Origin of the sequence: Enterobacter sp. JMULE2, from assembly GCF_013337145.1 — a bacterium.
Taxonomy (GTDB): Bacteria; Pseudomonadota; Gammaproteobacteria; order Enterobacterales; family Enterobacteriaceae; genus Enterobacter; species Enterobacter mori.
This window is the reverse complement of the sequence record NZ_SGWD01000015.1, coordinates 114504-172174: the sequence shown is the minus strand read 5'-3', so window position 1 is coordinate 172174 and position 57671 is coordinate 114504. Positions and strand designations below refer to the sequence as shown.

Here is a 57671-nt window from a genome sequence, read left to right as displayed (position 1 = left end):
CGCTTTTGGCGTGGCGACCTCTTCCTTCACCGTTTCGGTGATGGTGGTCGCCTTCCAGCGGTAAGCCTCTTCTTTCGCCGGGGCTTTCTGCTCGAGCGCGGACGGTGCCGGACGCGACTGAACGCGCTCCGTTACCGAGGCCAGTCGTTCAAGCGCGGCGTTGTTCACCGGCCGCGCTCTTGCTGGCGCTGCCGGTTCACTCTTTTTTGGTTTGGTTACTCCCTGCGCACGCTGCAACTGACTGCGTGCGGCAAGTACCGAACTGGTGGCATCCGACAGCGGCACGTTTTGCGGCGACGGTGTCGGCTGCGGCGGCACCTGCTGCGGCGACATCACCGCGGTCGGGGCGACCGGCGCGAAGGACTGTCGCGGCACTTCCGGCTCGGGCAGCGGCATGCGTGGGTGGAACGCCAGCGCGCGCAGCAGCGTCATTTCAACGCCCATCCGGCGGTCCGGCGCGAACGGCAGCTCTTTGCGGCCAATTAGCAGCGTCTGGTAGTAAAGCTGCACGTCGGCAGGCGGCACGGTGCGGGCAAGTTCACGCATCCGCTGCTCGATGGCGGCCATATCCGCGCCGATTGCCGATGGAGAAAGCTGCAGCATCGCCACGCGGTGCAGCAGGCTGAGCATTTCAACCAGCAGACCTTCCCACTCCACGCCTCGGGCGGCAGCCGCGTTTACCAGCGACATCACGCGTTCGCCGTTGGCGGCAATCATCGCTTCGATAAGCGAGAGCGCCTGATCGTCATCCAGCGTACCGAGCATGGTGCTGACCGCGTCGGTCGAGAGCTTGCCGTCACCGCTGGCAATCGCCTGATCGGTCAGGCTTAACGCATCACGCAGGCTACCGTCCGCCGCGCGAGCCAGCAGTTGCAGGGCGCGCGGTTCGTGGACAATTTTCTCTTCATCAAGAATGTGTTCAAGCTGCGCGCGGATCTGCTCAACGTCCAGCGCCTTCAGGTGGAACTGCAGGCAGCGCGACAGAATGGTAACCGGCAGCTTTTGCGGATCGGTGGTCGCCAGCAGGAACTTCACGTGTGCAGGCGGCTCTTCCAGCGTTTTCAGCAGGGCGTTGAAGCTGTGACGCGACAACATGTGCACTTCATCGATCAGGTAGACCTTGAAGCGGCCACGCGCCGGGGCGTACTGCACGTTATCGAGCAGATCGCGAGTGTCTTCCACTTTGGTGCGCGAGGCGGCGTCGATCTCAATCAGATCGACAAAACGCCCCTGCTCGATTTCCCTGCAGTTATCGCACACGCCGCACGGCGTGGCGGTAATCCCGGTTTCGCAGTTGAGGCCTTTCGCCAGCAGACGGGCAATAGAGGTCTTACCGACGCCGCGGGTGCCGGAAAAAAGATAGGCGTGATGGATGCGACCTAGCGACAAGCCGTTCGCCAGGGCCGTCAGCACATGTTCCTGACCGACAACGTCAGCAAAGGTTTGTGGTCGCCATTTACGGGCTAACACCTGATAACTCATGGGCAGGCTCTGCAACGCTGGAAGGTGAATTTATGGAGGGGAATGCTATCACAACCTCACTCATTGAGCGAGGTTGTGAGGAACGGGATTAATGACCCGGGAATGGCACCAGGCTGTAGCTGGTAATACCCTGTTTTTCCAGGCGCTGTTCGCCGCCCAGATCGAACAGGTTGATGATGAATGCCGCGTCGGTCACTTCCCCACCCAGACGGCGGATCAGCTTCACGGTCGCTTCGATGGTGCCGCCGGTTGCCAGCAGATCGTCCACCACCAGCACTTTGTCGCCTGGCTTGATGGCATCCACGTGGATTTCCAGCTGATCGGTGCCGTACTCCAGCTCGTAGCTCTCAGCAATGGTTTCACGCGGCAGCTTGCGCGGCTTACGCACCGGCACAAAACCCACGCCCATTGCCAGCGCAACCGGTGCGCCAAACAGGAAGCCACGGGCTTCGGTACCTACTACTTTGGTGATCCCGGCGTTTTTATAACGCTCCACCAGCAGTTCAATGCTGAGCGCGTACGCTTTCGGGTCTTCCAGCAAGCTGGTGACATCACGGAAAAGAATGCCAGGCTTTGGATAGTCCTGGATGCTTTTGATGCTGTTTTTCAGAAATTCAAGCTGCTGTGCAGTTGCGGTCATCGGTTTGTGCCTAAGTGAAACAGTGTTACTCACGGCGCGCAACGAGTCGGCAAAGGTAACAATTGCTTAACCTTTAACCAGGCGCACCTGTGCTCGAAAACGGTCGAATTTACTGGCTGTACGCAATAATTGCAACAGCCATGATGAGGCTTCAGTGCTTTTGTTGCTTTTCATCAACCACGGGGATCCGCCACATAAAGATAAGCAGACAGGTCAGGATCGCCAGCAGCAGAATGCGTACCCACATCATTTTCACCAGCCATAATGAAATGGCGAAGGTGATGAGGATCACCGCGATCGCGCGCGGCTTCGCGCCGGGCGGCATGGCCCGGTGTTTTTGCCAGTACCGCAGGTAGCCGCCAAACCATGAGCGGTAGAGCAGCCAGTGGTGAAAGCGCGGCGACGAGCGGGCGAAGCACCAGGCCGCCAGCAGGATAAACGGCGTGGTCGGTAGCAGGGGTAAAACAACGCCCAGCGTGCCCAACACTACCGCGAACCAGCCAATGATGATTAAAATAGTACGCTGCATAATGCGAATCGTTATCAAACTGAACGGCTACTTTACCACTGGAGAGCGTTTTGAAAACAGCCTTGCTTCTTGAGACGCTACAAAATCAACTGATCGCCTTGCGCGCGCAGGCCACGCCGCTGATGGGACACGCCACGCTGAAGCCGCGCTTTGACCGACAGCTTTTTCGTACCCGCAGCACGTTAATTCAGGATTATCTGGCGGAGACGCAAACGAATCTTGATGAGTTACGCCATGCGGTGGAGAACGCACAGCAGGAACAGGTGGCCTGGCTGGCGGAGCATCTCGCCGAGCAGATTACTGCTTTACATCGCGAAATCGCCGCCTGGCCGCTGCGCGCCTGGGACAGCGCCTCGCCGGGACTCGGTAAATGGCAGCGCAAGCGGCTGGAGAACCAGGAGTTTGAACGCCGGCTGTTTGAGATGAAGCGCGAGCGCGAAGCCCGACTGAACAACAGCGAAACGCTGGAAGAGCAGCAGCTATTGATGCGCGAGATAAGCGCCCTCGAAGGCCGTATTGCCCGCTGCCGACAGGCGCTGGATGAGATCGAGCGCGTCATTGAACGTTTGACCCGTTAACAGGAGCCACAAAGATGTCACTGGAAAATGCACCCGACGAGGTCAAGCTGGCCGTCGATTTGATTATGCTGCTGGAGAATCATGAGATCCCGGCGGAGACGGTGCTGAAAGCGCTGGAGATTGTGCGACGGGATTTTGAGGGGAAATTACCCTCACCCCAGCCCTCTCCCTGAGGGAGAGGGAGAAAATCGTTCCCTCGCCCCTGAGGGCAGAGGGAAAATAGATTATGCCGGAGTCGGATCGTCACCCTTAATCTCGCGCTTCACTTCCGTATGCTCTTCACCTTTTTCGTTACGCAGGTGAACCTCAAGCTGGTTGAAGGCGATGTTAATGTCATTTTCACGGCACAGGCGGTCGATCGCGCGGTTCAGTTCATCGACGGTGTAGCTGCGATCGCGCAGCTCACGCACGTACAGGCGCAGCTCGTGATCCAGCGTACTCGGACCGAAAGTGGTGAAGAACACGGCAGGAGCCGGATCGTGCATGACTTTCGGATGTTCAGACGCCGCCTTCAACAGCACCTCTTTCACCTTGTCCAGATCGGAACCGTAGGCCACGCCGAGGCGGATCACCACGCGGGTGGTCGTATCGGAGAGCGACCAGTTGATCAGGCGCTCGGTCACGAACGCTTTGTTCGGGATGATCACCTCTTTACGGTCAAAGTCGGTAATGGTGGTCGCACGAATACGGATCTTGCTGACGGTGCCGGAGAAGGTGCCGATGGTGACGGTATCGCCGATACGCACCGGACGTTCGAACAGGATGATCAGGCCGGAGACGAAGTTCCCGAAGATCTCCTGCAGGCCGAAACCAAGACCGACCGAGAGCGCTGCCGCCAGCCACTGCAGTTTGTCCCATGAAACACCCAGCGAACCAAAGACCGTCATCGCACCCGCGATAATGATCACGTAGTTCAGGATAGTGGTGATGGCGTAAGACGCCCCCTGACGCAGGTTCAGGCGGGACAGCACCAGCACTTCCAGCAGGCCCGGCAGGTTGCGGATCAGCGCCCAGGCGACCACCAGCGACACCAGCGCAAAGAGCAGGCTGCCCATGGTCACGCTTTTCATCACCGTCACACCCGCCTCGGTGCCGCTGTACTGCCAGAGCTTGACGCTGTCGAGGTACGCAAAGACGGTGATTAAATCAGACCAGATGGCCCAGAACATCACCCCAAACAGCGCCACCATCACCAGCATCGTGATACGCATGGTTTGCTGGTTGACCTGCTCCAGCGCAATGGTCGGCTCTTCCTGCGGCTCCGCGCCTTCTGCCCCCTCTTTCACCTGATGCTGACGACGCGCGATCGCACGGCGATAGGCGATACGCCGCGCCGCCACGCTCAACCCGCGCAGCACGGTCTGGAATAGCAGATTCCAGACAATCACCAGATAAACCGTTTCGATCCAGCGGCCTGACAGGCGCAGCGTGGTATAGAAGTAGCCCGTTGCCGTCAGTACCATCAGCGCCAGCGGAATGATCGCCAGCACCGTTACGGTCGCCAGACGAAGGTTGTGGGACTCTTTATCACGCCAGCTGTCGCGGCACATCGGCCACATCAGAACGGCAATCAGCAGCAGGTTCAGCAGAATAACCAGCTGCCCCAGCACGTCGTCCATCAAATGCAGCGGTGAGAGTTCAGACACGACAGACCAGAAGTGCAGCGGCAGCAGCGCGAGGCTGATGCGCACAATCTGGCGACGCCAGTGGCTGGTAAGTTGTTCCGGCATGTTGAAGTGACGCACCGCCACTCCGTCTTTTTCCAGCACTTTCCAGCAGAGACCAAACACCAGCCAGAACAGCGCCAGCTTTTTGCTGAACGCCCAGAGCAGGTCGCTGACGTTGAGCTGCATCGTGAGCAGAATCAGCCCGGCGGCCAGAATCAGCAGGCAGACCGGCAGCGCGCGGATCAGGTCAATCAGGATCGCTTTCGGGGTATGCAGCTGGCTGTCGTTACGCAGTTGTCCCACTTCTGACGCCAGCCTGGCCTGATACTGTTTCAGCCATTTCAAACGCCAGCGGATCAGACCCGCAATCAGCAACAGCGGCAGGCCCGCGAGGAAGGCAATCATCACCGCAGGCCAGGCCTTTTCCCAGTTGACGGTGATTTTCATGCTCTTGATTTGCGACTTCAGCGTCTCAGGGAAGGATTTGACCCAGTCCCAGTCCATCGGCTTGTTGCTGTTCACCCAGAAAATCTGCTGGGTCAAAATCTCCTGCAGGCTTTTCGAGACGCTCACCAGCTGCTGCTGGTTGATCTGCAGGTTAATGGCCATCATCAGCTGGTTACCCAGCTGTTTGTTGAGCTGGTCGAGCAGCTCGCGACGCATATCGACGACCTGCAGCAGCGCGTCGTGAACCTCCGGGTTCACCTCGCTGGAATGGCCCTCTTCCACTTTCGCGACAAAGTTATCGCTCTGGAAAAGCGCATCGCGCTGCTGGTTGACGTCAAACTGTTCCAGACGTAAATCCGCGATGCGGTTGGTCATGTCCTCCAGCTCGTCGGCGGACGGCAGCGTCTGCTGCTGCTGGTACAAAATTCGCGACAGCAGAAGGCTCCCTTTCAGAACCGCAATCTGCTCTTTAATGTTACGTTCCGCCTGCAGCGCGCGATCCAGCCAGTTTTTGACTTTAATATTCTGCTGCACCAGCGAGTTACCGCTTTCGGTGGCCTGAATCAGACGCTCACTTAACTGATGGTTGAGCTCAAGCTCCTGCTTCACCAGCGGGTTGGCCTGAATGCGGGCGGTTTCGTCTGGCGATACGGCTTCCTGAGCGGTTTTTTCCGTCAGCGTCAGGCGTTTGCTGTTTACCGCCTCCTGCAACAGCTGGAGCTGGTGTTCAAGACGATTAATGTTGGCGGTGACGTAATCACGCTGTTTTTGCAGCGTATCCTGCAGCACCGTATTGCCTTCAAGGCTCTTGCGCTGCTGTTCAATTTCCGCATTAAGCAACGTCTGCTGAATCAACAACAACGTTTGCTGCGTAGCGCGTAACGCGCCATCTCCCACAGCTGTCCCATTCAGGCGGTTGCGGATCTGCTGAAGCTGCTGAGACGCGGTGTACATCGCGTTTTGCACGCGCTCAGGCTGCGTTTGCAGCGAGACAAGCTGGCTGTTATAGGTGGCGAGATCGGACTGGGCGGTCTGGAGATCGTCCAGCAACTGCGCCACACGCGACTCCAGCTGACGCAGCGAGAGCGTCGCAAGCGTTTTGCGGGTTTCGTCATCGTTATCGACGTCGCTCAGCGCGCTCAGCGCCTCTGTCGCCTTGCGCATGTTGTCCGGTGCCTGCGCGACCTTCTGGCGAAGCTGAGCCGTTTCTGCTTTTACGCGTTCAATTTTATCCAGCGTTTCCAGCGTTTCCGTCAGATCCTGTTGGACGAGTTTCTCCTGAGGCGACAGCTCTTTTTGTTTATTAAGCGTATCAAGCTGCGCCTGAACATCGGCACGCGAAGGGATATCGCTGGCGTTATCTGCGCGAGCATATGAAAGCGGCGCGGAAGCCAGGAAAAACAGCATAGCAAAAAATAATGCAAGAACAGGATGTTGCGAGCGTTTGGTGTGCAGCATAGTCGTGAGTATGATGTGAGAAATGACCGAAAATAGTCCGGCGTGAAGAATATCACGCCCGCTGAAAGCAGAATAGCAAGAACATGAACCTCCAGGATAAATCCTGGCGACGGTCAGGCAGGAACGGAGTGGGTTTCGTCACGCAGCGTCGGGCAAAATTGCAACATCTCCAGCAAAATGGCGACGTAGCTACGCGCTTCGTTTTTAAGATCAAAAGATTGTGGCGCAAATAGCCAGTTCTCCATCAGCCCGGAGACATAGCTACGTAACAGGATGGCTGCGCGTCGCGTCAGCAGGTTGGCCGGTAACGTTTTTGCCTGAATACATTGCGTTAGCGTCTGTTCGATACGGTCATAGCTCTCCAGACACAGGCTACGCTGCGCCTGCTGGACGACCGCCATTTCGCCCACGAACTCGCATTTATGAAAAATAATTTCCATCATTAGCCTGCGACGTTCTTCAACTACCGTTGCTTCAAGGATATATACTAGAATTTCTCTTAATACTGAGAGTGGATCGTCAGGGAATTTTGCCCGATACTCAGTCTCTAGATCGCTAATGTTGGATTCTGAAAGCTCCCAGATTTCACTAAACAGATCTGACTTGTCTTTGAAATGCCAGTAAATCGCTCCCCGCGTGACGCCCGCGGCCTGAGCAATCTGCGCCAGCGAGGTTGATGACACACCCTGCTGAGAGAACAAACGAATCGCCACATCCAGAATGTGTTGTCGGGTTTCCAGCGCTTGTTGTTTGGTTTTTCGTGCCATATGTCAGTGAATTTACAGGAGTCAGATTTACATACATTTGTGAATGTATGTACCATAGCATGACGATAATATAAACGCAGCAATGGGTTTTTAGACTCAGGACCCTTGATCAATTTGAAATCGGACACTCGAGGTTTACATATGAACAAAAACAGAGGGTTAACGCCTCTGGCGGTCGTTCTGATGCTCTCAGGCAGCTTAGCGCTAACAGGATGTGACGACAAACCGGCTCAACAAGGAGCTCAGCAGGCGCCAGAAGTAGGCGTTGTGACGCTCAAATCTGAACCTCTACAAATCACCACAGAATTACCAGGCCGTACGAGTGCTTACCGCATTGCGGAAGTGCGTCCTCAGGTGAGCGGTATTATCCTGAAACGTAACTTCACGGAAGGCGGTGATGTGAAAGCCGGTGAGTCTCTGTATCAGATTGATCCAGCAACCTATCAGGCGTCTTATGAAAGCGCGAAAGGCGATCTGGCGAAAGCTGAAGCTGCAGCCAAAATCTCCCAGCTCACGCTGAGCCGCTATAAAAAACTGCTCGGTACGCAGTACATCAGTCAACAGGATTATGATACTGCGCTGGCGGATGCACAGCAGACCAACGCTGCCGTCGTTGCCGCGAAAGCCGCCGTCGAAACCGCGCGTATTAACCTGGCCTACACCAAAGTGACCTCCCCTATCAGCGGTCGTATTGGTAAATCTTCCGTGACGGAAGGGGCGCTGGTGCAAAACGGTCAGGCCACGGCGATGGCTACCGTGCAGCAGCTTGATCCGATCTACGTTGACGTTACGCAGTCCAGCAATGATTTCCTGCGTCTGAAGCAAGAGCTCGCAAGCGGCAAGCTGCAACAGGAAAACGGCAAAGCCAAAGTGGAGCTTGTGACCAATGACGGTATCAAATACCCACAGTCAGGCACACTGGAATTCTCTGATGTGACGGTCGACCAGACCACCGGTTCCATCACCTTACGTGCGATTTTCCCGAACCCGGACAACACGCTGTTGCCTGGTATGTTCGTTCGCGCGCGTCTGGAAGAAGGGACGAATCCAACCGCACTTCTGGTTCCACAGCAGGGTGTGACCCGTACGCCACGCGGCGATGCGAGCGCACTGGTTGTCGGGGCTGATGACAAAGTCGAAACCCGCAATATCACTGCTACGCAGGCGATTGGCGATAAATGGCTGGTGACGGAAGGTCTGAAAGATGGCGATCGCGTGATTATCACTGGTTTGCAAAAAGTTCGTCCTGGCGCGCAGGTTAAAGCACAGGAAGTGAAGTCTGACGATAAACAACAAGCTTCAGCCGCTGGTCAGTCAGAACAAACCAAGTCTTAACTTAAACAGGAGCCGTTAAGACATGCCTAATTTCTTTATCGATCGCCCCATATTTGCGTGGGTGATCGCCATAATTATCATGCTAGCTGGGGGACTTGCGATCCTGAAGCTGCCCGTCGCGCAATATCCAACGATTGCGCCACCGGCGGTGACGATCTCCGCAACCTACCCGGGGGCTGATGCAAAAACGGTGCAGGACACCGTGACTCAGGTTATCGAACAGAACATGAACGGTATCGATAACCTGATGTACATGTCCTCTAACAGTGACTCAACCGGTACAGTTCAGATCACCCTGACCTTCCAGTCAGGTACCGATGCTGACATCGCGCAGGTTCAGGTGCAGAACAAACTGCAGCTGGCGATGCCGCTGCTGCCGCAGGAAGTACAACAGCAGGGCGTGAGCGTCGAGAAATCGTCCAGTAGCTTCCTGATGGTTGTCGGCGTTATCAACACCAACGGCACCATGACGCAGGAGGATATTTCCGACTACGTGGGCGCCAACATGAAGGACGCCATCAGCCGTACTTCCGGTGTGGGTGACGTGCAGCTGTTTGGTTCCCAGTACGCGATGCGTATCTGGATGGATCCGAACAAGCTGAACAACTTCCAGCTGACGCCGGTTGACGTGATCAGCGCGATCAAAGCACAGAACGCCCAGGTGGCAGCCGGTCAGCTAGGCGGTACGCCGCCGGTGAAAGGCCAGCAGCTTAACGCCTCGATCATCGCACAGACGCGTCTGACCTCCGCCGATGAGTTCAGCAAAATTCTGCTGAAAGTGAATCAGGACGGTTCTCAGGTTCGCCTGCGCGACGTGGCGAAAGTTGAGCTGGGCGGTGAGAACTACGACATCATCGCGAAGTTCAACGGCAAACCGGCTTCCGGTCTGGGTATCAAACTGGCGACAGGCGCTAACGCCCTGGACACCGCCACGGCTATCCGTGCAGAACTGAAGAAGATGGAACCTTTCTTCCCGTCAGGTTTGAAAATCGTATATCCGTATGACACCACGCCGTTCGTTAAAATCTCGATTCACGAAGTGGTAAAAACCCTGGTTGAGGCGATCATCCTCGTCTTCCTGGTCATGTACCTGTTCCTGCAAAACTTCCGTGCGACGTTGATCCCAACCATCGCCGTTCCGGTCGTACTGCTCGGGACCTTCGCAATCCTGTCGATATTTGGCTACTCGATAAACACTCTGACAATGTTCGGGATGGTGCTCGCCATCGGCCTGCTGGTGGATGACGCCATCGTTGTGGTAGAGAACGTCGAGCGTGTGATGGCGGAGGAAGGCCTGCCGCCGAAGGAAGCAACCCGTAAATCGATGGGGCAAATCCAGGGCGCGCTGGTCGGTATCGCGATGGTGCTGTCTGCGGTATTTATTCCGATGGCCTTCTTCGGGGGTTCAACCGGTGCGATTTACCGTCAGTTCTCTATTACCATCGTTTCCGCGATGGCGCTGTCCGTGCTGGTGGCGTTGATCCTGACGCCTGCCCTGTGCGCCACCATGCTGAAGCCGATTCAGAAAGGCGGCCACGGCGAGCACAAAGGGTTCTTCGGCTGGTTTAACCGCATGTTTGATAAGAGCACGCACCATTACACCGACAGCGTGGGTAACATCCTGCGCAGCACCGGTCGTTATCTGCTGCTCTATATCATCATCGTGGTGGGCATGGCTTTCCTGTTCGTTCGTCTGCCAAGCTCGTTCCTGCCGGATGAAGACCAGGGCGTGTTCCTGACGATGGCACAGCTCCCGGCGGGTGCATCGCAAGAGCGTACCCAGAAAGTGCTGGACGAAGTGACGGATTACTACCTCACCAAAGAGAAAGACAACGTTGAATCCGTGTTTGCGGTTAACGGCTTTGGCTTTGCGGGTCGTGGTCAGAACACCGGTATTGCCTTCGTTTCTCTGAAAGACTGGTCTGAACGTCCGGGCGAAGAGAACAAAGTTGAAGCGATCACCGGCCGCGCCATGGGCACCTTCTCGCAGATTAAAGATGCGATGGTCTTCGCCTTTAACCTGCCAGCGATTGTTGAACTGGGTACGGCGACCGGTTTCGACTTCCAGCTGATTGACCAGGGTGGTTTGGGTCACGAGAAACTGACTCAGGCGCGTAACCAGCTGTTTGGTGAAGTGGCTAAACACCCTGACCTGCTGGTCGGCGTGCGTCCAAACGGTCTGGAAGATACGCCGCAGTATAAAATCGACATCGACCAGGAAAAAGCCCAGGCGCTGGGTGTGTCCATCAGCGACATCAATACCACACTGGGCGCGGCCTGGGGCGGTAGCTACGTCAACGACTTCATCGACCGCGGTCGTGTGAAGAAGGTGTACGTGATGTCCGAAGCGCAGTACCGTATGTTGCCGAACGACATCAACAACTGGTACGTTCGCGGCAGCGATGGGCAAATGGTACCGTTCTCCGCCTTCTCAACCTCGCGTTGGGAATACGGTTCACCGCGTCTGGAACGCTATAACGGCTTGCCATCGATGGAAATCCTGGGTCAGGCTGCGCCGGGTCGAAGCACCGGTGAAGCGATGAACCTGATGGAAGAACTCGCCAGTAAACTGCCTGCAGGTATCGGCTATGACTGGACCGGTATGTCCTATCAGGAACGTCTGTCCGGGAACCAGGCCCCTGCCCTGTACGCCATTTCACTGATCGTGGTCTTCCTGTGTCTGGCGGCACTGTATGAGAGCTGGTCGATTCCGTTCTCCGTTATGCTGGTTGTTCCACTGGGGGTTATCGGCGCGCTGCTTGCCGCAACGTTCCGTGGATTAACCAACGACGTTTACTTCCAGGTGGGCCTGCTGACAACCATTGGCTTGTCCGCGAAGAACGCGATACTTATCGTGGAATTCGCCAAAGATCTGATGGAGAAAGAAGGCAAAGGTCTGATTGAGGCGACGCTCGAAGCCGTTCGTATGCGTCTGCGTCCAATCCTGATGACGTCTCTGGCATTTATCCTCGGTGTAATGCCGCTGGTTATCAGCTCCGGTGCGGGCTCCGGCGCGCAGAACGCAGTAGGTACCGGCGTAATGGGTGGGATGGTCACCGCGACCGTTCTTGCGATCTTCTTCGTACCGGTGTTCTTCGTGGTGGTTCGCCGCCGCTTCAGCCGTAAAAATGAAGATGTTGAGCACAGTCATTCGGTAGAACCTCACTGATACCGGTTTCATATGATAAAAAGGCCGCATTTGCGGCCTTTTTCATTTCAAAAAAATCATAAATTACGCTTATTGTGCTGCTATTTATTTTCTGTCATCTTAATAAGACATATCATAATTAACTGAAAACTTAATCGGCGAATTCATGATTTTTTTAATTTCATTTCGCCGCGTAAATTATTAGGAATATTCCTAGCATCACTATCGAACAAAGAAAAGTCCGAATCTGGTCTTCGTCTGACAGTTTACGCTAAATCAATGAAACGTAAGGACGCGATAAAAAATCAGTGTTAATTCGGTTAAAAACGTTCTGTTCAGACCGGGCAATTGCGTAAACGCTCGCAGTATCAGGTTTTAATTGTAATTTTTCGTAATAGCGCGGTGAAAACTCGATCAGAGTGGCTTATAGTTAGAGTTATCAGGAACACAGCACCCGTGCGGCTAAGTATGTTGTATCCATCCCGACATGATGTTCGGTGAGTAAGAAATCACTCAGAAGGGGATGCGCTATGGACGAGTACTCGCCAAAAAGGCATGATATCGCGCAGTTGAAATTTCTCTGCGAATCCTTGTACCATGACTGCCTTGCCAATCTTGATGAAAGTAACCATGGCTGGGTGAATGACCCAACGTCTGCGATCAATTTACAGTTGAACGAGCTGATAGAGCATATTGCAACCTTCGCACTTAATTATAAAATTAAGTACAATGAAGATAATAAGCTCATTGAGCAAATTGACGAATACCTGGACGACACCTTTATGTTGTTCAGTAGCTACGGCATTAACGCCCAGGATTTGCAAAAATGGCGTAAATCGGGAAATCGGCTATTCCGCTGCTTCGTCAACGTGAGCAGAGCAAACCCGGTTAGTCTTTCCTGTTAAAATTATTACAATTACTAAGGTGAATTTATGTCTGATAAACCATTAACAAAAGTCGATTATTTGATGCGCTTGCGACGTTGTCAGTCAATAGACACGCTCGAACGTGTCATCGAAAAAAATAAATACGAGCTGTCTGATAATGAACTGGCTGTATTTTATTCAGCCGCTGACCATCGGCTCGCTGAGCTGACCATGAATAAGCTGTATGACAAAATCCCAACGTCCGTATGGAAATTTGTTCGTTAATCTTTAACGTGTATCTGTAGAGGTTCTACGTCGCGTTCTGGTTTGTATACACCTTTCGACTTACGCTCCCTGTGCGAAAGCAGGTCTCCGTGTAAAACGTGCTCATCCGCAACATTGTTGTGACTCTTATCACACAGGTTTTCCGGGAACGTTCCCTTACTGGCCTATCCCTATTACTCTGCAGTAATGATATCCAGAGAGGTTCCTAAATGAGCACAGAAAAACAGAAGATGATTGCAGGTGAACATTACCGCCCTGGTGATGAGACGTTACGGGGCGATCGGCTGCGAGCCCGCCATCTGATTCACCGCTATAACCACACCGCCCCCGACGCGAAAACTGAACGCCAGAACATTCTGGCGGAACTTTTAGGACAAAGCGCAGGCGCGTATATCGAGCCGAGTTTCCGCTGTGACTACGGTTACAACATTTACCTGGGTAAAGAATTTTACGCTAACTTCGATTGCGTGATGCTGGATGTCTGCCCTATTCATATCGGCGACAACTGCATGCTGGCACCGGGTGTGCATATCTACACGGCAACTCATCCGCTGGATCCCGATGAACGCAACAGCGGCGTCGAGTTTGGCAAGCCCGTGACCATTGGCAATAACGTCTGGATTGGCGGGCGCGCCGTCATTAATCCTGGCGTCACGCTGGGTGATAATGTGGTCGTGGCTTCCGGCGCGGTGGTGACAAAAGATGTACCGGCCAATGCTGTCGTTGGCGGCAATCCGGCAAAAATCATCAAGATGCTCTAAGATACCGGGGAGCCAACTGTTATGGTCTTTTAGCGCCTGACTGTTACTTTTTTCAGCCTGGTTGCTCCCCTAAAATAGGCGGATCCCCTGTATTTTCAACAATCATGAAGGCAGAAAATGACCGAGATACAGCGCCTGCTCACCGCCACCATCGACGATCTTAACCACCGCGAAAAGCGCGACAATCGCCCGCGTTTTAGCATTAGCTTCATCCGCAAGCATCCGGGACTCTTCGTCGCCATGTACGCTGCCTGGCTGGCAACGCTTGTGGTGATGCTAACATCCGAAACCCTGGTGGACTCCGTCTGGCTGCTCGTTGTGCTGTTTGTGGTATTCAACGCGTTCTTCTTTTTCGACGTTAATCCCCGCTACCGCTACGAAGATATCGACGTGCTTGATTTCCGGGTCTGCTATAACGGCGAGTGGTACAACACGCGCTTTGTGCCGACAGAATTGATCGACAGCATTTTACACTCCCCTGCCGTGGAGACCGGGCAGAAAGAGAAGCTGCAGAAAATGGTTTCAACCAAAGGCCAGCTCTCTTTCTATGACGTCTTTACGCTTTCCCGTCCTGCTGCTGTGTAATCAGCGTCTGTAGGCGTCGGATACCTGACGCAAATTGAGAAGCAGAGGTATTACCGTACCCCAGTACCAGACCGGTTTGCCCCTGCTTCGGCGTCAGGTAGTACCCGCTTAACGCCGCGGGGGCCAGCTGAAATGCCCTCGCCTGCTGAACAATCGCCTTGTCATTAATCCCGTCAATCGCCACCGTCAGGTGCATACCGCCCTCCGCCGCCAGCACACGATGCGCGACATGTAGCTCCGCGTTGAGCACGTCGCGCAGCTGCCGGTAGCGTTTCCGATAGAGCCGACGCATGGCGGCAAGATGACGAGCGTAATGGCCCTCTTCAATAAACAGCGCCAGCGTACGCTGTTCCGCACGATGCCCCCCACGCAATAACGCACCAATGGCCGGACGCGCCGCGTTTGCCAGCGACGGTGGGATGACCATAAAACCGATTCGGAGCGACGGGAACAGCGTTTTACTGAATGTTCCCAGATAAACCACCGGCGCGTTGTTGACCATTCCCAGCATTGCTGGCACCGGCTCTCCGGTATACCGAAACTCGCTGTCGTAGTCGTCCTCGATAATCCAGGCCTTATGCTGGAGCGCCAGCGCCAGCAATGACAAACGCCGACGCGCGCTCAGCACGCTCCCGTAGGGAAACTGATGGGAAGGCGAAGTAAAGATAAGCCCAGGACGCGCTGCATGTTGCCCTTCCCAGTCCATTCCCTCGTCGTCCACGGGCATGCCCACCATCGTTAATCCCGATTTCGCAAACGCGCTCTTTGCCCCCGCATAGCCGGGATCTTCAATCCATGCGATATCCCCCGGCTCGCTCAATAGCTGCGTGCAGAGATTCACCCCTTCCAGAGCCCCCTCGGTAATAACAATCTGGCTGGCATCGCAATCAATCCCCCGCGACAGGGCAAGATGGCGGGCAATCGCCTCACGTAATGAGGATTCCCCGCCCGGATCGCCATAGCCAAGCAATGCACTCCCTTCCTCGCGTAAAACGCGATCGTACAAGCGCCGCCAGAGCGGAAGAGGAAAGTAATTGATGGCGGGCGTGCCGGGCGTAAAAGCGAGTACCGGCGTCTCCCTCGGCGTCGGTACTGGCAGCTGCGTCACCCGCTTAGCCAGCGTGACGGTCGGCTCGGGAAAATCCTGTCGATTTCCGCGCTGCGCCAGTTGCGCCACGCGCGTACCCTGACGACTGCGCAGCAGATATCCTTCGAGCGAGAGTTGCTCAAGCGCCGCATTAACGGTGTTACGGGACACGGAAAGCTGCTGCGCAATCACCCGGGAGCCCGGTAAGCGGCTTTCAGCCTGCAGCCTTCCCTGCAGGACAGCTTCACGCATGGCAAGATACAGCGTGCGCTGCAAGGTCTCTTCACCGCGCTTTTTCAGCGCAGCAGCGATCAGGGTATAAAATTCATCGCCAGGTATATTCATTTTCTCTCTCCGTGGCACCACCAGAACATACCTCACTGGTACTTTTTAAGGAACCAGCATTTATTTACTCTGGGATCACTTACAGCAGAGCGGAAAATAACATGAGCACATTCAATCAGTTTGGACAACCTGTTGGCGATGAACTTATCGACTGGCAACCCCGCCCGCACCCTTCCCGCGTGCATCTTAATGGCCGCTACTGTCGGCTGGAGCCGCTGCGGGTGGAACATGCCGATGCCCTCTTTTCCGCCTATCTACTGGCAGAAGATACCCGCAGCTGGACATGGCTGCTGCGTGAACCTGATGCCACCGCAGGCGAATTCGCCGCGTGGGTAGCAAGCGTGTGCGAATTACCGGATCCGATACATTTCACCGTCATTGATAATCAGACTCAGGCGCCGGTCGGTACGCTGGCGCTGATGCGTATCGATCCGACAAACGGTGTTATGGAAGTGGGACACGTGCATTTCTCCCCCCTTCTTAGCCGCACGCCGATGTCCACAGAAGCGCAATATCTTCTGATGCAGTATGCGTTCGACGTGCTGGGATACCGCCGCTATGAATGGAAATGCAATAGCCTGAACGAACCTTCCCGCAAGGCGGCGCTCCGTCTGGGATTTCAGTTTGAAGGGCGCTTTCGTCAGGCTCTGGTGACGAAAGGACACAACCGGGATACGGACTGGTTCTCAATCATCGACAGCGAGTGGCCGATGCTGGCGAAAGCGTTTGAAAACTGGCTTGCCACCGACAATTTTACCGTCGATGGCAAACAGATCAGATCCCTGGAAAGTTGGCGTGAAACGCGCGTTTAGCGTCTTTTTTTACGACCCTGAACGGCTTTAAAGCGCGGGTTCGATTTGCAAATGACGTACAAGCGTCCCTTGCGTTTTACGATCTGGCAATCCGGATGACGCTGTTTCGCACTGCGCAGCGAGTTAAGTACCTGCATAGTTAACCCCGCTTCGCATTAAGAAAGCCGCCAAAACGTTTGCGGAAGCGCGCAGCGCTGCCATCCGTCGAGAACGTTTTCTGCTTACCGGTATAAAACGGGTGTGATTTTGAAGAGACTTCGATGGTGATGTACGGATACGTTTCACCGTCGAGCTCAATTTCACGGTCGGTCTTGATGGTCGATCCGACTTTAAAGTATTCGTTGGCACTGGTGTCGTGAAACACCACAGTGCGATAGGCTGGATGGATATCAGGTTTCATCATACGCTCTTCATGTTTTGTTATAACATAACAAAATAATATCCAGGCTCAGTTGAAAAAACAACCCCTGAAAATTCCCACCCTTCCTCGCAAAACGACCTTAATGGTCTGCGACAAAATGAAAATCATGACACCTGCGTGCTATAACTATATCATTTCGCGGTAAAATCTTTCGCCTCCGACAAGCGACTCTGTGCCCGGTAACAGGCATATGAGAAAGGAAACAGCAGCATGAAAACCCGACATCTGGTCAGCCTGGTCACAGGCATACTGATATTTTCTGTGCTGGTACCGATTTGCCTCAGTATCTGGCTGGCGCATCGCCAGGCGGAGGATAAATTTGTCGATGTGCTTGATAGTTACGCCTCCCGCGTGCTGCTTCGTACCGACAGGGTTGTTGATCAGGCAAAAGAAGCGCTGACCCGGCTTCAGGCCTTTGAGGGGCCTCCCTGTAGTTATCTGCATTTACGGGAAATGCGTCGGGTTGCTTTCTCATGGCGTTATGTTCAGGAAGTGATCTACATCGACAGCCTGAAGCCCCTCTGCTCCTCGCTGGAACAAGACAGCGACGCAGCCGCTTTCCCGCCCCCGATGCGTATTACTGCAGATGGTTACAGTGCCTGGCTGACCACGCAAAACGATCTTGGTTTTAACCGCTATATGGCCGCGCTGGGCAAAGGCCATTACCTTGTGCTGATCGATCCAGCCTCGTTGGTGGATGTGATCCCTTTCGGTGAGATCGCAATTGATGCCGCGCTGGTGGGCAGCTCAACACACCTCGTTTTTGCCAGCAGCAACACGCTTGCTCCTCATATCCGCAACATGATTGTCGATCGGGAAATGACCCGCGTTCAGTACAACGGCTCAATGTATATTATTAAGCCTGTTCCTGAACTGGGGTTTAATATCGTCGCCTGGGCGGCGTTAAAACCGCTGGCTGAAACCTGGCATCGGCAACTTCTTTTCTGGCTGCCGTTTGGCGTGTTGATAAGCCTGCTTGCCGCGCTTTTTGTTCTGCGTATCCTGCGGCGTATACAATCCCCACGCTACAGGCTGCTTGATGCGATTAATAACCGCGAATTTGTGGTTAACTACCAGCCCATTGTGGCGCTCTGCAGTGGGAAAATTGTCGGTGCAGAGGCGCTTGCCCGCTGGCCTCAGCCTGACGGGAGCTATCTCTCACCGGAAATTTTCGTTCCGCTAGCGGAACAGACGGGCCTTATTTCGCAACTGACGCAGCTAGTCATCGAAAAACTGTTTGAGGATATGGGTCACTGGCTACATCTGCATGGCGATCAGCATATTTCCATTAACCTTGCGCCTGCCGATTTACTCTCCGGCAAGTTGCCGCCTCTGCTGAGCCAGTTGCTCAATAAGTGGAAAGTCCATCCCAGACAGATCGCCCTTGAGTTAACCGAGCGCGGCTTTGCCGATCCTAAAATTAGCGCACCGGCCATCGCGGCATTCCGCCGTTCGGGTCATGCCATCTATATCGATGATTTTGGTACCGGTTATTCCAGCCTGAGCTACCTACAGGATCTGGACGTCGACACGTTAAAGATTGATAAGTCGTTTGTGGACGCGCTGGAGTACAAAAACGTCACCCCGCACATTATTGAAATGGCGAAATCGCTGAATCTGGCCATGGTGGCGGAGGGTATAGAGACCGACGGGCAGCTCCGCTGGCTGCACCTTCACGGGGTGCAGTATGGACAGGGGTGGTACTACAGCAAGGCGCTGCCAAGGGAGGAATTTATTCTCTGGGCGGAAATGAACCTCAAGACACATTCTACTTAAGGTAGGATTTGATCACCTTTAAAACCACGCCAAGATCGGCTTCACGCTGCTCTTCTTCGGGCTCTTTCACCACGTGATCGGTTAAATGGCCCTCGATCACCTGCATCATCATGCCGTTGACCGCCCCGCGGATCGCTGCCAGCTGCTGGAGAACATCGGCGCATTCGTGGTCGCTATTAAGCATTTTTTCCAGCGCGTTGCTCTGCCCCTGAATTTTTTTCAGGCGGGTTAATAACATCTTCTTGTCGCGAACCGTATGTGACATCTCTTTCCCCCTAATTTGACGTTTTAAGCATATCACGCCCTACTCCCCCTGAGTATTTTTCTACTGGGGGGTAGTATTAGACTACTGGGGGGGAGTAGTATCAGAGCACCATTTTCTCCCGGAATGTTCAATGAACGATTTTGCTTCTCTCCTTCAACAGGGCAACGCCTGGCTGTTTGTGCCCAGCGCTATTTTGCTCGGTGCACTGCATGGCCTTGAGCCGGGCCACTCAAAAACGATGATGGCCGCTTTTATCGTGGCGATCCGCGGGACGCTTAAGCAGGCGATCCTTCTCGGGCTTGCCGCAACCCTGTCTCACACGGCGGTGGTCTGGATCATTGCAATGGCGGGATTATGGTTTGGTCGGGGCTGGGATGCTCATACGTCTGAGCCCTGGTTCCAGTTGATCTCTGGCGTGTTGATCATTGCGATCGCGCTCTGGATGGCCTGGCGCACCTGGAAAGAGAGCCAGCCGCACGAGCATCATGATCATGACCACGACCACGACCACGACCACGACCACGACCATCATCATGATCATCACAACCATGGCCATCAACTGGTTGAAGAAGAGTGGCAAGACGCCCACCAGCGTGCGCATGCCCAGGATATTAACCGTCGTTTCAACGGACAAAACGTCACTACCGGGCAGATCGCCCTGTTTGGCCTGACGGGCGGGCTTATTCCCTGCCCGGCGTCCATCACGGTGCTGCTGATTTGCCTGCAGCTCAAACATTTCGCACTCGGCGCAACGCTGGTGTTCAGCTTCAGTATTGGTCTCGCACTGACGCTGGTGGCTTCAGGCGCGATTGCCGCCTTAAGCCTTAAGCACGCGACGAAGCGCTGGCCGGGTTTCAACGAGTTTTCGCGAAAAGCGCCCTGGATATCTGCGGCACTGATTACCCTCGTCGGGTTCTACATGAGTCTTCACGGGCTGAGCGGAATTTTATCCTGAGCGACGCGGCCACCCGCGGTGGCCGCGACTGGCGCGCTACAGTGCGTTCTGATGCCAGCTAAAGGCGTAGCGAAGCTGACGATGTTGCAGGATGAATTCAGGTGAAACGCTTGGGCTCCAGGAATCATCACCGCCAACGCCCATATGGAATGCATCCAGATTGAGCCAGCAGCCCGGCTCATCGCGCAGTAAGTGCTGATGCGTTGTCTCACGAAGCTGCTGTTGGCTGTGGCGGCTGACGGAGAAATGGAAATTTCCCTGAAGCACGTGCGCCCCGCAGGCGAGTTCTCGGGTGTCACAGCGTAGGCCGTTTTCTGTCGGGAAAATGTAGGGGGTCTGCATCGCATCGAGCGGCAACGTCCAGCGCCCCTGCTGCGCCGCCAGCTTCCTGTCCGGATAGTTCTCGAACGGCCCCAGCCCCAGCCAGCGCACCGTATCCGGTACCTGTGCAAACTGGACGCTCAGGCCGATACGCGCGGGCTCGGGAATATCGGACGCCACTTGCACCTGCACATCGCCATGCAGCACGCCGCAATCGTCAATCCGCCAGACCTTATGGCTCAAAAACAGCGCCTTACCGCGATACTCCCAGACGTGTCGCGTGGTCACGACCACGTCATTGGCATGCGGTTCCGCTTCACACATAAGCAGGCGCGCAGACATCTCAATCATTCCGGCCGCTTTCCAGCGTTCAACCCAGGCATTCGGATCGATTTGCGTGGCTTCGCTCACGCCAATGTCATTATCCAGTGGCGCACGGGTAAAGTTATCCGTCAGCGGCGAGCGCAGCGTTTCAACGCCCTTGTTCCACCACTGCGTCAGATTTCCCGAGGCGCGATCGAACCGCCAGCGTTGCTCTCCATGGGTAATGTCCAGCACATCATCCTGCTCTGTGAATACCGGCGGGATCCCGACTGCCCGCGGTGGCGTAACGTACAGCGGCGTCGGAAGCAGCCACTGATCCCACGCGCAGCGATGATTCGCCGGTGACCAGGCTGTTGCCTGCGGCTGGATAACCTCCACATTAAGCCAGACCTCCCCCGGCCCGGCCGTCAGCGTCGGCAGCGAGATTTCCAGACGCTGCTGCCCCTGAGGGGGAATGGAAAGCGCAACCTCACCCTGAGCCAGCACCTCCCCGTCGCGGGTAACCGACCATCTCGCCACGTCGTTGTCGGTATGGCGGAACAGGTAATCACTTTTCACCTCAACCACCAGAGGAGAGGTACTCACGCATGTAAAGGTGAAAAACTGCTGCGCGCGCTGCGCTTCATACAGCGCCGGATGCGGCGTGCGATCCGGGAATACCAGACCATTCAGGCAGAACTGTCGGTCATTCGGTTTATCGCCGAAGTCACCGCCGTAAGCCCAGAAGGGTTTGCCGTTTTCGTCTTTCTTCGTCAGCGCCTGGTCGACCCAGTCCCAGACGAACCCGCCCTGCAGGCGCGGATGACTGCGAAATGCCTGCCAGTATTTGGCGAACCCGCCAAAGCTGTTGCCCATCGCGTGGGCATATTCACAGAGGATCAGCGGGCGAGTTTCATCCGGCATGCCGATCCATTTTTTGATTGCCCATTTTGGCACCGCCGGGAACGGCTGGTCCTGATCAACACGAGCATACATCGGACAGACAATGTCGGTTGCCGCCGTATTCGCCCCACCGCCTTCGTACTGCACGGGGCGCGTTGGATCGGTAGTTTTCAGCCAGCGGTAAAGCGCATCATGGTTTGCACCGTGCCCGGACTCATTCCCCAGCGACCAGATGATAATGGACGGATGGTTACGATCGCGCTGCACCATGCGGGTCACGCGTTCACTCATGGCTGGCAGCCAGCGGGGATCGTCAGCAAGACGGCTCATTGGCACCATGCCGTGGGTTTCGATATTGGCCTCGTCCACAACGTACAGACCGTAGCGATCGCAAAGCTTGTACCACAGCGGATGATTCGGATAATGCGAGCAACGGACGGCGTTAAAGTTGTGCTGCTTCATCAGCTCGATATCGCGGCGCATCGTCGCTTCATCCATCACCTGCCCGTTTTCCGGATGATGCTCATGGCGGTTCACGCCCCGAATCAGCAGCGGTTTACCGTTGAGCTTCAGCAGACCCTTGCTGATTTCAACCCGGCGAAAGCCGACGTCGCATGCCTCGACGTCCAGCACATCACCCTGTGCGTCCCTAAGCGCAATTGTCAGCCGGTAAAGTTCAGGCGTTTCCGCACTCCACAGTGCGGGATCTTTGACGGGGATCGCCACCGCTAGCCGCTCGGCCCAGCGGCCTCGCTCGTCAACCACCGCAGAGCCGGGGCGTTGCGTGACGCTGGCGCATTTTTCGCCGTTTCGCCACAGAGTGATGACCACTTCGCAGGCAGAATAGCAGGACCCTGCCAGCGCGACGTCGATGTTAAGCATTGCGCGGTCGCACTCCACGTTGAGATCGGTCACAACGTGGTAATCCGCAATCTGCGTCTCAGGCTTATGCAGCAGCGATACGTCACGGAAAATACCGCTCATGCGCCACATGTCCTGATCTTCAAGATAGCTCCCGTCGCACCAGCGCAACACCATGACCGCAAGACGGTTCTGGCCTGAACGCAGCGCTGCCGTGAGATCAAACTCGGCGGGCAGGCGGCTGTCCTGGGAATAGCCAATCCACTGGCCGTTGCACCAGAGATGGAATGCTGAGTTTACCCCGTCGAAGATAATGCGGGTTTGCCCGCCGTGCAGCCAGGCGTCATCCATCTCAAATGTGAGCGAGTAACAACCGGTAGGATTCTCTGTCGGAACGCAGGGCGGATTGACGGGGATCGGATAGGTCACATTGGTGTAGATCGGCGTATCAAAGCCCTGCATCTGCCAGTTCGAAGGAACGGGCATCGCGACGGCATCGGTATAATCCTCTTCTACCCATGCCTGCGTAACCTGTTCTGGTGCTGCAAAAAAGCTAAACTGCCACACCCCGTTGAGAGAACGTTTGTTCGGGGTTTTCGCCTCTTCTCTGGCAGAGGCTTCGTCACGCCAGCTGTGAAACGGCGCGTGGGCCGCCAGGCGATTCCACTGCGTCACCCCGGGGTTTTCCCAGTCCCGACGAGCCAGAAGTGCGCTGAGGGTCAGCGTTGATGTGTCAGACATAATAACCTCTTTGCGAAGCGCTCACAATTTCAGTCAACATGCCCTGGCAACAGAGAAGGGTAAAGTGTGCGATCCTCACGTAGCGAGCCGGATCACAAAAGATTTATCCCCGCGCGATTTTTTCAGCCAGCAATGCCAGATTTCTCAGTTGATGGGCAAGCTCTTCCCGCTCAACCCGATCGGCTGCGCGACGGGCGCTCGAATGGCGCGCGATCAGCGTGACGGGAAGCTGCTCTTGCCAGCATTTTTCACTTCTCGTCGGCGTCAGCAGCCATTCCACGCTGCGCTCGCCCGCCTCACGAAAAGCCTGCCGAACGGTGGTCAGCGGCGGTGAAAACCAGGCGCTGTCAGCCGTATCATCAAACCCGACAATCGATATTTGGCCCGGTATAGCAATGCCCTTCTCAACGCAGGCGCGCATCACGCCCAGTGCCATTTGATCGTTCGCGACCAGAATGGCGTCAGGTAGTTGCGATCCGGATAAAAGCTGGTGGCCTTTTTCATATCCGGAGGCGGCGCTCCAGTCGCCATGAACCTCGTCAGCGGCTTCAAGACCGGCTTGCACCAGGGCCGTTTTCCACCCCGCCAGACGCGCACGCGCTGAAACGGAACTCTCTGGTCCACTGAGAAGAGCGATGCGCTGATGCCCCAAAGAAATCAGATGTTCCGCGCCCAGCGCGGCCCCCTGCCCGGCGTTAAATACCAGACTGTTGACCTGCGCTGAAGGGGAAACATCGAGGAACAGAACAGGCACAGGCAAAGCCATTTTCTGAAGCTGCTCTGCGTCAGGATCGTCCAGCGGGACATTGACCAGTAAGGCTTCCACACGCTGAGCCAGCAGTTCCTGCACCGCAGCCTGGCATTGCTGAACATGCTCCACCATTGAAATTAAGACGCTTGCCCCCTGCTCTGCCGCGCGGGATTTTACCGCTGAGACAATTTGCGAGGGTGCATGCAGAGCCAGATCGGTGGTGATCAGTCCCAGCGTACGGGTCCGTTTCCCCGCCAGCTGCTGTGCGCCCCGATTAGGCACGTAGTGCAGTTCGGCCATCGCCTGCTGCACCTTTTCCCGCGTGCGGGTGGAGACGTGCTCCGCGCCATTAATCACGCGGGACACGGTCTGGTAAGACACCCCCGCGAGGAGGGCAACGTCATAGAGTGTGATCGCTTTCATGCAGTCCGGCATCGCTTGATAACAAGCCGCTATTCTGGCACAGCGACGCCATTAAAACATGTGAGCGCTTCGCAAAATTAAACAACCCGCTCTGGCTGAGGAACCGTCTCGATACGCGGCTTTTGACGGAACCACGGCAAACAGAGCTGGATAAGCGGGCCGATGGTCAGGGCGTAAATCACTGTCCCCACACCAAATGAACCGCCAAGCAGGCAACCGATAATCAGAACAGAGACTTCAATAGAGGTGCGCACGCTGCGGATTGACCAGCCTAACCGGGCGTGGATCCCGGTCATCAGGCCGTCGCGCGGACCTGACCCAAAACCTGCACCGATATACATCCCGGTTGCTATGGCGTTCGCGACGATCCCGGACACCAGCAGCGCGATGCGGACAGGCAGCGAACTCAACTCAGGGATTAAGGCCATTGAAGCATCTGCCGCCAGGCCAATACAGATAACGTTACTGAGGGTGCCCAGCCCGGGCATCTGACGCAGCGGGATCCACAGCAGAAGCACCGCCGCACCGGTCACAATGATGACCGTACCAATGGTCATCCCCGTTTGTAAGGCCACCCCAAGGTGAAAGACGTCCCACGGATCGACGCCCAGATCCGCACGAATAAACATCGCGGTGGAAAGGCCATAAAGCCCTAAACCGACATAAAGCTGTAGCAGACGACGTACCATTTTTTATCTTCTCCAGTGAACCAGAGTTTTATATTGGGTCAAAATGGCTCTATGATTAATGTCCAGTTTCTAAATAGTGGACTGCATATGTCATCTCGTCGTTTTGGAAGCCAGTCTCTGGCACGCCTTTTAGGCCACTGGCAACAATCCTCGTCGCGTACGCCGCTCTGGCGTCAGCTGGCCGATGCATTACGTCTGCTTATTCTGGATGGCAGACTGGCGCTGAATACGCGGCTACCGGGTGAGAGGGAATTAGCCAATACGCTAAACGTCAGCCGAACCACCGTTGGCAGCGCGCTCGCCCATCTGCGGGAAGAGGGTTATCTGGAAAGTCGCCACGGCAGCGGCTCACGCGTGATCCTGCCGGATACCCGCGCGGTACCGACGCTTTCTGCGGCCAGCGCGGCGCTGGACCTGTCCACCGCCGCACTCAACGCCGGGCCCGAAATCCATCAGGCGTATACCCATGCGCTGACGGCGATTACCCAGCACCTTGCGCTGACGGGCTATGACCAGCTCGGGTTGCCCGCGCTGCGGGAAGCCATTGCCGCACGCTATACCGCGCGCGGGCTGCCAACGCGGGCAGACGAAGTGATGGTCGTAAATGGTGCCGTCAGCGGCTTTGCGTTGGTATTGCGCATGATGACCGGGCCAGGCGATCGCATCGTCGTCGACCATCCAACCTACCCGCTGGCGATCGCCGCTATTCAGGGGGCACTCTGCCGACCGGTAGGCGTATCACTGCCTGAAAGCGGCTGGGATACCGACGGTTTCGCGGCAACGCTTGCCCAAACGGCCCCGCGCCTGGCCTACCTGATGCCGGATTTTCATAATCCAACGGGACGCTGTATGGACGCCGCCACCCGTCAGACGATCACCGACATCGCCGCGCGGACGCGTACCACGCTGGTCGTGGACGAAACCATGCTCGATCTCTGGTTTGATGCGCCGCCGCCGCCCCCTCTGGCAGCGTTTAATCCTGGGGCAGCGGTGATTACGCTGGGCTCTGCCGGGAAAAGCTTCTGGGGTGGACTGCGTCTCGGCTGGATCCGCGCCTCTTCACGCACCATCGCGGCGCTCGCTCAGGCGCGCGATACGCTGGACCTCGGTTCCCCTATGCTGGAACAGCTGGCAACGCTGTGGCTTATCGAAAACAGCGACACCTTTTTGCCCGCTCGCCGGAAAATGCTGGTGGAACGACGGAACAGGTGCGGGGAACTCCTGCGCGAGCATTTCCCGGACTGGACCTTCCATGAAGCCGAAGGCGGGCTTTCGTACTGGATTGAACTGCCGGGGATGCTGGCAACGCAGCTCGCCGCACGGGCTGAGACGATTGGGATCAACATGGGGACCGGCACGCGGTTCGGTCTTTCAGGGGCATTTGATCGCTATTTGCGTATGCCTTTCTCACTTGAACCGGAAGAACTTGAGCAAGCGTTATTGAGAATCAAGCCGTTGTGGCTCGCCCTGAACCAAACCACGCCCTCGATTAAACGGAGCCTGGTGTAAAATTTTTTCGTAAATAATAAAAACAGCTGACTGTCATAGAGGCAGTCAGCTGTTTTCACCGATCAGGAATTAGTGCTGAGGAGGAATCGGGAAACCTTTCAGTGAAATAACAAAATCTTCACCCTCTTTCTTTATTTTTGCGCCGGTATCACACCAGTCAGACGCAATACGAAAGAACTCATCACTTCCTACATTCCAGCCAAGACGTACATGTTTGACGTAGCCTGAACGCAACAGATCGCAGGCCTCTTTGTAGTCATGGGCGGTCGACAGTTGTTGTTTCATTTTCTCTTCTTCAGAAGTTTACGTAGTGCCTTGATTTCTTTAGGAGTAAATGGAGAAACGCTCTCTTCTTCCGTATGCTGATTATCAATATCCTCTTCCGATACTCCCGCCTCTTCTACTGCTTCAAACGCCAGCAGCAGCAGTTTCTCTGTGGTCACGCTTAAATTCTCATTATTTACTTCGGCATAGTGGCGAAGTCTTTCTTTTAGCGCTTCATCAATTTTAACATTCAAAACCGCAGTAGCCATAATTGTCACTTCCCTTCGGAAACCGTGTTTAATTTAATACACGAAGTTAACTTTCTAATCCAGATATATATTTTTTGCTTATGACGGAAAAAAGACACCCGATAATAAAATGACAGTCTATTATTACAGGTTTATGACAATATTATTTCAGTTAAATGAAAGATATATTTCCGGGCTTATAAAAACCACTTTATCTATAAGGATTAATAGCCTGAGAGCAAAGGTATCTAAAGCAGAAGATTTTTTGGGGGAAGAAATGGGTGGGGGCCCTGCCAGCTACATCCCGGCACACACGTCGTCTGCCCTGGCTGCTTCCTTCCGGACCTGACCTGGTGAACAGAGTAGCGTTGCGGGAGAACCAACAGAGCCCCCATTGAGAGCGTTGTTAACCAACGCGCTGGCGCATTATCCCTATGCCGCCCGTCAATTGCAAGCCATGGGCATCTGGATGCTGGTTTATTGCGCAAACTTAAGCGGCAATCGCCTTCATCTTCGTTTACCATCACACTTCATTACGACCCACTGGAGTGATAAATGGACGAACATGACTCTTTCCCGCAACGCGTGTGGCAAATCGTGGCCTCCATCCCGGAAGGGGTTGTCACCACCTACGGTGAGGTAGCGCGTCTTGCAGGCTCACCGCGTGCGGCACGTCAGGTGGGTGGCGTTCTGAAGCGGCTCCCGGAAGGAAGTGCTTTGCCGTGGCATCGTGTGGTGAATCGTCACGGTGCCATTTCGCTTACCGGGCCGGATTTGCAGCGTCAGCGTCAGGCGTTATTGTCAGAAGGTGTGCAGGTGTCAGGTTCGGGACAGATCGATTTGCAGAAATACCTTTGGGTGTACTGAACCCTCTCCCGCAGGAGAGGGTAAAGGCAGGAATTACAGCTGCGTAGGTGGGGTTGCGACAGCCGGCTGGTTAGTCTGAGGCGCAAGCGGAACTTCCGTTTGCTGCACCGGGACCAGATTCAGGTCAACTTTTGTTCCACCGTTGTTAATCGCTTCGTGCACCGTGTCGGTAATAAAGACCAGTTTATCGTTGATCGTTACCGCCGCACTCAGCAAGATACGCGCATTTGGCTGCACATCTGCTGGGTTGTAAGGCAGTACGAAGCTAAATGGTGCCTGTTTACCTTCGGTGCGAACCGCACGCTGCGCCAGCACTTTCGACGGTGCATCAGCCAGTGAAGCATCAGACAGCGTTACCGTTAATACCGCATCCGGCGGCAGAGCCACTCTTTGCTTGATCCAGATCGTACCGGACACATTTGGCTGCTGAATTGACTGCTGTGAAAGTGTAGTAATCCCGTTCGGGTCAGCTGCGGGCACCGGCACCTGAGCGCTCTTACCTGCACAGGCGGACAACGCCACCGCAATAGCTATACCACTTAGCATAGGCACGAGTTTCATTGAAGTCTCCTTATCATCAATGCACCAGCGGGATCGATCCCATCCGATGTCGTTTCATTCACATAACGTATTCAAGTGTGGCACAAATCAATGATTAACGCCTGAATTCCCCCCGATATTCAGACTAATCTACCCATCGGACCACTTTCATTTCTGCGTTATACTCTGCGTATCTTTCGCCACGGCGTTTATTGAGGACGACTATGAGTCAGGCACTGAACAATCTGCTGACATTACTGAATCTGGAAAAAATTGAGGAAGGACTCTTTCGCGGACAGAGCGAAGATTTGGGTTTACGCCAGGTCTTCGGTGGGCAAGTCGTGGGACAAGCGCTGTACGCAGCCAAGGAAACCGTCCCGACCGACCGTCTGGTGCACTCCTTTCACAGTTACTTCCTACGCCCTGGCGATAGCGCAAAACCCATTGTCTATGACGTTGAAGTGCTGAGAGATGGCAACAGTTTTAGTGCTCGCCGCGTGGCAGCCATTCAACATGGCAAACCGATCTTTTACATGACCGCCTCTTTCCAGGCGCCTGAACCGGGCTATGAGCATCAAAAAGTGATGCCGCCAGCCCCTTCGCCTGACGATCTCAAATCGGAAACCGATATCGCCCGCGCGCTGGCGCATCTGCTTCCGCCGCAGGTAAAGGAGAAGTTCCTCTGCGATAAGCCGCTTGAGATCCGCCCTGTTGAATTCCATAACCCGATGAAAGGCCACACTGCAGAACCGAAACGTCAGGTCTGGATGCGTGCCAACGGTACAGTGCCGGAAGATCTCCGCGTTCATCAGTACCTGCTGGGCTATGCGTCTGACTTTAACTTCCTGCCTGTGGCGCTGCAGCCGCACGGCGTGGGGTTCCTGGAAAAAGGGATGCAGGTCGCCACCATCGACCACTCGATGTGGTTCCACCGTCCATTCAACATGAATGAGTGGTTGCTCTACAGCGTGGAAAGTACGTCGGCATCAAGCGCGCGCGGCTTTGTGCGGGGAGAGTTTTATACGCAGGATGGCGTGCTGGTGGCCTCGACGGTGCAGGAAGGGGTGATGCGTAATAGAGGGTGATGTAAAAAGCCCGGTGGCGCTACGCTTACCGGGCCTACGGATTGTGCAGTTGTAGGCCGGGTAAGGCGAAGCCGCCACCCGGCAAGACACTCAGATCATGCGTTATACGCATTCTCGCCGTGGCTGTTGACGTCCAGACCCTCGCGTTCCTGCTCTTCCGGTACGCGCAGGCCGACAGTCATGTCCGCCAGCTTATAGCCAATAAAGGCCACGACAGCAGACCACACAACGGTGATGGCAATACTTTCCAGCTGTACCAGCACCTGGTGAACCATGGTGACGCCTTCCGCATAACCCACGCCGCCCAGTGATTTGGCTGCAAAGATCCCGGTCATGATACAGCCGACAATGCCGCAGACGCCGTGGACGCCAAATACATCGCAAGGGTCGTCAACGCGCAGAACACGTTTCAGAGCGGTAACGCCCCACAAACCCGCAAGGCCTGCAACCAACCCCACCAGCAGCGCACCACCTACACCCACGTAACCACAGGCTGGCGTGATACCGACCAGACCGGCAATAGCACCCGAACAGGCACCCAGCAGAGACGGTTTACCGCGAACGGCCCACTCGCCAAAGACCCAGGAGAGGATTGCACCCGCCGTTGCGACAACGGTGTTCACGAAGGCCAGCGCGGCGATTTCGTTAGCGGCACTTGCAGAGCCTGCGTTGAAGCCAAACCAGCCAAAGTAGAGAATCGCCGTACCGGTAAACACCATCGGCAGGTTGTGCGGCTTGAACGCTTCTTTCCCGAAGCCCACACGTTTGCCAATCAGGTAGGCACCCACCAGGCCCGCGACTGCGGCGTTGATGTGTACAACGGTGCCGCCCGCAAAGTCCAGCGCACCATGGCTCGCCAGCAGACCGCCGCCCCATACCATATGCGCGATAGGCACATAGGAGAGCGTCAGCCAGACCACCACGAAGATCAGAACGGCAGAGAAACGAATACGCTCAGCAAGCGCACCCACAATCAGCCCGACGGTGATGCAGGCAAACGATCCCTGGAAAGCGACGTGGATGTACTGATAGAAGCTGCCCATCAGCGCGGTCAGCTCGATATTTTTCAGCATCACCCAGTCGAAGTTACCAAAGAACGCATTGCCCGTGCCGAACGCCAGCGAGTATCCGTAAACTACCCACAGCACGCAGACCAGCGCGAACGTTACCGCAACTTGCGTCAGCATGGAGAGCACGTTCTTGCCGCGGATCAGGCCGCCGTAAAACAGCGCAATGCCCGGAATGGACATGAACAGCACCAGCGCGGTGCTAATCATCATAAAGGCGTTATCGGCTTTGTCTGCCACGGCAGGCGCAGCCAGAGCCAGGCCCGGCAGCAGTGCCAGCGACCCCAGAGCCGTTTTGAGTGTTGCTATCTTCATTTTCTCGATCCCTATCACTGTGTGCCAGGAGTTACTTACAGAGCCGCTTCGTCAGATTCGCCGGTACGAATGCGAATGACGCGCTGCAGTTCGGCAACGAAAATTTTGCCGTCGCCAATTTTGCCGGTGTAGGCCGCTTTGCTGATGACATCAATGACCTCATCAAGCTGGTCATCCGCAATCGCGACATCGATTTTTACTTTTGGCAGGAAATTCACGCTGTATTCCGCACCGCGATAAAGCTCGGCATGACCCTTCTGACGACCAAAGCCTTTCACTTCGGTGACAGTCAGTCCCTGAATACCCATTGAAGACAACGCTTCACGTACGTCTTCGAGTTTGAATGGTTTGATTACAACCGTAACCAGCTTCATAAATCCCCTCCAGTCAGAATTCGGTAATGGCCGCAGCTAACACGTAAGGGACATTGCAAGGGGTGTGCCAGAATTGAAAACAGCGAGAAAACGGCGGGCAATGAGCCAGGAATGGGGTTCAATACCGAACGGGTGAAAAAAAACGCACCATGGCAGTGCACAGTGCGTTTCAGTTTTGCACCAACAGGAATGACTGTTAGCAGCTTGCCTGTTTTTGGTGCATCAGGCGCTCAGCGACTCTTCTTCGCGCGCGCTGGCTGCCAGCTCTTCACCTGCCAGCTGCAGCTGGTACATCTGCCAGTAGCGTCCTTTCTCTTCCAGCAGTTGTCTGTGCGTACCTCGCTCAACGGCCTGTCCACGATGCAGCACCAGGATGGTATCGGCATCGACAATGGTTGAGAGGCGATGCGCGATGACCACCAGCGTGGTGTGATCCCGAACAGCGGCTAGCGCCTGCTGGATGGCCTGCTCGGTACCGGAGTCAATGCTGGCCGTCGCTTCATCGAGAATCAGCACCTGCGGCGTTTCAATCAGCACGCGCGCCAGGGCCAGCAGCTGTTTCTGCCCTACGGAGAGGTTATTCCCCTGCTCGCCTAGTTTCGTATTGATACCCTCACTGAACCCGCGCGCCAGATCGGCCAGCTGCACTTTCTCCAGCACCTCCCAGACCTGTTCCTGGGTAAAAGGCCGACCCAGCGTGACGTTAGCGTAGAAGGTATCGGCCAGTACGACCGGGTCCTGTTGCACCATGGCGACGCCCTTACGCAGCACATTGTGGCTGAGTGATGCAAGCGGGCGTCCATCGAGGCGGATCTCACCTTGCGTTAACGGATAGTAGCCCATTAACAGACTGGCGAGCGTACTCTTGCCGCTGCCGGTATGCCCCACCAGCGCCACGAAGCCGCGCGACGGTACCTCAAGATTAATGTCCTGTAAGACAAGCTGGTCATCGCGGTAAGCAAACGAGACCTTATCAAAAGCAATCGAACCGCTTTGCAGAGGACGTTCATCATCGCCATAGGTTTGACGCGGTCTGTCCATCAGCTCGAACACGCGTTCACCGGCGACCACCGCCTGTTGCAGCATCGATTGCTGGGTAGTGAGCTCAATTAGGGGTTCGTTAAGGCGCCCCAGATAGCTGATGAAGGCATAGAGCACCCCAACCTCAATGGTTCCACGCGTTGTCAGCCCAAACAGCATCAGCAGCCCACAGAGGACCAGCGCCGAGAACAGGCTAAGCAATGGACGCAGCAGGAAGCCGTCCAGACGTAACGTCTGCATACGCGCCATATAGTGCGAACGGCTGGCTTCGCCCATGCGCTCGCCAAAGCGCGCCTGCTGGCGGAACTGCTGGATGACGCTCATGCCGTTGATCACTTCATTGAAGCCATCATTGATGTCGGCCAGATAAGCGCGCACCCGGCGAACAATCGGCGTGCTGTAGCGCTGGTAGATCACCATAACGATCAGCACCGCCGGGAAGATAGTGATCGCCACCAGCGCCATACGCCAGTCGAGGCTGAACATGGCGACCAGCATCGCACCGATTAGCGCGGCGCTGCGCAACACGGTTGCCACTACGGTGACGTAGAGATCGCGGATCACTTCAGTATCGTTGGTCACGCGCGAAATTACCTGCCCGACCGGCTGGGTGTCAAACTCGCTCAGCGGCTGGCGCAGCGCGGCATCCATGACATCCGTACGCAGCTGCTGCACCACGCCCACGGCTGCCCGGTTAAAGAGCAGCGACTGGGCATAGTGCAGCCCTGCCGCCGTTAACTGTAGCCCAACGTAGGCCACACCTAAGCCTGCGACCAGCCCCCACGGCAGATAGCTTTTCGCCACCATATTGTCGATGAAATAGCTGATAAGCAGGGGGCCGCTGACTTCGGCAATCGCCGCAATCCACAGCAGAAGCACGGCAACCGAAAGCGGTTTACGCCATGGCGAACCGTAGGCCAGAAGGCGTTTGAGCGTCGGCCACATTGTTCCGAGCTTACGCATGGGTCGCCTCCTCATCCAGCGCCGCTTCCAGCTGCTGATAACGATACATGTCGCGATACCAGCCCGGCTGTTCCGCCAGCTGCTCGTGCTGCCCGCGCTGGGCGATATGCCCATGCTGCAACACCAGAATTTCACTGGCTTCCGTCAGCGCCGACAGTCGGTGGGCGCTGATGATCACCGTGCGTCCTTCTCCCCACTGACGAAGATTGTGCAGGATCTGATGCTCAGTACGACCATCAACGGCGGAAAGCGCATCGTCCAGGATCAGGATTTCAGCATTCAGCAGCAGCGCACGCGCGATCGAAATTCGCTGCTTTTGTCCGCCTGAGAGCATCACCCCGCGCTCGCCGACTTCCGTTTCATAGCCCTGCGGCAGACGCAAAATATCGTCATGAACGCTGGCTAAGCGCGCCACATGTTCAATCTCGTCCTGTGTTGCCGAAGGATGACCGAGGGCGATATTGTTCGCGATGGTATCGGAGAATAAAAACGGCGTCTGGCTCACCACCGCCAGGCGGCTACGCCAGCCGTCCAGCAGCAGGTTCGACAAGGGAATGTCATGAAAACGAATATCGCCCTGCGTCACGTCGAAGTGGCGCTGCAGCAGAGAGAGAACGGTGCTTTTTCCGGCTCCCGTTGGGCCGCAAATTCCCAGCATCTGTCCGGGCTGCAGCGTGAAGTTCACGCTTTCGAGCACCGGATGCGTCGTCTGCGGATAGCTAAACGACTGAATATCGGCTTTCACGGTTCCGCGCCCGTCGGGAACGGCTTCGCTGCCGTCCTTCACCACCGGCGCTTCCGCCAGCATCGCGCGAATACGGCTGTACGCGGCGCTGCCGCGCTCAACGATGTTAAACATCCACGCCAGCGCCAGCATCGGCCAGATCATCAGCCCCAAATACATGGCAAAGCTGGTCAACTGACCGAGGGTCATGGAACCCTGCACCACCATCCAGCTCCCGCCGCCAATCGCCAGCATATTCGCCATGCCGATGGCGATATAGATCGTCGGGTCAAACCGGGCGTCAATACGCGCCACGCGCATGTTTTTCGCGCCGGTATCCGCCGCATCGGCGGCAAACAGTGCGGACTGCCTGTCTTCCAGGCCGAAGGCTTTGATCATGCGGATGCTGGTCATACTCTCCTGGGTGCGATCGTTGAGCGATGAAAACGCCGCCTGCGCCAGCTTGAAACGCTCGTGGAGCTTTTCACCGTAGCGGTTGATCGCCAGCGCCATCAGCGGCATTGGCAGCAGCGCCAGCAGGGTCAGTTGCCAGCTAATCTGGGTCGACATCACAATCAACACAGCGCAGCCCATGACCAGTGAATCCACCAGCGTCAGCACCCCTTCCCCGGCGGCAAAGACCACGCGGTCCACGTCGTTGGTAGCGCGCGCAATGAGGTCACCGGTCCGGTGGCGCAGATAAAATTCAGGATGCTGGCGGCTCAGTTGGCGGTAAAAATCTTCACGCAGCTCAACGGCCAGCTGATAGGACGCACCGAATAAGAGCACGCGCCAGACGTAGCGCAGCAGGTATACAATCACCGCGGTCAGCACCAGCGTGCCGACCCACATCAACACCCGTGCGGTGGTGTAATGCTGTTCGGTGACGCCATCCACGACGTACCCCACCACTTTCGGCGGGATCAGCTGCAGGATGGCAATGATAATAAGCAGGCATACCGCGCCGAGGTAGCGTTGCCACTCCCGACGAAAGTACCAGCTTAATTGGGCAAATAATCGCACGCGGTTTGTTCCTGAAGGTATTTTTCGAAGTTATTCAATGGGTAATGCTGTGGTGTATTTTATCTGTTCCATCGCGAAGCTTGAGGTGACATCCGACAAGCCCGGTACGCTGTTGACCAGCCGCTTGTAGAAATCATCATAGCGCTTCATATCGGCCACCTGGACGCGCATCAGGTAATCGTATTCTCCCGCCATACGCCAGAAGCCGAGCACCTCGGGCATCTCAGAAACCTGAGTGACAAAGCGGCAATACCATTCGCTGCTGTGGTGCTGCGTTTTTATCAGGACAAAGGCCGTCAGTCCAAGCCCCAGTTTTTCGGGATCTAATAACGCCACACGGCCCAGCAGCACGCCGTCATCTTCCAGCTTCTTGAGGCGTTTCCAGCACGGTGTGGTGGTCAGATTAACGGCATCTGCTAACGCCTGCAAAGAGAGGGTGCAGTCCGTTTGCAACAATGAAAGCAGCTTGCGGTCAATTTTATCTAGCATACCCACCTCGCAGAGAAAATTTTTCTCCCTACATTCTATTTTAAAGGCCAGATAGCAACAATTTTTTCTGTGCTTTTCGCTATGCTAGGCACAAAATGACAAACGGATAACTACGATGAATAGCACCTGGGTTAAACATGCGATCAGCGAAATCAATGCCGACTATCAGCGCTCGGCGGATACGCACCTGATTCGCCTTTCCCTGCCGGGATTTGACGGCATTCAGCTCTATCTGAAAGACGAAAGCACTCATCCTACCGGTAGCCTGAAGCATCGTCTGGCACGTTCCCTGTTCTTATACGGTTTATGTAACGGCTGGATTAAAGAAGGCACCACTATCATTGAATCCTCATCCGGTTCAACGGCGGTGTCTGAAGCCTATTTTGCCCGCCTGCTGGGCCTGCCGTTTATCGCGGTGATGCCTTCCTGCACTGCCAGACGCAAAATCGAACAGATCGAATTTTACGGCGGACGCTGCCACTTTGTGGAAAGCGCCTGCGAAATCTACGCCGCCTCTGAAATGCTGGCGCGCGAGCTGAACGGCCACTATATGGACCAGTTCACCTTCGCCGAGCGAGCCACCGACTGGCGCGGCAATAACAACATTGCCGACAGTATTTTCCGCCAGATGACCCACGAGCCGCACCCGGTTCCGTCGTACATTGTAATGAGCGCCGGTACGGGCGGCACGTCTGCCACTATCGGCCGCTACATCCGCTGTCAGGGCTACGATACCCAGCTGATGGTGGTTGACCCCCAGAACTCCGTGTTCCTCGACTACTGGCAAAACCGTAACGCCGAACTGCGTAGCCCGGTGGGCAGTAAAATTGAAGGGATTGGTCGCCCGCGCGTGGAACCCTCTTTCATTCCCGACGTCGTGGATGAGATGATGCGCGTGCCGGATGCCGCAAGCGTGGCAACGGCGCACTGGCTGGAGACGCAGCTTGGCCGCAAAGTGGGCGCGTCGACGGGCACCAATATGTGGGGCGCACTGCAGCTTGCCGCACGCATGCGCGAAGAGGGCCGCACCGGTTCCATCGTCACGCTGCTCTGCGACAGCGGCGAGCGTTATCTCGAGACCTACTACAACGCGGAGTGGGTGCAGGCCAACATCGGCGATATCGCCCCGTGGAAAGCGCAGATTGCAGAGCTGGTGAAATAAAAAAAGCCAGACCGAAGTCTGGCTTGCTGGAAGGGTCTCACTATTCGGGGGAATACGGGAGGTTGTTGTTGTCCAGCCAATGCGTCAAAAAATGGGACACCGCTTCATTGCCGCAGTGTCCGATAACCGGCAGATGGGGAAGTTCTGCTTTTAGCTGCGCCATCGCATTCCCCATGATCAGACCGCGACCGACGCTGCCCAGCATCTCGCGGTCGTTCATGGCGTCGCCAAACGCCATGCAATCCTGCATCGTTAAGCCCAGGTGGTCGCTCAGAACCGCCAGGGCTGAACCTTTGTTACAGCCCACCGGCAGCACTTCCAGACAATCCACCGCCGAGAAGGTCAGATGCGCCCGGTCGCCCAGCGCCTCATTCAGCTGAATCCGTAAGCAACAGAGATCGTCATGATCGCCGCAAAAGCAGATCTTGGTGACCGCATGGGCGGGGATCCGTCGCAGATCGATAAGCTGGTATTTAAAGCCGCTGTAAACATGCGCGTGCAGTAATTCCGGGATTTCGCTGCCGGTAAACCAGCCCCCATCGTTAAAGACGTGGATGCTGGCCTGTGTATCCCAGGTGCTGTGCAGCACGATATCCGCCACTTCAGGGTTGAGATCCTGTCGGTGCAGCACATCGCCTTCCACAGAGTGAATTCGCGTCCCGTTGCCGGTGATCAGAAAGGCGTCGAGGGAAAACGCGCCCAGCAAATGGCGCATTTCCAGCACATGACGACCGGTGGCAAACGTCAGGGTGACATCACGCTCGCGCAGGCGCTTCAGGGTACTCAGGGTTTTCTCCCCCAGACGGTGATCCGGCATTAACAGCGTGCCGTCCATATCAAATGCCGCAAGCCTGGCCATGATTACTCCTGAAAATGTGAAGCGATTAACTTGTGTATCAGTATCGTGTGAGATATACGGAAGTAATAGTGAATAGATGATAATTATTGTTCCGGGTTTCTTATGCGCCAGCTTAATCGTCTTAATCAGTATCAGCGACTGTGGCAACCTTCCGAGGGTGCAACGCAACAGGTCACTATCAGCGAGTTGGCCGCCCGCTGTTTTTGTAGCGAGCGGCATGTCCGAACGCTGCTGCGTCAGGCTCAGGAGGCAGGATGGCTCAGCTGGCGAGCGCAGTCTGGTCGCGGAAAGCGGGGTAAGCTGACGTTTCACGTCACCCCGGAATCGCTGCGCAATGTGATGATGGAAGAGGCGCTGAAAAGCGGGCAGCAACATAACGCCCTCGAACTGGCACAGCTTGCGCCTGAGGATTTACGTGCGCTGCTGCATCCATTTCTGGGCGGCCACTGGCAAAATGATACGCCTACGCTGCGTATCCCCTACTACCGCTCGCTGGATCCCCTTCATCCCGGATTTTTGCCCGGTCGGGCGGAGCAACATCTGGCCGGGCACGTTTTCTCCGGGCTGACGCGCTTTCACGGCAGCGGCAGCGAACCGACGGGGGATCTGGCGCACCACTGGGAGGTCTCGGCAGACGGCATGCGGTGGCACTTTTACATCCGTTCCACCCTGCACTGGCATAACGGCGATAAAATCGAGACGGCACAGCTTCAGCGAAGCCTGACGGCGCTGCTGGTGCTGCCAGCCCTGCGTAAGCTGTTTCAGAGCGTATTACGCATTGACGTCACCCACCCGCAGTGTCTGACATTTACCCTCCATCAGCCGGATCACTGGCTTGCGCACCGCCTGGCGACATACTGCAGTCGCCTCGCCCATCCCGACCAGCCCATGACGGGTAGCGGTCCTTTCAAACTGAGCGTGTTCGATCCTGAATTGGTTCGTCTGGAAAGCCACGAGCAGCACCATCTTAGCCACCCGCTGCTGAAAGCGATTGAATACTGGATCACGCCGACGCTGTTTGACTACGGACTTGGCACCAGCTGTCGTCATCCGGTACAAATCGCCATTGGCGAGCTTGATGAACTGGAAAACCTGCGGCTGGTGAGCAGCAGTACCAGCCTGGGGTTTTGTTATCTCACGCTGAAGCACAGCCCACGCCTGAACAAAATGCAGGCACAACGGCTGATCAATATCATCCATCTCTCGACGCTGCTGCACACGCTGCCGTTGAATGAGGGGTTGATCACGCCAACGGCAGAACTCCTGCCCGGCTGGGGTATACCGCAGTGGCCTGATTTAACGGATGTTCGTCTGCCTGAGACATTGACGCTGATTTATCATCTGCCGGTTGAACTCCACACCATGGCAAACCAGCTGAAACAGTATCTTACACAGCAAGGCTGTGAGCTAAGGGTCATTTTTCACGACGCCAAAACATGGGACGGATGCCAGCAACTGGCTGAGGCGGATATCATGATGGGTGACAGGCTGATTGGGGAAGCGCCAGAGTATACGCTTGAGCAGTGGCTACGCTGTGATGCGCTTTGGCCCCACCTGTTAAGCGCGCCACAGTTTGCTCATCTACAAGCCACGCTGGATGCGGTTCAGACCCAGCCCGATGAACTGGCGCGGCATGCTGGCCTGAAAGCCATTTTTAGCCAGCTTATGGAAAATGCGGTGATTACACCGCTATTTAACTACCAGTATCAAATCAGCGCCCCACCAGGCGTTAATGGTATCCGGCTTAATACCCGTGGCTGGTTTGATTTCACCGAAGCCTGGCTTCCTGCCCCCAAATCGTGAAGAAGCTGGTCGGCGCTGAAGTCAGGCGTTAACATACTGTTTTTACCGTAACTGTCGAGATGATTTATGAAACGTGCTGTCGTCGTGTTCAGCGGAGGACAAGATTCCACTACCTGCCTGGTTCAGGCTCTTCATCAGTACGATGAAATTCACTGCGTGACTTTCGATTATGGTCAGCGCCACCGCGCTGAAATCGACGTGGCCCGTGAACTGGCTCTGAAACTGGGCGCACGCGCGCACAAGGTGCTGGACGTTACGCTGTTAAATGAACTGGCCGTGAGCAGCCTCACCCGGGACAGTATTCCCGTCCCGGACTACGAACCCGATGCCAGCGGCATTCCGAATACCTTCGTGCCGGGCCGTAATATCCTCTTCCTGACCCTGACGGCGATCTACGCTTACCAGGTAAAAGCCGAAGCGGTGATCACGGGCGTGTGCGAGACCGACTTCTCCGGCTACCCGGACTGTCGCGACGAGTTTGTGAAAGCGTTAAACCACGCCGTCAATCTGGGGATGGCGAAAGAGACGCGCTTTGAAACCCCGCTCATGTGGCTGGATAAAGCCGAAACCTGGGCGCTGGCGGACTACTGGGGCAAGCTGGACCTTGTTCGCAGCGAAACCCTCACCTGCTATAACGGCATCAAAGGCGACGGTTGCGGCCAGTGTGCCGCCTGTAACCTGCGTGCGAATGGGCTGAACCATTATCTTGCCGATAAAGTCGGCGTGATGGCCGCGATGCAGAAAAAAACCGGGCTTAAATAGGCCTACTTGACCGTGCTGTCGAACAGTTTCACACCGGCAGCACGGGTGACCTTCATCAGCGTTGTCAGAGTTGGGTTGCCGTTATCAGACAAGGTTCGGTATAGCTGCTGACGGGAAAGACCCGATTTAGCAGCAATTTCACCTATGCCGCCGCGGGATTCGATGACCTGACGGAGTGCAATGAGATAGGCAGGGATCCCCTGATCTTCATAAATTTCTTCCAGTGCTATTTGCAGGTAAAGTTGAGCATAGGAAGGGTTCTCACGAAGCATTTTCACAACCGCATCGTGATGACTGACAGAACTTGAATATTGTCGTTTAGAGGTGCTCATCTGTTTTTCCTTTCGATAGATGATCTTTCAAGTAATCTACCGCCTGTTTAACATCTTCTCTTTGACTCTTCTTGTCACCCCCGATGAGTAACAACAAGACCCTCTGATGCTCTACGGCAAAATAGATCCTGTAACCGGGACCACTATCAATTCGCATCTCCCAAACACCTTCTCTAAGGTATTTGTAATCTCCAAAATTACGTTTTATTGCGCGGTTAATACGCATAAGGATCCGTAAAACGGTCTCCGGATCCTTACGCCTCATCCTTGCTACCCACTCCTCGAACGGAATTTTTCCGTCACGGGTCCGGTAACGTTCAACAACGTAGTCCCTGTCCATTATTCTATCCCTGAAAAATCCTTTTGTCTTTTATAAAAGACAAATTTTCTAAGCGATCATCAGCTCCAGCTTTTCTCGCAACTCCCCTTCCAGCGGCAGCGCTTTCTGCGTTTTCAGATCGATACAGACAAACGTAATCATCGCATCAGCTACCACCTGCCCTTCCGGGTCTAGCGTCACCACCTGGCTTAACACCCCGCTTTTGCCATTGATCTGTTGCACCTGGCTGGTCACCGTCAGTACATCGCCCAGCACGGCCGGACGGCGGTAGTTGATGTTGATATTGACGACCACGAACGCGATGTTGTGCGCGGTCAGCCACTGAAAGCTTTCGCTGTTTTCCAGCCCGTCCCAGCGCGCCTCTTCAAGAAACTCAAGATAGCGGGCATTGTTCACGTGCTGGTAAACGTCGAGATGGAAACCGCGTACTTTGATTTTTGTCTGCATAGCGCAATAGCCTTTACTGTTATTGTAGGATGAGAGGTCATAACTGGTATGACCTCTTTATCCTGGCAAAATTTGGCCGCAGTGCAAGAAATTGCGTAATTACAACGTCAGGTGTGAGAGGTTGCGCTCAACCAGCGCGCTCCCCATTCCCGGTACCTGTTTGAGATCGTCGACCGTTTTGAAAGGACCATACTCTTCGCGGTAGCTGACGATAGCCTGCGCTTTTTTCAGCCCGACGCCATTCATGACGCGGGCGAGATCTTCCGCAGAGGCCGAATTGATGCTTACCCGCGTACCGTCATCATCGGTATTTTTACCGACGTCAGTCGCTTTGGTTTGCCCCTGCACCGACGCTGCCGCGTCAGACTTGCTCTGCGTAGCCTGTGGTTTAGCGGCGGGCGTCACCGCCAGCGCGCCCGCGCTCATCCCGGTGGTGGCAATGGCCAGCGTAATTAACAGTGCTTTGATTCCACGTTTCATGCTGTTATCTCCTTGTTTGTTGACAGCCACGTCACGATAGCCGCCGGGTAAAACGGGCACAAACAGCAGATTGCAGAAATGGAAAAGGCCGCGAAAGCGGCCTTTAGTTTTTGCAGAGCGTTACGAAAATCTGCGAGCAGACACGTAATTACTGCTGCTGAGTCATCACATCACCCAGCTTGATTTTTGCTTCTTTACGCAGGTTGCTCATCATGGCTTCGAAGGCAATCTGGGCATTGTTCTGGGTAATCCCCTGAACCATCGCTTTCTTCTGTGCTTCTGGCAGCGTGCCCGCTTTCACTTCATCCAGCGCCAGCAGAACGACGTTACCCTGCATATCGGTTGTGGTGCCAAAGCTTGGTTTATCCTTCGCAGGCAGCGTCAGACCAAACGCGGCCTGGCTGATTGGGTCCTGACCGGTACGGCTCAGCGTTTTCGCCTCACCGAAGCTCAGGCCAGCGGCTTTCAGCGCGTCCTCTTTACCTGCTTTCAGGTCAACCAGGATCTTCTCAGCATCCAGTTTTGCCTGCTGCTCAGCTTTGTTGTGCTTAACCTGCGCAACAACCTGATCTTTCACTTCCGCCAGCGGCTTAACGGCTTCCGCTTTGTGCTCACTGACACGCAGAACGAATGCACGGTCACCGTCAACGGTAATGATGTCAGAGTTGCTGCCCGGCGTGCCGTTCTCGCCCACGAGACCACCGTTGAAGATGGCGTCAGAAACCGGCTTGAAGTTCAGCTCTTCCGGCAGGTTGTCGCGTCCAAACCAGCCTGTTTCAACCGCTTTGACACCCGCCGCCTGCTCTGCACCCGCCAGAGATTCATTGTCGTTGCTCGCCGCATCGCTCACTTTCTGCTGCAGTGCGTAATAAGCATCCAGCGCTTTTTCCTGTTTCACTTTCGCCGCGATATCGTCGCGAACGTCAGCCAACGGCTTGGTTTTTGCCGCGGTGATGTCGTCCAGACGCACGACCAGGAAACCAACGGAAGACTTAACGACGCCTGACAGCTGGCCTTTCTCTTTCAGACCGGCATTTTTCAGCTCGTCCGGCGTGGTCGCATCTTCCAGCCAGCCCATATCACCGCCGTTTTTCGCAGAGATAATGTCGGTGGATTTTGCTTTCGCGACGGTCGCGAAATCAGCGCCTTTGTTCAGCTCGTCCAGCACGGCTTTGGCATCTGCCTCGGTCTTCGTCTGAATCACGCTGTAGCGGTTACGCTGCGGCTGAGTGAACTGATCCTGATGCTGGTCGTAGTAAGACTGGATTTCCGCGTCAGTCGCGGTTTCCTGCAGCGCAGCCGCATCCAGTTTGATGTAGCTAATGCGGAACTGCTCAGGCGCAACGAAAGTGTTCTTGTTCTGCTCGTAGTAAGCGTTAACTTCTGCGTCGCTCACCTGCTGCTTTGCCGCCAGCGCATTCACGTCGATTGTCGCTTCACGCACGACACGCTGCTGAGCCACCAGCGCAGCCAGTTCGTCGGTTTCACCTTTGAGCATGAAATCGGTGCCTACAACGGCATTGATGAGCTGCTGAGTGGTCAGCTGGTTACGCAGCGCCTGCGCGTACTGATCGGCAGTCATGCCCATCTGGTTTACGATGCTGTTGTAACGGGCGTTGTCGAATTTGCCGTTAGACTGGAATGCCGGGGTTGAGAAGATGGCTTTTTTGACCTGCTCATCGCTAATGCCCAGACCCAGTCCCTTTGCATACTGATCCAGCAACGCTTCATCGATAAGGCGATTAAGCGTCTGCTGACGCAAGGTTTTCATATAGCCTTCGTTCGCTGCCAGTTCAGAGAATTGATCGCCCAGCTGTTGCTGCATACGGTTACGTTCACCGGCGAAAGCGTTCTCGAACTGCCCACGGCTGATCTCCTGGCCGTTCACTTTTGCGGCATAGTTCGCGCCACCGCCGATAAGGTAACTGCTCACGCCGGTCAAAATGAACGACACGATAATGATACCGAAAATAATCTTGAGCACGAGACTGTTAGCAGCCGTGCGTAAGCTGTCCATCATGGTGTAACAACACTCCGCTGTAGGTGACTGGTTACCTGACGCTGACGGGAAATCCTTACCGTCGCGCGTAAAGGCGTATTGTGACAAGAAAACGGGGCGATTGTCAGCCCACAACTCGCATAAACTCGCACAAATCAGGTCTGGACAAACAAAAAAGGCACATCAAATGATGCGCCCTTGTACTTTTCGGCTTCCCTGAAGCGGGAAAGCAATCAGTTTACTGCGTCTTTCAGCGCTTTACCTGCACGGAAACCCGGCACTTTAGCGGCAGCAATGGTGATCTCTTTACCGGTTTGAGGGTTGCGGCCAGTACGGGCAGCACGCTCTTTAACAGCAAAAGTACCGAAGCCTACCAGCGCAACGTCGTCCCCAGACTGCAGAGATTCAGTAACAGAAGCAATTAATGCATCTAACGCACGTCCAGCTGCAGCTTTAGAAATATCAGCACCAGCAGCAATTTTGTCAATCAGTTGAGATTTATTCACTGTTCTCTTCCTCTCTTTTATAATTTATATCGCACCTGAATCCTTCACAGCGCGACCGCGCAGCAGTTATATCAGGCCTGCCATGACCTTACAACACCCGTTGTTGATGGCTAACCCAATCAGCAATCTAAATTAGCTATACAAAAAAGGCTGGCAAGTGCGAAATGACTTACCAGCCTTGTTTTTATTGACGCTCTTTGCGCGAGGTCACTATTTTGCGGTTACAACCTGCATTCCGGAGGGTTCATTCTGCAGTGCGAGACTAAGAACTTCCTCAATGCGTTTCACCGGATGGATCTGCAGATCGGCAATCACGTTGTCCGGAATCTCTTCCAGATCGCGTTTATTTTCGTAAGGAATCAATACGGTTTTGATCCCACCGCGATGTGCCGCCAGCAGTTTTTCTTTCAATCCACCGATTGGCAGTACCTGACCACGCAGGGTAATTTCACCGGTCATCGCCACGTCGGCACGCACCGGGTTGCCCGTCAGACAGGAAACCAGCGCGGTACACATAGCAATACCCGCACTTGGGCCATCTTTCGGCGTCGCCCCTTCCGGAACGTGAACGTGGATGTCGCGTTTTTCGTAGAAATCCGGGTTAATACCCAGTTTTTCCGCGCGCGCGCGCACCACGGTCAATGCTGCCTGAATGGACTCCTGCATCACTTCACCCAGCGAGCCGGTGTAGGTCAGCTTGCCTTTGCCCGGCACGCAGGCGGTTTCGATGGTCAGCAGATCGCCACCCACTTCCGTCCATGCCAGACCGGTCACCTGACCAACGCGGTTTTCATTGTCTGCGCGACCGTAATCAAAGCGCTGTACGCCCAGGTAGGCGTGCAGATTGTCGCCGTTAATCACGATGTGTTTCAGGCTCTTATCCAGCAGCAGCTGTTTCACCGCCTTACGGCACAGTTTAGAAATTTCACGCTCAAGGCTACGCACGCCCGCTTCACGGGTATAATAGCGGATGATGCCAACAATCGCGCTGTCCTCAACGGTCAGCTCGTTCGCTTTCAGCGCGTTACGCTCAATCTGCTTCGGCAACAGGTGCTGTTTCGCAATGTTCAGCTTCTCGTCTTCGGTATAGCCGGAGAGACGGATCACTTCCATACGATCCAGCAGCGGGGCCGGAATGTTCATGGAGTTGGACGTCGCCACGAACATCACATCGCTCAGGTCGTAGTCCACTTCCAGGTAGTGATCGCTGAACGCCACGTTCTGTTCTGGGTCAAGCACTTCCAGCAGCGCAGACGCCGGATCGCCACGCATGTCTGACGACATTTTGTCGATCTCATCAAGCAGGAACAGCGGGTTTTTAACGCCCACTTTCGCCATCTTCTGGATCAGTTTACCCGGCATTGAACCGATGTAGGTACGGCGGTGACCGCGGATTTCCGCTTCATCGCGTACGCCACCCAGCGCCATGCGGATATACTTACGTCCGGTCGCTTTGGCGATGGACTGACCCAGAGAGGTTTTACCTACCCCTGGCGGCCCTACCAGACACAGGATTGGGCCTTTGATTTTGTTCACACGGCTTTGTACCGCGAGGTACTCAAGAATGCGGTCTTTCACGCGCTCCAGGCCGTAGTGGTCGGTATCCAGGATCTCCTGAGCCTGACGCAGATCTTTTTTGACCTTGCTGCGGGCGTTCCACGGAACCTGTACCATCCATTCAATGTAGCCGCGCACGACGGTCGCTTCAGCCGACATTGGAGACATCATTTTCAGCTTCTGCAGCTCGGCTTCCGCTTTCTCTTTCGCCTCTTTCGGCATCTTCGCCGCGTCGATCTTACGCTTCAGCGCTTCGTTTTCGTCCGGCGCGTCGTCCATCTCGCCTAGCTCTTTCTGAATGGCCTTCATTTGCTCATTCAGATAGTACTCACGCTGAGATTTTTCCATCTGCTTTTTCACGCGGTTGCGAATACGCTTCTCAACCTGCAGCAGATCGATTTCAGACTCCATCATCGCCATCAGATATTCCAGACGTTCATTAACGTCGGACATTTCCAGCACGGACTGTTTGTCAGCCAGCTTCAGCGGCATGTGTGCAGCGATGGTATCCGCCAGACGCGCAGGATCGTCGATGCTGTTCAGCGACGTTAGCACTTCTGGTGGGATTTTCTTGTTCAGCTTGATATAGCCTTCAAACTGGCTAATCGCGGTGCGCACCAGCACTTCCTGCTCGCGCTCATCAAGCTCAGGCGAATCAAGGTACTCTGCCTTGGCAGAGAAATGTTCGCCATCGTCTGACAAAGTGGTAATACGCGCACGCTGCAGGCCTTCTACCAGCACCTTCACGGTGCCGTCAGGCAGCTTCAGCATCTGCAAAATAGAGGCCACGGTCCCGACGGTGAAAAGATCGTTTACACCCGGCTCATCCGTTGATGCTTCTTTCTGCGCCACCAGCATGATTTTTTTATCATGATCCATGGCGGCTTCGAGGCAACGGATAGATTTTTCCCGCCCTACAAATAAGGGTATGACCATGTGCGGATAAACCACCACATCGCGCAACGGCAATACGGGGATTTCAATGCGTTCAGAACGCTCAGGATTCATAGAGCTCTCTCTTAGTTTAGTGTCCGCCAGGTAAACTGGTTATGTCACTGTGCTTCACACAACCATTAACATGTAACCAGTATATGGGGATGTTTCCCACACATTCAACGCCATGAATACGGAAAAAGTAAAGGGGAGATAAAATCCCCCCTTTTTGAATAACTGCTTGTATGATTTGGTGAATTATTCGCCAGATGCCTGCTGAGCTTCCGGTTTGCCGTAAATCAGCAGCGGCTTGGTCTGCCCGCCGATAACGGACTCGTCGATAACCACTTTTTCGACATCTTCCATGGACGGTAGATCGTACATAGTGTCGAGCAGTGCTGCTTCAACGATAGAACGCAGGCCACGCGCGCCGGTTTTACGAACCATTGCTTTCTTGGCGATCGCGTCCAGCGCTTCGTCACGGAATTCCAGCTCAACGCCTTCCAGATTGAACAGCGCCTGATACTGCTTGGTCAGCGCGTTTTTCGGCTCTTTCAGGATCTGGATCAGCGCGTCTTCGCTCAGTTCATTCAGCGTTGCCACAACCGGCAGACGACCAATGAACTCAGGGATAAGACCAAATTTGATCAGATCTTCCGGCTCAACCTGTGACAGCAGCTCACCTTCGTTTGGTTTTTCGGAGGTGGATTTCACCGTCGCGCCAAAACCAATGCCGGAGCCGGTTTCAACACGGTGAGAGATCACTTTATCGAGGCCTGCAAACGCACCGCCGCAGATAAACAGGATTTTGGAGGTATCAACCTGCAGGAACTCCTGCTGCGGATGTTTACGACCGCCCTGCGGTGGAACGGCGGCAACCGTACCTTCGATCAATTTCAACAGCGCCTGCTGCACGCCTTCGCCCGATACGTCACGGGTGATGGACGGGTTGTCAGACTTACGGGAGATCTTGTCAATCTCATCGATGTAGACAATCCCGCGCTGCGCTTTCTGTACGTCGTAGTCGCACTTCTGCAGCAGTTTCTGGATGATATTTTCAACGTCTTCACCCACATAACCGGCTTCGGTCAGGGTGGTAGCATCAGCCATGGTAAACGGAACATCTAGCAGACGCGCCAGCGTTTCGGCCAGCAGCGTTTTACCGGAGCCGGTTGGGCCAATCAGCAGAATGTTGCTTTTACCCAGTTCCACGCCGTTACTGGTATCGCCGTTACGCAGACGTTTGTAGTGGTTGTATACCGCCACTGCCAGCACTTTCTTGGCCTGCTCCTGGCCGATGACGTAGTCGTCAAGGTGATGACGAATTTCATGCGGCGTTGGCAACGCGCTACGCTCACGGTGTGGCGCAACTTCTTTAATCTCTTCGCGAATGATGTCGTTACATAAATCGACACATTCATCGCAGATATACACGGACGGCCCGGCAATCAGTTTACGCACTTCATGCTGGCTTTTGCCGCAAAAAGAGCAGTACAGCAGTTTGCCCGAACCATCTTTGCGTTTATCTGTCATGAGTCCAAACCTCTTTTTAAGTTCTTTGTGCCGCACATGACGACGCAAATGCCAATCTCAGACGCAAGCTGCTTAAAGCAGCGTGCCGCCCTACTTTAGTATAGCGGCACACTCGCGTCGCGGGCATCAATTACGATGGGTTAACACGGAGTCGACTAAGCCGTACTCAACTGCCTCTGGAGCAGAGAGGAAGCGATCGCGCTCGGTATCGCGCTCGATCTGCTCGAGGGGTTGACCCGTATGCTGCGCCATAAGTTCATTCATGCGCGCTTTAACTTTCAGAATTTCTCGGGCGTGGATTTCGATATCCGTCGCCTGGCCCTGGTAACCGCCCAGCGGCTGGTGAATCATCACGCGGGAATTAGGCAGGCAGAAACGCTTACCCTTCGCCCCTGCAGTTAACAGGAACGCGCCCATAGATGCAGCCTGACCCATACAGATAGTGCTTACATCAGGCTTGATGAATTGCATGGTGTCATAAATGGACATACCTGCGGTAATCACGCCACCAGGGGAGTTAATGTACAGGTAAATGTCTTTTTCTGGGTTTTCCGCTTCCAGAAACAGCATCTGCGCCACGATCAGGTTAGCCATATGGTCTTCCACCTGGCCGGTCAGAAAGATAACGCGTTCCTTGAGCAGACGGGAATAGATATCAAAAGAACGCTCACCACGTGAGGTCTGTTCAATAACCATTGGCACCAGAGCCATATGGGGTGCAAAGTTATCTCGTTCGCCACTGTATGACATTTCCGTCTCCTGGATCTAAATTGAAAACACCTGCTGTACTGATTGTAACCTTATGGACGGATTATCAGCCAGTCTCATTCATCGTGATTCCATACTTATGGGGTTCACATTGCCCTATTTCAAGCATAACAACCTTTTGTTGTTACGCTAACACTGAAAGGGCGTTTTAGCACTCTTCCTGGGCTATTGGTGTGATAAAAAAAACCCGTCGCCAAAAGGCAACGGGTTTTTGTTCAAACTTTAAACCGTTGGGGCGAAATTACGCCTGCTGGTTCATCAGTTCGTTGAAAGAGGTCGCTTTTTCGGACACTTTAGCTTTCGCCAGTACCGCTTCAACAGCCTGCTCTTCCAGTGCGACGTTGCGCATGTTGTCCATCAGCTCTTTGTTCTTACCGTAGAACTCGATCACTTCTGATGGATCTTCGTATGCAGAAGCCATCTCTTCGATCAGGCCTTTCACACGCTCTTCGTCAGCTTTCAGCTCGTGGGTACGAATCACTTCGCCCAGCAGCAGGCCAACAACAACGCGGCGTTTCGCTTGCTCTTCGAACAGCTCGCGTGGCAGTTCCATCGCTTGCTGCTGGTTGCCACCGAAACGCTGTGCAGCCTGACGGCGCAGTACGTCGATTTCGCTGTCGATCAGGGCAGCAGGAACGTCGATGTCGTTCGCTTTCACCAGACCGTCAATCGCCTGAGATTTCACACGGTTACGCACAGCGCCGTTCAGCTCGCGCTCCATGTTCTTACGCACTTCGGTACGCAGACCAGCAACAGAACCATCTTCCACGCCGAAACGCTTGATGAATTCTTCAGTCAGTTCTGGCAGTTCGCGCTCTTCCACTTTCTTCAGGTTGATGACGAACTTCGCTGCTTTACCTTTCAGGTTTTCAGCGTGATATTCTTCCGGGAAGGTCACGTCGATAGTGAACTCTTCGCCAGCCTTGTGGCCTTTGATACCGTCTTCGAAGCCTGGGATCATACGACCCTGGCCCATTGCCAGTACGAAGTCAGACGCTTTGCCGCCTTCAAACTCTTCGCCGTCTACAGAACCGGTGAAGTCGATGGTAACGCGGTCTTCAGCGTCAACAGCACCTTCTTTCTCTTTCCAGTTCGCCTGCTGCTTGCGCAGGGTGTCCAGCATGCCGTCAACGTCTTCGTCAGTCACGGAAACAACAGGTTTCTCAACTTCGATAGACTCCAGACCTTTCAGCTCAACTTCTGGGTACACTTCGAACTCTACGGAGTAGGTGAAGTCTTCGCCCAGTTTGTATTCGCCTGGAACGTAGTTCGGCGCGCCGGCCGGATTGATTTTTTCTTTGATGATCGCATCAATAAAGTTACGGCTCATCAGTTCACCCAGCACATCCTGACGCACGGAAGCGCCATAACGCTGAGCAACAACATTCATTGGTACTTTGCCCTTGCGGAAGCCGTCAATACGTACTTTTTTTGCTACGTTGACCAGCTCGCTTTTCACAGCAGTTTCGATGCTGTCAGCAGCGATAGTAATCGTTACACGGCGGCCAAGGCCTTGAGTGGTTTCAACTGAAACTTGCATCTTGTTACCTCAAAAAAATCACAGTGCTCGGTCAACTCTGAATCTGTCTGTTTTACCGGGATGCTCTCTTAGTGCAGATTCACATTCCCTGTCGCCAGAATCATCCCGAAGACATTCAATAAGACGCGGCATTATAGCGGCATCACTTAGGTGAGTCGAGAACGGTTGGGGCATGTTGCTGCGGCTTTTTTCACACTTTAAGGCTATTTTTAGCCTTAAAATCGCACCATCCGCTCAAAACTCAGACAAAACAAAACGGCCCGGAGGCCGTTTTGAGGAAATCTGTATGCAACATACTGGAAAAGCTCCAACCGTTGCAAATCCGATTTATCAGGCTATGGTGCCTGCGCCGCGACAAGGCGGTGATGCGAATACCGTATCCTGCAAGCCTTCCCATTCCTTAATGGTGTAGGTATGCAGCGCCAGCGCATGTACGGTTGTGGAGAGTTCTTCCGTCAGGGTACTGTAGATCAAGCGATGTCGGTTCAGGAAACGCTCTCCCAGGAAACGATCGCTGACCAGAACCACTTTAAAGTGGCTTTCAGAACCCGCCGGTACGTTATGACGATAGCTTTCGTCGACAACTTCGAGAAACACAGGGTTGAACGCTGCCCTTAATTTATCTTCTATCTGCTCACGTATCATCATGAAATTACTCCTCCGACAACGCCAGGATGTCACCCATCCCTTTAAATGTTAGCCGCTTTTACCGTTTCCATTACACCTTGACAACAAATATTTAGTTTTCGTCTGATTTTCTCATTCAAACGAATGAAGTTCACTGTGAGGCTCATACGTTTTGTCATACACGGATTGAGAAAAACGGTGAACTGGTCAGTTTTCGGACAAGGCGATGAATTTACATGCGTTGACCACTTCCCCTCGCCGTTAGCGATGTTATGATGGCGACAATTTTTCTCTTTATATGCTTACGATTCGTTGAGAACCTGAAAATGTTAAAAAAACTCTTCTTTCCGTTGGTAGCACTTTTTATGCTGGCAGGCTGCGCAACCCCGCCAACGACTATTGATGTGTCACCAAAAATTACCCTGCCTCAGCAGGATCCAAGCCTGATGGGTGTGACCGTGAGCATTAACGGTGCCGATCAGCGTCAGGACCAGGCGCTGGCAAAAGTGACCCGCGATAACCAGCAGGTTACGCTGACCGCCTCCCGCGACCTGCGCTTCCTGCTGCAGGAAGTGCTAGAGAAGCAGATGACCTCTCGCGGTTATATGATTGGGCCAAGCGGCGCGGTTGATCTGCAGATCATCGTGAACAACCTGTACGCTGACGTCTCCCAGGGTAACGTGCGCTACAACATCGCGACCAAAGCGGATATCGCCATCATTGCTACCGCGAAAAACGGCAACAAGATGACCAAAAATTACCGCGCCAGCTACTCTGTTGAAGGTGCGTTCCAGGCATCCAACCAGAACATTGCTAACGCGGTAAACAGCGTGCTGACTGATACCATCGCCGATATGGCGCAGGACACCAGCATTCATGACTTCATCAAGCAGAACGCTCGTTAATTCTGCGCACTGACCCGGCGCTTAGCCGGGTCAGTTTCAATAAAAACATGTCCAGTCACTACTTACGCATTTTCCAGCAACCGAAATCAGCCATTCTGCTGATCCTCGGTTTCGCCTCCGGTTTACCCCTCGCGCTCACCTCCGGCACCTTACAGGCGTGGATGACCGTCGAGAATATCGATCTCAAAACCATCGGCTTTTTCTCGCTTGTCGGCCAGGCTTACGTCTTTAAGTTCCTCTGGTCTCCGGTGATGGACCGTTATACGCCGCCGTTCCTCGGGCGGCGTCGCGGTTGGCTGGTCATGACTCAGGTGCTGTTACTGCTGGCCATTGCCGCCATGGGCTTCCTCGAACCTTCCACGCAATTGCGCTGGATGGCGGCGCTTGCGGTGGTGATTGCCTTCTGTTCCGCGTCGCAGGATATCGTGTTCGATGCCTGGAAAACGGACGTGTTGCCTGCGGAAGAGCGTGGTGCGGGTGCCGCCATCAGCGTGCTGGGCTATCGACTGGGCATGCTGGTTTCCGGTGGACTCGCACTGTGGCTTGCTGACCGCTATCTCGGCTGGCAGGGCATGTACTGGCTGATGGCCGCACTGCTGATCCCCTGCATTATTGCCACCCTGTTCGCGCCTGAACCGAGCGATGTGATCCCGGTTCCACGCTCGCTGGAGCAGGCCGTCGCTGAACCATTGCGTGATTTTTTTGGCCGCAACAATGCCTGGCTGATTTTGCTGCTGATTGTCCTGTATAAGCTCGGCGATGCCTTTGCCATGAGTCTGACCACGACCTTCCTCATACGCGGCGTCGGTTTTGATGCCGGGGAAGTTGGCGTGGTGAATAAAACGCTGGGACTGTTTGCAACTATCGTCGGCGCCTTGTACGGCGGCGTGTTGATGCAGCGGCTGACGCTGTTCCGCGCCCTGCTGATCTTCGGCATCCTGCAAGGGGCGTCGAACGCGGGCTACTGGCTGCTGTCGATTTCCGATAAGCATATGATCAGCATGGCGGCAGCCGTGTTCTTTGAAAACCTCTGCGGCGGAATGGGAACGGCAGCCTTTGTCGCCCTGCTGATGACCCTATGCAACAAATCATTTTCGGCCACGCAGTTTGCCCTGCTTTCAGCACTTTCCGCCGTGGGCCGCGTTTACGTCGGCCCCATTGCAGGCTGGTTCGTTGAATCCCACGGCTGGCCGACATTTTATCTCTTCTCGGTGGTTGCCGCCGTGCCGGGGATTTTATTGCTGCTGGTGTGTCGTCAAACGCTGGAATATACCCAGCGTACTGAACACTTTATGCCGCGTACCGAATATCACCGCGCCTACCGTTTTGCCTTACGGTTGTTAACGGTGGGGTGCCTTGCGCTGGGATTGTGGCTTGTCGTACTCATCATTAATGCAACCACCTCTCTGACGCTCCCGCTCGAAACGCTCCTGCTCGACGTGGGTGCCCTGCTCGCCATCGCCGGGATCCTGATCGGGGGACTTCTCGATTTTCTGGCATTGCGCAAAACGCAGATGAGCTGAAGAAAAAAACGAAAGGTTATTTCCCGTTGTAATCACGAAGTGAAATTATAACGGTGAAATAACCGACAATCGCGAAAAAAAATATTTGTTGTTTTGTGCGGGATAGCTTCTGGAAATTATTGGAGTCAATTCCAAACTCTATTTTCTCATTAAACGATTCAGCATTTGAAACATTGAATTTTCGTTTTTTAGTTGTCTTTTTATTGATAATTAATTGTTAATTTTTTGTGTGTTTTTAACAATGGTTATACCAATTGCCCCTTTTAGGGTATGCTTGGGGGTCCTTTCGTTATAAAGCCCGCGCCATGCGGCTTATGTCTTAAAAAGCGACATAATTTGCAACACTTGTGACATGTGCGGCAGAACCCAGTAACACCTTCCTGACACAGGCCTAATGATGTTTACAGTAATGTAACCTTCCCGTAAAATGCCCCCACACTTTAAACGCCACCAGACTCCGTGGAATTGAGGTCGTTAAATGAGACTCGGGAAATACAATAAAAGTTTGGGATGGTTGTCATTATTCGCGGGCACTGTATTACTCAGTGGCTGCGATTCTGCACTACTAGACCCCAAAGGACAGATTGGACTGGAACAACGTTCACTGATTCTGACGGCATTTGGCCTGATGATGATTGTGGTTATTCCAGCCATTTTGATGGCAGTTGGTTTCGCCTGGAAGTATCGTGCGAGCAATAAAGATGCGAAGTATAGCCCTAACTGGTCACACTCCAATAAAGTGGAAGCTGTGGTCTGGACGGTACCTATTCTGATCATCCTGTTCCTTGCCGTTCTGACCTGGAAAACCACTCACGCACTTGAGCCAAGCAAACCGCTGGTTCACGATGAGAAACCTATTACCATTGAAGTGGTCTCCATGGACTGGAAATGGTTCTTCATCTATCCAGAGCAGGGCATTGCTACCGTGAATGAAATCGCCTTCCCGGCGAACACTCCGGTTCAGTTCAAAGTGACCTCCAACTCCGTAATGAACTCCTTCTTCATCCCGCGTCTGGGTAGCCAGATTTACGCGATGGCCGGTATGCAGACTAACCTGCACCTGATCGCGAATGAAGCAGGCACCTATGATGGTATCTCCGCCAGCTATAGCGGCCCGGGCTTCTCAGGTATGAAGTTCAAAGCTATCGCAACGCCAGACCGTGCCGCTTTCGACCAGTGGGTTGAAAAAGCGAAGCAGTCTACTAACACCATGTCTGACATGGCGGCGTTCGAAAAAGTGGCTACGCCTAGCGAATACAACAAGGTGGAGTACTTCTCTAACGTGAAACCAGATTTGTTTAAAGACGTCATTGGCAAATTTATGGATCACGGCAAGAGCATGGACATGACCCAACCTGAAGGCGAGCACAGCGCGCACGAAGGTATGGAAGGCATGGACATGAGCCACGCGGAAACCGCTCACTAAGGGGCCGAGGAAGAAAATGTTCGGAAAATTGACACTGGATGCAGTGCCCTACCACGAACCCATTATCGTGGTTACGGTGGCTGCAATTATCATCGGTGGCGCAGCCTTACTGGGCTTGATCACTTACTTCGGTAAGTGGAGCTACCTGTGGAATGAGTGGCTGACTTCGGTTGACCACAAAAAACTCGGCATCATGTACTGCATCGTCGGTATCGTCATGTTAATTCGTGGCTTTGCGGATGCGATCATGATGCGTAGCCAGCAGGCACTCGCCTCGGCGGGTGAAGCCGGCTTCCTGCCGCCGCACCACTACGATCAGATCTTTACCGCCCACGGCGTTATCATGATCTTCTTCGTGGCGATGCCGCTGGTTATCGGTCTGATGAACGTTGTCGTTCCGCTGCAAATCGGCGCGCGCGACGTGGCGTTCCCGTTCCTGAACAACCTGAGCTTCTGGTTCACGGTTGTCGGCGTTATCCTGGTTAACCTGTCACTGGGTGTGGGCGAATTTGCTCAGACCGGCTGGCTGGCGTACCCGCCGCTGTCAGGAATTGAGTACAGTCCGGGCGTTGGCGTCGACTACTGGATTTGGGCGCTTCAGCTCTCCGGTGTCGGTACGACCCTGACCGGTATCAACTTCTTCGTGACCATTATCAAGATGCGTGCCCCTGGCATGACCATGTTCAAGATGCCGGTATTTACCTGGGCATCTCTGTGCGCCAACATCCTGATCATTGCGTCCTTCCCAATTCTGACCGTCACCATCGCGCTGCTGACCCTGGACCGCTACCTGGGCACCCATTTCTTCACGAATGATATGGGTGGCAACATGATGATGTACATCAACCTGATTTGGGCCTGGGGTCACCCGGAAGTGTACATCCTGGTTCTGCCGGTCTTCGGTGTGTTCTCCGAAATCGCTGCAACCTTCTCGCGTAAACGTCTGTTTGGTTACACCTCTCTGGTGTGGGCAACCGTCTGTATTACCGTTCTGTCGTTCATCGTTTGGCTGCACCACTTCTTCACCATGGGTGCGGGCGCGAACGTAAACGCCTTCTTCGGTATTACGACCATGATTATCGCCATCCCTACCGGGGTGAAGATCTTCAACTGGCTGTTCACCATGTACCAGGGCCGTATCGTGTTCCACTCAGCAATGCTGTGGACCATCGGCTTCATCGTCACCTTCTCCGTAGGTGGGATGACCGGCGTACTGCTGGCGGTACCGGGTGCTGACTTCGTGCTGCACAACAGTCTGTTCCTGATTGCGCACTTCCATAACGTTATCATCGGTGGCGTGGTCTTCGGCTGCTTCGCTGGCGTAACCTACTGGTGGCCAAAAGCGTTCGGCTTCACGCTGAACGAAAAATGGGGTAAACGCGCGTTCTGGTTCTGGATCATCGGCTTCTTCGTCGCATTTATGCCGCTGTACGTGCTGGGCTTCATGGGCATGACCCGTCGTCTGAGCCAGCAGATCGATCCGCAGTTCCACCCAATGCTGATGGTTGCAGCGGGCGGCGCAGTGCTGATTGCCTGTGGTATCGCGTCTCAGCTGATTCAGTTCTACGTGTCTATTCGCGACCGCGACCAGAACCGTGACCTGACCGGTGACCCATGGGGTGGCCGTACGCTGGAGTGGGCTACCTCTTCTCCACCGCCGTTCTATAACTTTGCCGTTGTGCCGCAGATCCATGAACGCGACGCATTCTGGGAAATGAAAGAAAAAGGTGAAGCGTACAAGCAACCTGCTCATTACGAAGAGATCCACATGCCGAAAAACAGCGGCGCGGGCATCGTGATTGCCGCATTCGCAACGGTATTTGGTTTCGCAATGATCTGGCACATCTGGTGGATGGCGATTGTTGGCTTCGCAGGCATCGTAATCAGCTGGATTGTGAAGAGCTTTGACGAGGACGTGGACTACTACGTACCAGTCCGTGAAGTTGAAAAGCTGGAAAATCAGCATTTCGACGAGATTTCTAAAGCGGGGCTGAAAAATGGCAACTGATACTCTGGCGCACTCAACTGCCCACGCGCATGCTGACCATGCGCACCACGATACAGGACCGATGAAAGTCTTCGGTTTCTGGATCTACCTGATGAGCGACTGCATTCTGTTCTGCTGTCTGTTCGCAACCTATGCCGTTCTGGTGAACGGCACAGCGGGCGGCCCGACCGGTAAGGACATCTTTGAACTGCCGTTCGTTCTGGTTGAAACCGCACTGCTGTTATTCAGCTCCATCACCTACGGCATGGCGGCTATCGCCATGTACAAAAACAACAAGAGCCAGGTTGTCTCCTGGCTGGCGTTGACTTGGTTGTTTGGCGCTGGATTTATCGGGATGGAAATCTATGAATTCCATCACCTGATCATGGAAGGTTTCGGTCCGGATCGCAGTGGCTTCCTGTCCGCGTTCTTCGCGCTGGTCGGTACTCACGGTCTGCACGTGACCTCTGGT

At 54.7% G+C, this 57671-nt stretch carries 53 protein-coding genes, 1 other RNA gene, 1 pseudogene and 1 other annotated feature (2 of these 56 cut by a window edge); of the genes and pseudogenes, 22 read left to right on the top strand and 33 right to left on the bottom strand.

Annotated elements, in window-relative coordinates; genetic code table 11:
* From dnaX to EXW94_RS18845, 3 genes are all read right to left on the bottom strand, one after another.
* A protein-coding gene (gene dnaX, locus EXW94_RS18855) for a DNA polymerase III subunit gamma/tau (protein WP_174340732.1) crosses the window boundary here: on the bottom strand, window positions 1-1482 show its 5' portion. It extends 444 nt beyond the left edge of the window; the window shows 1482 of its 1926 coding nt (coding positions 1-1482); its start codon is at window positions 1480-1482; the stop codon falls past the left edge of the window.
* Window positions 163-227: a sequence feature (DnaX frameshifting element), on the bottom strand. Its footprint overlaps the gene before it by 65 nt.
* An 88-nt stretch (window positions 1483-1570) precedes the next feature.
* A complete protein-coding gene (gene apt / locus EXW94_RS18850; protein ID WP_010428187.1) occupies window positions 1571-2122 on the bottom strand; it encodes an adenine phosphoribosyltransferase in 552 nt (183 codons plus the stop codon).
* Window positions 2123-2273: 151 nt separating this feature from the next.
* Window positions 2274-2651, bottom strand: coding sequence for a DUF454 family protein (locus EXW94_RS18845; protein ID WP_174340731.1), 378 nt, complete (start codon window positions 2649-2651; stop codon window positions 2274-2276).
* Window positions 2652-2701: 50 nt separating this feature from the next.
* On the opposite strand from EXW94_RS18845, the gene priC reads away from it, so the two are divergent.
* The gene (gene priC, locus EXW94_RS18840; RefSeq protein WP_108415733.1) at window positions 2702-3229 is read left to right on the top strand and encodes a primosomal replication protein N''; all 528 of its coding nucleotides are present in this window, start codon (window positions 2702-2704) and stop codon (window positions 3227-3229) included.
* Window positions 3230-3243: 14 nt separating this feature from the next.
* Window positions 3244-3412 (top strand): annotated as a pseudogene (gene rsmS / locus EXW94_RS18835) (pleiotropic regulatory protein RsmS); the annotation flags it as partial.
* 41 nt (window positions 3413-3453) lie between these two features.
* On the opposite strand, the gene mscK reads toward rsmS, so the two are convergent.
* Window positions 3454-6801 (bottom strand): mechanosensitive channel MscK, encoded by a 3348-nt coding sequence (gene mscK, locus EXW94_RS18830; RefSeq protein ID WP_148400318.1) that lies wholly within the window; start codon window positions 6799-6801, stop codon window positions 3454-3456.
* Window positions 6802-6914: 113 nt separating this feature from the next.
* A complete protein-coding gene (gene acrR / locus EXW94_RS18825) occupies window positions 6915-7568 on the bottom strand; it encodes a multidrug efflux transporter transcriptional repressor AcrR (protein ID WP_174340730.1) in 654 nt (217 codons plus the stop codon).
* A 141-nt stretch (window positions 7569-7709) separates the two neighbouring features.
* Between acrR and acrA the strand changes: the two genes are divergently transcribed.
* From acrA to EXW94_RS18795, 6 genes are all read left to right on the top strand, one after another.
* On the top strand, window positions 7710-8903 hold the full coding sequence (acrA, locus tag EXW94_RS18820; protein ID WP_120159040.1) for a multidrug efflux RND transporter periplasmic adaptor subunit AcrA: 1194 nt from the start codon (window positions 7710-7712) through the stop codon (window positions 8901-8903).
* 22 nt (window positions 8904-8925) lie between these two features.
* Window positions 8926-12072, top strand: coding sequence for a multidrug efflux RND transporter permease subunit AcrB (gene acrB / locus EXW94_RS18815; protein ID WP_089598001.1), 3147 nt, complete (start codon window positions 8926-8928; stop codon window positions 12070-12072).
* A 509-nt stretch (window positions 12073-12581) separates the two neighbouring features.
* A complete protein-coding gene (tomB, locus tag EXW94_RS18810) occupies window positions 12582-12956 on the top strand; it encodes an Hha toxicity modulator TomB (protein WP_008499288.1) in 375 nt (124 codons plus the stop codon).
* 27 nt (window positions 12957-12983) lie between these two features.
* Entirely contained in the window at window positions 12984-13202 is a 219-nt protein-coding gene (locus EXW94_RS18805; RefSeq protein WP_010428174.1) for an HHA domain-containing protein, read from the top strand.
* A 209-nt stretch (window positions 13203-13411) separates the two neighbouring features.
* Window positions 13412-13963 (top strand): maltose O-acetyltransferase, encoded by a 552-nt coding sequence (maa, locus tag EXW94_RS18800; protein WP_148400317.1) that lies wholly within the window; start codon window positions 13412-13414, stop codon window positions 13961-13963.
* A gap of 117 nt (window positions 13964-14080) precedes the next feature.
* Window positions 14081-14548, top strand: a complete 468-nt coding sequence (locus tag EXW94_RS18795; protein WP_089597999.1) for a YlaC family protein — start codon at window positions 14081-14083, stop codon at window positions 14546-14548.
* On the opposite strand, the gene EXW94_RS18790 is transcribed toward EXW94_RS18795, so the two are convergent.
* Window positions 14520-15980 (bottom strand): PLP-dependent aminotransferase family protein, encoded by a 1461-nt coding sequence (locus tag EXW94_RS18790; protein ID WP_174340729.1) that lies wholly within the window; start codon window positions 15978-15980, stop codon window positions 14520-14522. The two genes, EXW94_RS18795 and EXW94_RS18790, sit on opposite strands and share 29 nt — an antisense overlap.
* A 101-nt stretch (window positions 15981-16081) precedes the next feature.
* On the opposite strand from EXW94_RS18790, the gene EXW94_RS18785 reads away from it, so the two are divergent.
* A complete protein-coding gene (locus tag EXW94_RS18785; RefSeq protein WP_174340728.1) occupies window positions 16082-16792 on the top strand; it encodes a GNAT family N-acetyltransferase in 711 nt (236 codons plus the stop codon).
* Here EXW94_RS18785 and ykgO read toward each other — a convergent pair.
* Both ykgO and EXW94_RS18775 read right to left on the bottom strand, forming a co-directional pair.
* Window positions 16789-16929 carry a type B 50S ribosomal protein L36 gene (gene ykgO, locus EXW94_RS18780; protein WP_003859006.1) on the bottom strand — a complete coding sequence of 47 codons (141 nt, stop codon included), beginning with the start codon at window positions 16927-16929 and terminating at the stop codon, window positions 16789-16791. The two genes, EXW94_RS18785 and ykgO, sit on opposite strands and share 4 nt — an antisense overlap.
* A 2-nt stretch (window positions 16930-16931) precedes the next feature.
* A complete protein-coding gene (locus EXW94_RS18775) occupies window positions 16932-17192 on the bottom strand; it encodes a type B 50S ribosomal protein L31 (protein ID WP_010428154.1) in 261 nt (86 codons plus the stop codon).
* Window positions 17193-17423: 231 nt separating this feature from the next.
* Here EXW94_RS18775 and EXW94_RS18770 point away from each other — a divergent pair, with 231 nt between their 5' ends.
* Window positions 17424-18989, top strand: a complete 1566-nt coding sequence (locus tag EXW94_RS18770; RefSeq protein WP_108415728.1) for an EAL domain-containing protein — start codon at window positions 17424-17426, stop codon at window positions 18987-18989.
* On the opposite strand, the gene EXW94_RS18765 is transcribed toward EXW94_RS18770, so the two are convergent.
* A complete protein-coding gene (locus EXW94_RS18765) occupies window positions 18982-19254 on the bottom strand; it encodes a metal/formaldehyde-sensitive transcriptional repressor (RefSeq protein ID WP_010428149.1) in 273 nt (90 codons plus the stop codon). The genes EXW94_RS18770 and EXW94_RS18765 overlap by 8 nt on opposite strands.
* 130 nt (window positions 19255-19384) lie before the next feature.
* Here EXW94_RS18765 and EXW94_RS18760 point away from each other — a divergent pair, with 130 nt between their 5' ends.
* Complete coding sequence (locus EXW94_RS18760; RefSeq protein ID WP_174340727.1) at window positions 19385-20209, top strand: nickel/cobalt efflux protein RcnA; 825 nt, start codon at window positions 19385-19387, stop codon at window positions 20207-20209.
* Between the two features lie 36 nt (window positions 20210-20245).
* Here the strand turns inward: EXW94_RS18760 and EXW94_RS18755 are convergent, their stop codons facing one another.
* From EXW94_RS18755 to EXW94_RS18745, 3 genes are all read right to left on the bottom strand, one after another.
* Window positions 20246-23338 (bottom strand): beta-galactosidase, encoded by a 3093-nt coding sequence (locus EXW94_RS18755; RefSeq protein WP_174340726.1) that lies wholly within the window; start codon window positions 23336-23338, stop codon window positions 20246-20248.
* Between the two features lie 103 nt (window positions 23339-23441).
* Window positions 23442-24512 (bottom strand): LacI family DNA-binding transcriptional regulator, encoded by a 1071-nt coding sequence (locus tag EXW94_RS18750; RefSeq protein WP_174340725.1) that lies wholly within the window; start codon window positions 24510-24512, stop codon window positions 23442-23444.
* A gap of 77 nt (window positions 24513-24589) precedes the next feature.
* Window positions 24590-25201 (bottom strand): YitT family protein, encoded by a 612-nt coding sequence (locus tag EXW94_RS18745; RefSeq protein WP_010428145.1) that lies wholly within the window; start codon window positions 25199-25201, stop codon window positions 24590-24592.
* An 87-nt stretch (window positions 25202-25288) separates the two neighbouring features.
* Here EXW94_RS18745 and EXW94_RS18740 point away from each other — a divergent pair, with 87 nt between their 5' ends.
* Window positions 25289-26710: a PLP-dependent aminotransferase family protein gene (locus EXW94_RS18740; RefSeq protein WP_108415725.1), complete on the top strand. Its 1422-nt coding sequence runs from the start codon at window positions 25289-25291 to the stop codon at window positions 26708-26710.
* A 69-nt stretch (window positions 26711-26779) separates the two neighbouring features.
* On the opposite strand, the gene EXW94_RS18735 is transcribed toward EXW94_RS18740, so the two are convergent.
* The 3 genes from EXW94_RS18735 to ffs all read right to left on the bottom strand — a co-directional run bounded on the left by EXW94_RS18735 (window position 26780) and on the right by ffs (window position 27607).
* A complete protein-coding gene (locus EXW94_RS18735) occupies window positions 26780-26995 on the bottom strand; it encodes a hypothetical protein (protein ID WP_010428144.1) in 216 nt (71 codons plus the stop codon).
* The gene (locus tag EXW94_RS18730) at window positions 26992-27243 is read right to left on the bottom strand and encodes a hypothetical protein (protein WP_006176926.1); all 252 of its coding nucleotides are present in this window, start codon (window positions 27241-27243) and stop codon (window positions 26992-26994) included. Before EXW94_RS18730 ends, EXW94_RS18735 begins: the two co-directional genes overlap by 4 nt.
* Before the next feature lie 267 nt (window positions 27244-27510).
* An RNA gene (gene ffs / locus EXW94_RS18725) (signal recognition particle sRNA small type) lies at window positions 27511-27607 on the bottom strand.
* Between the two features lie 170 nt (window positions 27608-27777).
* Here ffs and EXW94_RS18720 point away from each other — a divergent pair.
* Entirely contained in the window at window positions 27778-28089 is a 312-nt protein-coding gene (locus tag EXW94_RS18720; protein WP_174340724.1) for an MGMT family protein, read from the top strand.
* A 33-nt stretch (window positions 28090-28122) separates the two neighbouring features.
* Here EXW94_RS18720 and EXW94_RS18715 read toward each other — a convergent pair whose 3' ends face one another.
* A complete protein-coding gene (locus EXW94_RS18715; RefSeq protein WP_126816825.1) occupies window positions 28123-28650 on the bottom strand; it encodes a YbaY family lipoprotein in 528 nt (175 codons plus the stop codon).
* Window positions 28651-28853: 203 nt separating this feature from the next.
* On the opposite strand from EXW94_RS18715, the gene tesB reads away from it, so the two are divergent.
* Window positions 28854-29714: an acyl-CoA thioesterase II gene (gene tesB / locus EXW94_RS18710; RefSeq protein WP_089599328.1), complete on the top strand. Its 861-nt coding sequence runs from the start codon at window positions 28854-28856 to the stop codon at window positions 29712-29714.
* Window positions 29715-29809: 95 nt separating this feature from the next.
* On the opposite strand, the gene amtB is transcribed toward tesB, so the two are convergent.
* The 5 genes from amtB to EXW94_RS18685 form a co-directional block, all read right to left on the bottom strand.
* A complete protein-coding gene (gene amtB, locus EXW94_RS18705; RefSeq protein ID WP_042714776.1) occupies window positions 29810-31096 on the bottom strand; it encodes an ammonium transporter AmtB in 1287 nt (428 codons plus the stop codon).
* A 35-nt stretch (window positions 31097-31131) separates the two neighbouring features.
* Entirely contained in the window at window positions 31132-31470 is a 339-nt protein-coding gene (gene glnK / locus EXW94_RS18700) for a P-II family nitrogen regulator (protein WP_008503304.1), read from the bottom strand.
* A 222-nt stretch (window positions 31471-31692) separates the two neighbouring features.
* Window positions 31693-33474, bottom strand: coding sequence for a SmdB family multidrug efflux ABC transporter permease/ATP-binding protein (locus EXW94_RS18695; RefSeq protein WP_148400310.1), 1782 nt, complete (start codon window positions 33472-33474; stop codon window positions 31693-31695).
* Complete coding sequence (locus EXW94_RS18690; protein ID WP_174340723.1) at window positions 33467-35221, bottom strand: SmdA family multidrug ABC transporter permease/ATP-binding protein; 1755 nt, start codon at window positions 35219-35221, stop codon at window positions 33467-33469. Before EXW94_RS18690 ends, EXW94_RS18695 begins: the two co-directional genes overlap by 8 nt.
* 30 nt (window positions 35222-35251) lie before the next feature.
* On the bottom strand, window positions 35252-35710 hold the full coding sequence (locus EXW94_RS18685) for an Lrp/AsnC family transcriptional regulator (RefSeq protein ID WP_010428130.1): 459 nt from the start codon (window positions 35708-35710) through the stop codon (window positions 35252-35254).
* 115 nt (window positions 35711-35825) lie between these two features.
* Between EXW94_RS18685 and EXW94_RS18680 the strand changes: the two genes are divergently transcribed.
* Window positions 35826-36872 carry a PLP-dependent cysteine synthase family protein gene (locus tag EXW94_RS18680; RefSeq protein ID WP_174340722.1) on the top strand — a complete coding sequence of 349 codons (1047 nt, stop codon included), beginning with the start codon at window positions 35826-35828 and terminating at the stop codon, window positions 36870-36872.
* 40 nt (window positions 36873-36912) lie between these two features.
* On the opposite strand, the gene cof is transcribed toward EXW94_RS18680, so the two are convergent.
* Entirely contained in the window at window positions 36913-37731 is an 819-nt protein-coding gene (gene cof / locus EXW94_RS18675) for an HMP-PP phosphatase (RefSeq protein WP_174340721.1), read from the bottom strand.
* 102 nt (window positions 37732-37833) lie between these two features.
* On the opposite strand from cof, the gene EXW94_RS18670 reads away from it, so the two are divergent.
* Together EXW94_RS18670 and queC are read left to right on the top strand one after the other, a co-directional pair.
* The gene (locus tag EXW94_RS18670) at window positions 37834-39534 is read left to right on the top strand and encodes an SgrR family transcriptional regulator (protein ID WP_148400309.1); all 1701 of its coding nucleotides are present in this window, start codon (window positions 37834-37836) and stop codon (window positions 39532-39534) included.
* A gap of 66 nt (window positions 39535-39600) precedes the next feature.
* Window positions 39601-40296 carry a 7-cyano-7-deazaguanine synthase QueC gene (gene queC, locus EXW94_RS18665; RefSeq protein WP_148400308.1) on the top strand — a complete coding sequence of 232 codons (696 nt, stop codon included), beginning with the start codon at window positions 39601-39603 and terminating at the stop codon, window positions 40294-40296.
* 2 nt (window positions 40297-40298) lie between these two features.
* Here the strand turns inward: queC and EXW94_RS18660 are convergent, their stop codons facing one another.
* The 11 genes from EXW94_RS18660 to bolA form a co-directional block, all read right to left on the bottom strand.
* Complete coding sequence (locus EXW94_RS18660) at window positions 40299-40628, bottom strand: addiction module antidote protein (RefSeq protein ID WP_108415718.1); 330 nt, start codon at window positions 40626-40628, stop codon at window positions 40299-40301.
* Entirely contained in the window at window positions 40615-40968 is a 354-nt protein-coding gene (locus tag EXW94_RS18655; RefSeq protein ID WP_108415717.1) for a type II toxin-antitoxin system RelE/ParE family toxin, read from the bottom strand. Before EXW94_RS18655 ends, EXW94_RS18660 begins: the two co-directional genes overlap by 14 nt.
* 48 nt (window positions 40969-41016) lie before the next feature.
* The gene (locus EXW94_RS18650; protein WP_023334709.1) at window positions 41017-41415 is read right to left on the bottom strand and encodes a YbgC/FadM family acyl-CoA thioesterase; all 399 of its coding nucleotides are present in this window, start codon (window positions 41413-41415) and stop codon (window positions 41017-41019) included.
* Window positions 41416-41514: 99 nt separating this feature from the next.
* Entirely contained in the window at window positions 41515-41895 is a 381-nt protein-coding gene (locus EXW94_RS18645) for a helix-hairpin-helix domain-containing protein (RefSeq protein WP_174340720.1), read from the bottom strand.
* Window positions 41896-42043: 148 nt separating this feature from the next.
* Window positions 42044-43915: a peptidylprolyl isomerase gene (ppiD, locus tag EXW94_RS18640; protein ID WP_174340719.1), complete on the bottom strand. Its 1872-nt coding sequence runs from the start codon at window positions 43913-43915 to the stop codon at window positions 42044-42046.
* A 212-nt stretch (window positions 43916-44127) separates the two neighbouring features.
* On the bottom strand, window positions 44128-44400 hold the full coding sequence (gene hupB / locus EXW94_RS18635; RefSeq protein ID WP_010428111.1) for a nucleoid-associated protein HU-beta: 273 nt from the start codon (window positions 44398-44400) through the stop codon (window positions 44128-44130).
* Between the two features lie 210 nt (window positions 44401-44610).
* Window positions 44611-46965, bottom strand: coding sequence for an endopeptidase La (gene lon, locus EXW94_RS18630; RefSeq protein WP_126543958.1), 2355 nt, complete (start codon window positions 46963-46965; stop codon window positions 44611-44613).
* 183 nt (window positions 46966-47148) lie between these two features.
* A complete protein-coding gene (gene clpX, locus EXW94_RS18625) occupies window positions 47149-48423 on the bottom strand; it encodes an ATP-dependent protease ATP-binding subunit ClpX (RefSeq protein WP_010428107.1) in 1275 nt (424 codons plus the stop codon).
* Between the two features lie 126 nt (window positions 48424-48549).
* Window positions 48550-49173, bottom strand: coding sequence for an ATP-dependent Clp endopeptidase proteolytic subunit ClpP (gene clpP / locus EXW94_RS18620; protein ID WP_010428105.1), 624 nt, complete (start codon window positions 49171-49173; stop codon window positions 48550-48552).
* A gap of 259 nt (window positions 49174-49432) precedes the next feature.
* Complete coding sequence (gene tig / locus EXW94_RS18615) at window positions 49433-50731, bottom strand: trigger factor (protein WP_089599339.1); 1299 nt, start codon at window positions 50729-50731, stop codon at window positions 49433-49435.
* A gap of 330 nt (window positions 50732-51061) precedes the next feature.
* Complete coding sequence (gene bolA, locus EXW94_RS18610; RefSeq protein ID WP_010428102.1) at window positions 51062-51379, bottom strand: transcriptional regulator BolA; 318 nt, start codon at window positions 51377-51379, stop codon at window positions 51062-51064.
* Window positions 51380-51684: 305 nt separating this feature from the next.
* On the opposite strand from bolA, the gene EXW94_RS18605 reads away from it, so the two are divergent.
* From EXW94_RS18605 to EXW94_RS18585, 5 genes are all read left to right on the top strand, one after another.
* On the top strand, window positions 51685-52263 hold the full coding sequence (locus EXW94_RS18605; RefSeq protein WP_010428101.1) for a lipoprotein: 579 nt from the start codon (window positions 51685-51687) through the stop codon (window positions 52261-52263).
* 47 nt (window positions 52264-52310) lie between these two features.
* Complete coding sequence (ampG, locus tag EXW94_RS18600; protein WP_174340718.1) at window positions 52311-53786, top strand: muropeptide MFS transporter AmpG; 1476 nt, start codon at window positions 52311-52313, stop codon at window positions 53784-53786.
* A gap of 478 nt (window positions 53787-54264) precedes the next feature.
* Window positions 54265-55212, top strand: a complete 948-nt coding sequence (gene cyoA / locus EXW94_RS18595; RefSeq protein ID WP_089600911.1) for a cytochrome o ubiquinol oxidase subunit II — start codon at window positions 54265-54267, stop codon at window positions 55210-55212.
* A gap of 16 nt (window positions 55213-55228) precedes the next feature.
* Entirely contained in the window at window positions 55229-57220 is a 1992-nt protein-coding gene (gene cyoB, locus EXW94_RS18590; protein WP_089600909.1) for a cytochrome o ubiquinol oxidase subunit I, read from the top strand.
* Window positions 57210-57671 carry the 5' portion of a cytochrome o ubiquinol oxidase subunit III gene (locus EXW94_RS18585; RefSeq protein WP_100167123.1) on the top strand. Its footprint extends 156 nt past the window's final position, so the window shows 462 of its 618 coding nt (coding positions 1-462); the start codon lies at window positions 57210-57212; its stop codon lies off the right edge, out of view. Before cyoB ends, EXW94_RS18585 begins: the two co-directional genes overlap by 11 nt.

Excerpts from the sequence above, each read along its gene's own strand:
- apt (WP_010428187.1), bottom strand. The coding sequence starts at position 2,122 with ATGACCGCAACTGCACAGCAGCTTGAATTTCTGAAAAACAGCATCAAA.
- EXW94_RS18845 (WP_174340731.1), bottom strand. The coding sequence starts at position 2,651 with ATGCAGCGTACTATTTTAATCATCATTGGCTGGTTCGCGGTAGTGTTG.
- mscK (WP_148400318.1), bottom strand. The coding sequence starts at position 6,801 with ATGCTGCACACCAAACGCTCGCAACATCCTGTTCTTGCATTATTTTTT.
- acrR (WP_174340730.1), bottom strand. The coding sequence starts at position 7,568 with ATGGCACGAAAAACCAAACAACAAGCGCTGGAAACCCGACAACACATT.
- acrA (WP_120159040.1), top strand. The coding sequence starts at position 7,710 with ATGAACAAAAACAGAGGGTTAACGCCTCTGGCGGTCGTTCTGATGCTC.
- acrB (WP_089598001.1), top strand. The coding sequence starts at position 8,926 with ATGCCTAATTTCTTTATCGATCGCCCCATATTTGCGTGGGTGATCGCC.
- tomB (WP_008499288.1), top strand. The coding sequence starts at position 12,582 with ATGGACGAGTACTCGCCAAAAAGGCATGATATCGCGCAGTTGAAATTT.
- EXW94_RS18805 (WP_010428174.1), top strand. The coding sequence starts at position 12,984 with ATGTCTGATAAACCATTAACAAAAGTCGATTATTTGATGCGCTTGCGA.
- maa (WP_148400317.1), top strand. The coding sequence starts at position 13,412 with ATGAGCACAGAAAAACAGAAGATGATTGCAGGTGAACATTACCGCCCT.
- EXW94_RS18795 (WP_089597999.1), top strand. The coding sequence starts at position 14,081 with ATGACCGAGATACAGCGCCTGCTCACCGCCACCATCGACGATCTTAAC.
- EXW94_RS18790 (WP_174340729.1), bottom strand. The coding sequence starts at position 15,980 with ATGAATATACCTGGCGATGAATTTTATACCCTGATCGCTGCTGCGCTG.
- EXW94_RS18785 (WP_174340728.1), top strand. The coding sequence starts at position 16,082 with ATGAGCACATTCAATCAGTTTGGACAACCTGTTGGCGATGAACTTATC.
- ykgO (WP_003859006.1), bottom strand. The coding sequence starts at position 16,929 with ATGCAGGTACTTAACTCGCTGCGCAGTGCGAAACAGCGTCATCCGGAT.
- EXW94_RS18775 (WP_010428154.1), bottom strand. The coding sequence starts at position 17,192 with ATGAAACCTGATATCCATCCAGCCTATCGCACTGTGGTGTTTCACGAC.
- EXW94_RS18770 (WP_108415728.1), top strand. The coding sequence starts at position 17,424 with ATGAAAACCCGACATCTGGTCAGCCTGGTCACAGGCATACTGATATTT.
- EXW94_RS18765 (WP_010428149.1), bottom strand. The coding sequence starts at position 19,254 with ATGTCACATACGGTTCGCGACAAGAAGATGTTATTAACCCGCCTGAAA.
- EXW94_RS18760 (WP_174340727.1), top strand. The coding sequence starts at position 19,385 with ATGAACGATTTTGCTTCTCTCCTTCAACAGGGCAACGCCTGGCTGTTT.
- EXW94_RS18755 (WP_174340726.1), bottom strand. The coding sequence starts at position 23,338 with ATGTCTGACACATCAACGCTGACCCTCAGCGCACTTCTGGCTCGTCGG.
- EXW94_RS18750 (WP_174340725.1), bottom strand. The coding sequence starts at position 24,512 with ATGAAAGCGATCACACTCTATGACGTTGCCCTCCTCGCGGGGGTGTCT.
- EXW94_RS18745 (WP_010428145.1), bottom strand. The coding sequence starts at position 25,201 with ATGGTACGTCGTCTGCTACAGCTTTATGTCGGTTTAGGGCTTTATGGC.
- EXW94_RS18740 (WP_108415725.1), top strand. The coding sequence starts at position 25,289 with ATGTCATCTCGTCGTTTTGGAAGCCAGTCTCTGGCACGCCTTTTAGGC.
- EXW94_RS18735 (WP_010428144.1), bottom strand. The coding sequence starts at position 26,995 with ATGAAACAACAACTGTCGACCGCCCATGACTACAAAGAGGCCTGCGAT.
- EXW94_RS18730 (WP_006176926.1), bottom strand. The coding sequence starts at position 27,243 with ATGGCTACTGCGGTTTTGAATGTTAAAATTGATGAAGCGCTAAAAGAA.
- EXW94_RS18720 (WP_174340724.1), top strand. The coding sequence starts at position 27,778 with ATGGACGAACATGACTCTTTCCCGCAACGCGTGTGGCAAATCGTGGCC.
- EXW94_RS18715 (WP_126816825.1), bottom strand. The coding sequence starts at position 28,650 with ATGAAACTCGTGCCTATGCTAAGTGGTATAGCTATTGCGGTGGCGTTG.
- tesB (WP_089599328.1), top strand. The coding sequence starts at position 28,854 with ATGAGTCAGGCACTGAACAATCTGCTGACATTACTGAATCTGGAAAAA.
- amtB (WP_042714776.1), bottom strand. The coding sequence starts at position 31,096 with ATGAAGATAGCAACACTCAAAACGGCTCTGGGGTCGCTGGCACTGCTG.
- glnK (WP_008503304.1), bottom strand. The coding sequence starts at position 31,470 with ATGAAGCTGGTTACGGTTGTAATCAAACCATTCAAACTCGAAGACGTA.
- EXW94_RS18695 (WP_148400310.1), bottom strand. The coding sequence starts at position 33,474 with ATGCGTAAGCTCGGAACAATGTGGCCGACGCTCAAACGCCTTCTGGCC.
- EXW94_RS18685 (WP_010428130.1), bottom strand. The coding sequence starts at position 35,710 with ATGCTAGATAAAATTGACCGCAAGCTGCTTTCATTGTTGCAAACGGAC.
- EXW94_RS18680 (WP_174340722.1), top strand. The coding sequence starts at position 35,826 with ATGAATAGCACCTGGGTTAAACATGCGATCAGCGAAATCAATGCCGAC.
- cof (WP_174340721.1), bottom strand. The coding sequence starts at position 37,731 with ATGGCCAGGCTTGCGGCATTTGATATGGACGGCACGCTGTTAATGCCG.
- EXW94_RS18670 (WP_148400309.1), top strand. The coding sequence starts at position 37,834 with ATGCGCCAGCTTAATCGTCTTAATCAGTATCAGCGACTGTGGCAACCT.
- queC (WP_148400308.1), top strand. The coding sequence starts at position 39,601 with ATGAAACGTGCTGTCGTCGTGTTCAGCGGAGGACAAGATTCCACTACC.
- EXW94_RS18660 (WP_108415718.1), bottom strand. The coding sequence starts at position 40,628 with ATGAGCACCTCTAAACGACAATATTCAAGTTCTGTCAGTCATCACGAT.
- EXW94_RS18655 (WP_108415717.1), bottom strand. The coding sequence starts at position 40,968 with ATGGACAGGGACTACGTTGTTGAACGTTACCGGACCCGTGACGGAAAA.
- EXW94_RS18650 (WP_023334709.1), bottom strand. The coding sequence starts at position 41,415 with ATGCAGACAAAAATCAAAGTACGCGGTTTCCATCTCGACGTTTACCAG.
- EXW94_RS18645 (WP_174340720.1), bottom strand. The coding sequence starts at position 41,895 with ATGAAACGTGGAATCAAAGCACTGTTAATTACGCTGGCCATTGCCACC.
- ppiD (WP_174340719.1), bottom strand. The coding sequence starts at position 43,915 with ATGATGGACAGCTTACGCACGGCTGCTAACAGTCTCGTGCTCAAGATT.
- lon (WP_126543958.1), bottom strand. The coding sequence starts at position 46,965 with ATGAATCCTGAGCGTTCTGAACGCATTGAAATCCCCGTATTGCCGTTG.
- clpX (WP_010428107.1), bottom strand. The coding sequence starts at position 48,423 with ATGACAGATAAACGCAAAGATGGTTCGGGCAAACTGCTGTACTGCTCT.
- clpP (WP_010428105.1), bottom strand. The coding sequence starts at position 49,173 with ATGTCATACAGTGGCGAACGAGATAACTTTGCACCCCATATGGCTCTG.
- tig (WP_089599339.1), bottom strand. The coding sequence starts at position 50,731 with ATGCAAGTTTCAGTTGAAACCACTCAAGGCCTTGGCCGCCGTGTAACG.
- bolA (WP_010428102.1), bottom strand. The coding sequence starts at position 51,379 with ATGATGATACGTGAGCAGATAGAAGATAAATTAAGGGCAGCGTTCAAC.
- EXW94_RS18605 (WP_010428101.1), top strand. The coding sequence starts at position 51,685 with ATGTTAAAAAAACTCTTCTTTCCGTTGGTAGCACTTTTTATGCTGGCA.
- ampG (WP_174340718.1), top strand. The coding sequence starts at position 52,311 with ATGTCCAGTCACTACTTACGCATTTTCCAGCAACCGAAATCAGCCATT.
- cyoA (WP_089600911.1), top strand. The coding sequence starts at position 54,265 with ATGAGACTCGGGAAATACAATAAAAGTTTGGGATGGTTGTCATTATTC.
- cyoB (WP_089600909.1), top strand. The coding sequence starts at position 55,229 with ATGTTCGGAAAATTGACACTGGATGCAGTGCCCTACCACGAACCCATT.